Annotated in this window: 57 protein-coding genes and 2 pseudogenes (1 of these 59 running past the window's edge); 18 read left to right on the forward strand and 41 right to left on the reverse strand. The window is 29.5% G+C overall.

Translation table 11 applies throughout. The features are described from left to right. Nucleotides 1-123: 123 nt before the first annotated feature. From AJN60_RS06500 to secA, 3 genes are read right to left on the reverse strand one after another with little or no spacing between them, the layout of a single operon-like run. Nucleotides 124-909: an amino acid ABC transporter permease gene (locus AJN60_RS06500; RefSeq protein ID WP_002871479.1), complete on the reverse strand. Its 786-nt coding sequence runs from the start codon at nucleotides 907-909 to the stop codon at nucleotides 124-126. Nucleotides 910-931: 22 nt separating this feature from the next. Further along, nucleotides 932-2137, reverse strand: coding sequence for an ABC transporter permease (locus AJN60_RS06505; RefSeq protein WP_002861692.1), 1206 nt, complete (start codon nucleotides 2135-2137; stop codon nucleotides 932-934). Then, on the reverse strand, nucleotides 2134-4722 hold the full coding sequence (gene secA, locus AJN60_RS06510; RefSeq protein ID WP_002871478.1) for a preprotein translocase subunit SecA: 2589 nt from the start codon (nucleotides 4720-4722) through the stop codon (nucleotides 2134-2136). Before secA ends, AJN60_RS06505 begins: the two co-directional genes overlap by 4 nt. A 100-nt stretch (nucleotides 4723-4822) precedes the next feature. Between secA and lolA the strand changes: the two genes are divergently transcribed. Then, complete coding sequence (gene lolA, locus AJN60_RS06515; RefSeq protein WP_002861694.1) at nucleotides 4823-5332, forward strand: LolA-like outer membrane lipoprotein chaperone; 510 nt, start codon at nucleotides 4823-4825, stop codon at nucleotides 5330-5332. Here the strand turns inward: lolA and AJN60_RS06520 are convergent. Both AJN60_RS06520 and pif1 read right to left on the reverse strand, forming a co-directional pair. After that, the gene (locus AJN60_RS06520) at nucleotides 5329-6063 is read right to left on the reverse strand and encodes a hypothetical protein (protein ID WP_070286133.1); all 735 of its coding nucleotides are present in this window, start codon (nucleotides 6061-6063) and stop codon (nucleotides 5329-5331) included. The genes lolA and AJN60_RS06520 overlap by 4 nt on opposite strands. Nucleotides 6064-6072: 9 nt before the next feature. After that, complete coding sequence (gene pif1, locus AJN60_RS06525) at nucleotides 6073-7416, reverse strand: ATP-dependent DNA helicase Pif1 (protein WP_002871475.1); 1344 nt, start codon at nucleotides 7414-7416, stop codon at nucleotides 6073-6075. A 48-nt stretch (nucleotides 7417-7464) separates the two neighbouring features. Between pif1 and AJN60_RS06530 the strand changes: the two genes are divergently transcribed. Next, nucleotides 7465-8811: an SH3 domain-containing C40 family peptidase gene (locus tag AJN60_RS06530; RefSeq protein WP_070286134.1), complete on the forward strand. Its 1347-nt coding sequence runs from the start codon at nucleotides 7465-7467 to the stop codon at nucleotides 8809-8811. Between the two features lie 11 nt (nucleotides 8812-8822). Here the strand turns inward: AJN60_RS06530 and AJN60_RS06535 are convergent, their stop codons facing one another. The 14 genes from AJN60_RS06535 to rpmH form a co-directional block, all read right to left on the reverse strand. Beyond that, nucleotides 8823-9695, reverse strand: coding sequence for an N-carbamoylputrescine amidohydrolase (locus AJN60_RS06535; RefSeq protein ID WP_070286135.1), 873 nt, complete (start codon nucleotides 9693-9695; stop codon nucleotides 8823-8825). After that, nucleotides 9692-10579, reverse strand: a complete 888-nt coding sequence (locus tag AJN60_RS06540) for a cation diffusion facilitator family transporter (protein WP_002861699.1) — start codon at nucleotides 10577-10579, stop codon at nucleotides 9692-9694. The genes AJN60_RS06535 and AJN60_RS06540 overlap by 4 nt, the downstream gene beginning before the upstream one ends. Next, on the reverse strand, nucleotides 10576-11553 hold the full coding sequence (locus AJN60_RS06545) for an agamatine deiminase (RefSeq protein ID WP_002861700.1): 978 nt from the start codon (nucleotides 11551-11553) through the stop codon (nucleotides 10576-10578). Before AJN60_RS06545 ends, AJN60_RS06540 begins: the two co-directional genes overlap by 4 nt. Before the next feature lie 98 nt (nucleotides 11554-11651). After that, nucleotides 11652-12086, reverse strand: coding sequence for an META domain-containing protein (locus AJN60_RS06550; RefSeq protein WP_002871471.1), 435 nt, complete (start codon nucleotides 12084-12086; stop codon nucleotides 11652-11654). Between the two features lie 9 nt (nucleotides 12087-12095). Continuing rightward, on the reverse strand, nucleotides 12096-13688 hold the full coding sequence (locus AJN60_RS06555; RefSeq protein WP_002861702.1) for a methyl-accepting chemotaxis protein: 1593 nt from the start codon (nucleotides 13686-13688) through the stop codon (nucleotides 12096-12098). A 98-nt stretch (nucleotides 13689-13786) separates the two neighbouring features. Beyond that, complete coding sequence (gene purH / locus AJN60_RS06560) at nucleotides 13787-15319, reverse strand: bifunctional phosphoribosylaminoimidazolecarboxamide formyltransferase/IMP cyclohydrolase (RefSeq protein ID WP_070286136.1); 1533 nt, start codon at nucleotides 15317-15319, stop codon at nucleotides 13787-13789. 2 nt (nucleotides 15320-15321) lie between these two features. Then, on the reverse strand, nucleotides 15322-16092 hold the full coding sequence (locus AJN60_RS06565) for a DnaJ domain-containing protein (RefSeq protein WP_002881661.1): 771 nt from the start codon (nucleotides 16090-16092) through the stop codon (nucleotides 15322-15324). After that, entirely contained in the window at nucleotides 16089-18275 is a 2187-nt protein-coding gene (gene purL / locus AJN60_RS06570; protein WP_052949378.1) for a phosphoribosylformylglycinamidine synthase subunit PurL, read from the reverse strand. The genes AJN60_RS06565 and purL overlap by 4 nt, the downstream gene beginning before the upstream one ends. A 10-nt stretch (nucleotides 18276-18285) precedes the next feature. Further along, nucleotides 18286-19614, reverse strand: coding sequence for a tRNA uridine-5-carboxymethylaminomethyl(34) synthesis GTPase MnmE (gene mnmE / locus AJN60_RS06575; RefSeq protein ID WP_044780272.1), 1329 nt, complete (start codon nucleotides 19612-19614; stop codon nucleotides 18286-18288). Continuing rightward, the gene (locus tag AJN60_RS06580; protein WP_044780271.1) at nucleotides 19607-20425 is read right to left on the reverse strand and encodes a Jag N-terminal domain-containing protein; all 819 of its coding nucleotides are present in this window, start codon (nucleotides 20423-20425) and stop codon (nucleotides 19607-19609) included. Before AJN60_RS06580 ends, mnmE begins: the two co-directional genes overlap by 8 nt. Beyond that, nucleotides 20422-22014 carry a membrane protein insertase YidC gene (yidC, locus tag AJN60_RS06585; RefSeq protein ID WP_002871464.1) on the reverse strand — a complete coding sequence of 531 codons (1593 nt, stop codon included), beginning with the start codon at nucleotides 22012-22014 and terminating at the stop codon, nucleotides 20422-20424. The genes AJN60_RS06580 and yidC overlap by 4 nt, the downstream gene beginning before the upstream one ends. Continuing rightward, nucleotides 22011-22352 carry a membrane protein insertion efficiency factor YidD gene (gene yidD, locus AJN60_RS06590; protein WP_002861708.1) on the reverse strand — a complete coding sequence of 114 codons (342 nt, stop codon included), beginning with the start codon at nucleotides 22350-22352 and terminating at the stop codon, nucleotides 22011-22013. Before yidD ends, yidC begins: the two co-directional genes overlap by 4 nt. After that, nucleotides 22349-22675 carry a ribonuclease P protein component gene (gene rnpA, locus AJN60_RS06595; protein WP_002853349.1) on the reverse strand — a complete coding sequence of 109 codons (327 nt, stop codon included), beginning with the start codon at nucleotides 22673-22675 and terminating at the stop codon, nucleotides 22349-22351. Before rnpA ends, yidD begins: the two co-directional genes overlap by 4 nt. Continuing rightward, nucleotides 22672-22806 (reverse strand): 50S ribosomal protein L34, encoded by a 135-nt coding sequence (gene rpmH, locus AJN60_RS06600; protein WP_002776864.1) that lies wholly within the window; start codon nucleotides 22804-22806, stop codon nucleotides 22672-22674. Before rpmH ends, rnpA begins: the two co-directional genes overlap by 4 nt. Before the next feature lie 130 nt (nucleotides 22807-22936). Here rpmH and AJN60_RS06605 point away from each other — a divergent pair, with 130 nt between their 5' ends. Genes AJN60_RS06605 through AJN60_RS06615 form a run of 3 tightly spaced genes read left to right on the forward strand, consistent with a single transcriptional unit; the run spans nucleotide 22937 to nucleotide 25208 of the window. Next, nucleotides 22937-23416 (forward strand): GNAT family N-acetyltransferase, encoded by a 480-nt coding sequence (locus AJN60_RS06605; RefSeq protein WP_002853404.1) that lies wholly within the window; start codon nucleotides 22937-22939, stop codon nucleotides 23414-23416. After that, nucleotides 23413-24021, forward strand: a complete 609-nt coding sequence (locus AJN60_RS09765) for a uracil-DNA glycosylase family protein (protein WP_002881669.1) — start codon at nucleotides 23413-23415, stop codon at nucleotides 24019-24021. The genes AJN60_RS06605 and AJN60_RS09765 overlap by 4 nt, the downstream gene beginning before the upstream one ends. Beyond that, complete coding sequence (locus tag AJN60_RS06615) at nucleotides 24018-25208, forward strand: hypothetical protein (protein ID WP_002871462.1); 1191 nt, start codon at nucleotides 24018-24020, stop codon at nucleotides 25206-25208. The genes AJN60_RS09765 and AJN60_RS06615 overlap by 4 nt, the downstream gene beginning before the upstream one ends. Here the strand turns inward: AJN60_RS06615 and AJN60_RS06620 are convergent. Beyond that, nucleotides 25200-25574, reverse strand: coding sequence for a YbgC/FadM family acyl-CoA thioesterase (locus AJN60_RS06620; RefSeq protein ID WP_002871461.1), 375 nt, complete (start codon nucleotides 25572-25574; stop codon nucleotides 25200-25202). The two genes, AJN60_RS06615 and AJN60_RS06620, sit on opposite strands and share 9 nt — an antisense overlap. 344 nt (nucleotides 25575-25918) lie before the next feature. Between AJN60_RS06620 and AJN60_RS09980 the strand changes: the two are divergent. The 4 genes and pseudogenes from AJN60_RS09980 to AJN60_RS06640 all read left to right on the forward strand — a co-directional run. Further along, nucleotides 25919-26449, forward strand: a pseudogene (locus tag AJN60_RS09980) (hypothetical protein); the annotation flags it as partial. A gap of 39 nt (nucleotides 26450-26488) precedes the next feature. Further along, a pseudogene (locus tag AJN60_RS09410) lies at nucleotides 26489-26959 on the forward strand (ShlB/FhaC/HecB family hemolysin secretion/activation protein); the annotation flags it as partial. A 73-nt stretch (nucleotides 26960-27032) separates the two neighbouring features. Next, the gene (gene cmoB / locus AJN60_RS06635) at nucleotides 27033-27923 is read left to right on the forward strand and encodes a tRNA 5-methoxyuridine(34)/uridine 5-oxyacetic acid(34) synthase CmoB (RefSeq protein ID WP_079463272.1); all 891 of its coding nucleotides are present in this window, start codon (nucleotides 27033-27035) and stop codon (nucleotides 27921-27923) included. Nucleotides 27924-27994: 71 nt separating this feature from the next. Next, nucleotides 27995-28573: a hypothetical protein gene (locus tag AJN60_RS06640; RefSeq protein ID WP_002861715.1), complete on the forward strand. Its 579-nt coding sequence runs from the start codon at nucleotides 27995-27997 to the stop codon at nucleotides 28571-28573. On the opposite strand, the gene AJN60_RS06645 is transcribed toward AJN60_RS06640, so the two are convergent. After that, nucleotides 28574-28747: a hypothetical protein gene (locus AJN60_RS06645; RefSeq protein WP_002861716.1), complete on the reverse strand. Its 174-nt coding sequence runs from the start codon at nucleotides 28745-28747 to the stop codon at nucleotides 28574-28576. Nucleotides 28748-28755: 8 nt separating this feature from the next. After that, the gene (locus tag AJN60_RS06650) at nucleotides 28756-29283 is read right to left on the reverse strand and encodes a thermonuclease family protein (protein WP_070286137.1); all 528 of its coding nucleotides are present in this window, start codon (nucleotides 29281-29283) and stop codon (nucleotides 28756-28758) included. Between the two features lie 67 nt (nucleotides 29284-29350). Between AJN60_RS06650 and AJN60_RS06655 the strand changes: the two genes are divergently transcribed. Next, a complete protein-coding gene (locus AJN60_RS06655; protein WP_002861718.1) occupies nucleotides 29351-30619 on the forward strand; it encodes a M20/M25/M40 family metallo-hydrolase in 1269 nt (422 codons plus the stop codon). On the opposite strand, the gene AJN60_RS06660 is transcribed toward AJN60_RS06655, so the two are convergent. Both AJN60_RS06660 and AJN60_RS06665 read right to left on the reverse strand, forming a co-directional pair. After that, nucleotides 30602-31849 (reverse strand): MFS transporter, encoded by a 1248-nt coding sequence (locus AJN60_RS06660; RefSeq protein WP_002861719.1) that lies wholly within the window; start codon nucleotides 31847-31849, stop codon nucleotides 30602-30604. The genes AJN60_RS06655 and AJN60_RS06660 overlap by 18 nt on opposite strands. Nucleotides 31850-31889: 40 nt before the next feature. Beyond that, the gene (locus AJN60_RS06665; RefSeq protein WP_002861720.1) at nucleotides 31890-32729 is read right to left on the reverse strand and encodes a cysteine ABC transporter substrate-binding protein; all 840 of its coding nucleotides are present in this window, start codon (nucleotides 32727-32729) and stop codon (nucleotides 31890-31892) included. Between the two features lie 218 nt (nucleotides 32730-32947). Here AJN60_RS06665 and jlpA point away from each other — a divergent pair, with 218 nt between their 5' ends. Together jlpA and AJN60_RS06675 are read left to right on the forward strand one after the other, a co-directional pair. Continuing rightward, on the forward strand, nucleotides 32948-34066 hold the full coding sequence (jlpA, locus tag AJN60_RS06670; protein WP_070286138.1) for a lipoprotein adhesin JlpA: 1119 nt from the start codon (nucleotides 32948-32950) through the stop codon (nucleotides 34064-34066). A gap of 91 nt (nucleotides 34067-34157) precedes the next feature. Then, complete coding sequence (locus tag AJN60_RS06675; RefSeq protein ID WP_052857692.1) at nucleotides 34158-34898, forward strand: YaaA family protein; 741 nt, start codon at nucleotides 34158-34160, stop codon at nucleotides 34896-34898. A gap of 3 nt (nucleotides 34899-34901) precedes the next feature. On the opposite strand, the gene AJN60_RS06680 is transcribed toward AJN60_RS06675, so the two are convergent. Continuing rightward, nucleotides 34902-36053: a M20 aminoacylase family protein gene (locus AJN60_RS06680; protein WP_052949369.1), complete on the reverse strand. Its 1152-nt coding sequence runs from the start codon at nucleotides 36051-36053 to the stop codon at nucleotides 34902-34904. Between the two features lies 1 nt (nucleotide 36054). Continuing rightward, nucleotides 36055-37275, reverse strand: a complete 1221-nt coding sequence (locus tag AJN60_RS06685; RefSeq protein ID WP_002861726.1) for an MFS transporter — start codon at nucleotides 37273-37275, stop codon at nucleotides 36055-36057. Between the two features lie 231 nt (nucleotides 37276-37506). On the opposite strand from AJN60_RS06685, the gene AJN60_RS06695 reads away from it, so the two are divergent. Beyond that, nucleotides 37507-37713: a hypothetical protein gene (locus AJN60_RS06695; protein ID WP_070252669.1), complete on the forward strand. Its 207-nt coding sequence runs from the start codon at nucleotides 37507-37509 to the stop codon at nucleotides 37711-37713. A gap of 2 nt (nucleotides 37714-37715) precedes the next feature. On the opposite strand, the gene AJN60_RS06700 is transcribed toward AJN60_RS06695, so the two are convergent. The 6 genes from AJN60_RS06700 to hemB are packed head-to-tail and all read right to left on the reverse strand — an operon-like array spanning nucleotide 37716 to nucleotide 43471. Next, on the reverse strand, nucleotides 37716-38477 hold the full coding sequence (locus AJN60_RS06700; protein ID WP_072223883.1) for a DUF5416 family protein: 762 nt from the start codon (nucleotides 38475-38477) through the stop codon (nucleotides 37716-37718). Further along, nucleotides 38474-39739, reverse strand: coding sequence for a (Fe-S)-binding protein (locus AJN60_RS06705; RefSeq protein WP_053872888.1), 1266 nt, complete (start codon nucleotides 39737-39739; stop codon nucleotides 38474-38476). The genes AJN60_RS06700 and AJN60_RS06705 overlap by 4 nt, the downstream gene beginning before the upstream one ends. A gap of 1 nt (nucleotide 39740) precedes the next feature. Further along, on the reverse strand, nucleotides 39741-41096 hold the full coding sequence (gene hemN, locus AJN60_RS06710; protein WP_002861729.1) for an oxygen-independent coproporphyrinogen III oxidase: 1356 nt from the start codon (nucleotides 41094-41096) through the stop codon (nucleotides 39741-39743). Beyond that, nucleotides 41083-41574 carry a DUF2603 domain-containing protein gene (locus AJN60_RS06715; RefSeq protein ID WP_038401374.1) on the reverse strand — a complete coding sequence of 164 codons (492 nt, stop codon included), beginning with the start codon at nucleotides 41572-41574 and terminating at the stop codon, nucleotides 41083-41085. The genes hemN and AJN60_RS06715 overlap by 14 nt, the downstream gene beginning before the upstream one ends. Beyond that, a complete protein-coding gene (gene argF / locus AJN60_RS06720) occupies nucleotides 41571-42491 on the reverse strand; it encodes an ornithine carbamoyltransferase (protein WP_070286139.1) in 921 nt (306 codons plus the stop codon). Before argF ends, AJN60_RS06715 begins: the two co-directional genes overlap by 4 nt. Then, entirely contained in the window at nucleotides 42488-43471 is a 984-nt protein-coding gene (gene hemB, locus AJN60_RS06725; protein ID WP_044793981.1) for a porphobilinogen synthase, read from the reverse strand. Before hemB ends, argF begins: the two co-directional genes overlap by 4 nt. 57 nt (nucleotides 43472-43528) lie before the next feature. On the opposite strand from hemB, the gene ribA reads away from it, so the two are divergent. Then, on the forward strand, nucleotides 43529-44089 hold the full coding sequence (gene ribA, locus AJN60_RS06730) for a GTP cyclohydrolase II (protein ID WP_052949365.1): 561 nt from the start codon (nucleotides 43529-43531) through the stop codon (nucleotides 44087-44089). Next, nucleotides 44090-44656 carry a 16S rRNA (guanine(527)-N(7))-methyltransferase RsmG gene (gene rsmG / locus AJN60_RS06735; RefSeq protein WP_070286140.1) on the forward strand — a complete coding sequence of 189 codons (567 nt, stop codon included), beginning with the start codon at nucleotides 44090-44092 and terminating at the stop codon, nucleotides 44654-44656. It abuts the gene before it with no gap. Nucleotides 44657-44671: 15 nt separating this feature from the next. On the opposite strand, the gene AJN60_RS06740 is transcribed toward rsmG, so the two are convergent. Both AJN60_RS06740 and AJN60_RS06745 read right to left on the reverse strand, forming a co-directional pair. Next, nucleotides 44672-45244 carry a hypothetical protein gene (locus tag AJN60_RS06740; RefSeq protein ID WP_070286141.1) on the reverse strand — a complete coding sequence of 191 codons (573 nt, stop codon included), beginning with the start codon at nucleotides 45242-45244 and terminating at the stop codon, nucleotides 44672-44674. A 92-nt stretch (nucleotides 45245-45336) separates the two neighbouring features. Beyond that, nucleotides 45337-46434, reverse strand: a complete 1098-nt coding sequence (locus AJN60_RS06745) for a YeiH family protein (RefSeq protein ID WP_070286142.1) — start codon at nucleotides 46432-46434, stop codon at nucleotides 45337-45339. A 112-nt stretch (nucleotides 46435-46546) separates the two neighbouring features. Here AJN60_RS06745 and AJN60_RS06750 point away from each other — a divergent pair, with 112 nt between their 5' ends. Beyond that, a complete protein-coding gene (locus tag AJN60_RS06750) occupies nucleotides 46547-47428 on the forward strand; it encodes a LysR family transcriptional regulator (RefSeq protein WP_052949361.1) in 882 nt (293 codons plus the stop codon). A 79-nt stretch (nucleotides 47429-47507) separates the two neighbouring features. Continuing rightward, nucleotides 47508-49376 carry an RNA polymerase sigma factor RpoD gene (gene rpoD, locus AJN60_RS06755; RefSeq protein WP_070252677.1) on the forward strand — a complete coding sequence of 623 codons (1869 nt, stop codon included), beginning with the start codon at nucleotides 47508-47510 and terminating at the stop codon, nucleotides 49374-49376. 14 nt (nucleotides 49377-49390) lie between these two features. Here the strand turns inward: rpoD and AJN60_RS06760 are convergent, their stop codons facing one another. Both AJN60_RS06760 and AJN60_RS06765 read right to left on the reverse strand, forming a co-directional pair. After that, nucleotides 49391-49903 carry a SixA phosphatase family protein gene (locus tag AJN60_RS06760; protein ID WP_002861738.1) on the reverse strand — a complete coding sequence of 171 codons (513 nt, stop codon included), beginning with the start codon at nucleotides 49901-49903 and terminating at the stop codon, nucleotides 49391-49393. Further along, nucleotides 49900-50418: a rhomboid family intramembrane serine protease gene (locus AJN60_RS06765; protein WP_052949359.1), complete on the reverse strand. Its 519-nt coding sequence runs from the start codon at nucleotides 50416-50418 to the stop codon at nucleotides 49900-49902. Before AJN60_RS06765 ends, AJN60_RS06760 begins: the two co-directional genes overlap by 4 nt. A 109-nt stretch (nucleotides 50419-50527) precedes the next feature. On the opposite strand from AJN60_RS06765, the gene AJN60_RS06770 reads away from it, so the two are divergent. Beyond that, entirely contained in the window at nucleotides 50528-50944 is a 417-nt protein-coding gene (locus tag AJN60_RS06770) for a PepSY-like domain-containing protein (RefSeq protein ID WP_004305692.1), read from the forward strand. Nucleotides 50945-50951: 7 nt separating this feature from the next. Here AJN60_RS06770 and AJN60_RS06775 read toward each other — a convergent pair whose 3' ends face one another. The 5 genes in view from AJN60_RS06775 to AJN60_RS06795 are tightly spaced (at most 45 nt apart) and all read right to left on the reverse strand, a layout consistent with a single transcriptional unit that may run on beyond the window. After that, nucleotides 50952-52562, reverse strand: coding sequence for an AAA family ATPase (locus AJN60_RS06775; RefSeq protein ID WP_070286143.1), 1611 nt, complete (start codon nucleotides 52560-52562; stop codon nucleotides 50952-50954). Nucleotides 52563-52565: 3 nt separating this feature from the next. Then, nucleotides 52566-53816 carry a tRNA (N(6)-L-threonylcarbamoyladenosine(37)-C(2))-methylthiotransferase MtaB gene (gene mtaB, locus AJN60_RS06780; protein WP_070286144.1) on the reverse strand — a complete coding sequence of 417 codons (1251 nt, stop codon included), beginning with the start codon at nucleotides 53814-53816 and terminating at the stop codon, nucleotides 52566-52568. Continuing rightward, entirely contained in the window at nucleotides 53813-55384 is a 1572-nt protein-coding gene (locus AJN60_RS06785; protein WP_002880605.1) for a mechanosensitive ion channel family protein, read from the reverse strand. The genes mtaB and AJN60_RS06785 overlap by 4 nt, the downstream gene beginning before the upstream one ends. Next, nucleotides 55381-56436 carry a 3-dehydroquinate synthase gene (gene aroB, locus AJN60_RS06790; protein WP_052857660.1) on the reverse strand — a complete coding sequence of 352 codons (1056 nt, stop codon included), beginning with the start codon at nucleotides 56434-56436 and terminating at the stop codon, nucleotides 55381-55383. Before aroB ends, AJN60_RS06785 begins: the two co-directional genes overlap by 4 nt. A gap of 45 nt (nucleotides 56437-56481) precedes the next feature. Further along, on the reverse strand, nucleotides 56482-57671 hold the 3' portion of the coding sequence (locus tag AJN60_RS06795; protein ID WP_070286145.1) for a COG3400 family protein. The gene runs 211 nt beyond the window's last position; only the last 1190 of its 1401 coding nucleotides appear in the window; its start codon lies beyond the right edge, outside the window; the stop codon is at nucleotides 56482-56484.

Genomic DNA, 57671 nt, shown 5'->3' on the forward strand with positions numbered 1-57671 from the left:
GGATTCGAACCAACGGCCCCCTCCTTAAAAGGGAGATGCTCTACCGGCTGAGCTAACGAGACATTTTCTGAAATAAAAATGTGATTATGCCAAAATTAGCTCTATTTGTCAAGCTTTTTTAAATCATTTTTGGCATTTTCTCTCCAAATAACGAGAAAATATACTTATAGGTAAAGTCAAAACAAGATATGTAATAGCCAAAATTACATAAGCTTCAAGAGTAGCAAAAGTATAAGAATTTATCTCTTGTGCACTTTGGGTTAATTCATTTACAGCAATAACGCTTAATAATGAACTATCTTTAATTAAATTTGCAAATTGTCCACTCAGCGGTGCTAAAATATTTTTTAAAGCTTGGGGAAAAATTACATACGCAAAAACCTGCATCTCTTTTAACCCTAAAGCCCTAGCGCTTTCAAGCTGAGATATAGAAATACTTAAAATTCCAGCTCTAAATATTTCAGCTAAGTAAGCAGCAGAAAAACATGATAAAATAATAACTCCAGCCACATATCGATTATCAAGTCCTAAATTATTTGCAACGATATAATATATCAATAATACCTGCACTAGTAAAGGGGTTCCTCTGATAAGCTCTATGTAAAATATAGATAAAAATCTTAAAAAAACAATTGAACTTAAAGAAAAAGCACAAAAAACTCCACCCAAAATTATACTCAGTAATAAAGAAAAAAAACTGATTATTAAAGTATTTAAAAAACCTTGAAGAAATTTTTCTTTATAGGTCGTAATTGCACTAAAATCAAAATGATAAGCACTTATACTAAAACTACAATAACAAAACAATATTAAAAATAAAATCAAAAGAATTAAATTAGTGATTATTTTTGACTTTGATAGAGGTTTTAAAGGTTTAAAATTCTTATTTTTTTGGATAAACAAAGACAATAAAAATCTCCAAAATTACAATTTATTCATTTCTTAAAGTATCTAAAATGTTAATTTGAGTTGCTTTTTTTGCAGGATAAAAAGACGATAAAGCTATGATTATTAAAGCACCTATAATGGTTAAAGAAAAATCCATTAAAGACAAATCAAGTGGTAATTTACTGGTTCCATAAACATCAGCAGGTAAAGTTACAATATCAAAATTTCCTAAAAGCCATAAAGCAAAAAATGCAAGCATCACACCCACTATCATACCGCCGCCGCCAATAAGCATGCCTAAGGCAAAAAAACTCTTTTTTACCTCATTTTTGCTTGCACCTAGGGCAAGTAAAAGTGCTATTTCACTGCGACGATTCATTACTATCATCAATAAAGAACTTACTATATTTAAACTTGCAACCAAAATAATAAGCATCAACACTATAAAAAGCGCTCTTTTCTCAAGCTCTAAGGCTGAAAAGAAATTTTTATTTTGTTCCCACCAACCTACTACAGCATAATCGTCTTTTAAATAAGATTTAATTTTTTCAACATCCTTAAAAGCATTATCACTATATACATGAACTCCATCATAATTTGGATTTTTAGGCATTCCAAGTACTTTTTTCAATGCATCAACATCTGTATACATATAAGCTTTATCATAAAATGCAAGCCCTGAAGTAAAACGCGCTTTAACATCAAAACGTTTAGTTTGCGGTACTAAAGAAAATCCACTAGGATTAAGATTTGAAAAAATAAGTGAAAGTTTGTCATTTTTATGCAAACCAAATTCATCAATAAGTGCTGATCCTACAAGTATATCAAAACCACTTAAATTCTCATCCTTTAAAGCTTTAGCAACCACTTCGTTTATTTTTTTTTCATCATTAAAATTAACGCCAAAAAGCACACCACCTTCAAAACGATTATCTCCCTTTACAACAACTTGAGTGCTTATATAAGGGCTAAATAACAAATTTGGAAATGTTTTTCTTAACTCATCTATAAATTCATCATTTACAGGAGCGTAAAATTTAGGCAAAATAGTAATAGGATAATTCATCACAAAAAAGCGTTTTTCAAATTCTTTATCAAAACCATTCATAATTGCCATAGCTACAAGCAAAACGCAAAGTCCTACACAAACTCCCAAAAAGGCCAAAAGCATAGAAAGATTGATAAAGGGTTGTTCTTTATCAAATCTTAAATATTTAAAAAGTAAATATTTTAAAACGCTTTTATTCAAGCTAAAATTCCTTGCTTAGGACCACTTTTTCCATGGCATTCTTTAAATTTTTTTCCACTTCCGCAAGGACAAGGAGCATTGCGTGGAACTTTTTTAAACTCAGCTTCGCCAAGATTATCTTCGCTTGCGCCCATTTCTACTGAGCTTTGAAGCAGCTTTTCATTTTCTTCATTGGCTTTATTTTCTAAATTTTGCACCTCTTCTTGATTAAATTGCACACTAAAAAGTAGTTTAATACTATCAAATTTAATACGATTAACTAGCTCCAAGAAAAGATTATAACTTTCTTTCTTATATTCCACAAGAGGATCTTTTTGATTGTATCCGCGAAGTCCTATTCCTGTTTTTAAAATATCCATTTGATACAAATGCTCTCTCCAAGCATTATCCAAAACTTGCAAATATAAAATACGCTCTATATTACGCAATTCTTTAATCTCAAGTCTTGACATCTTTTCGTTATAAGAATTTTCAAGAATTTGACTTAGCTTATCTTGCATTTCAATGACGCTTAAATTTTCAAAATCTTTTTCACTAATCTGAGTTGAACACTCATATAAAATTTTTGCTTTCAAATTTTCAAAATTTACATTAGAATCGCTTTCATCAAGCATATAATCATTCATTACATTTGCGCTATATTCAGCGATATTTTGAGAAATTTTAGCTCTAATATCATAGTTTTCATCTAAAAGCTCATTACGATAACGATAAATAGTTTTTCTTTGTTCATTTGCTACATCATCGTATTCTAACAAATGCTTTCTGCTTTCAAAATGTAAGCTTTCTACTTTTTTTTGCGCATTTTCAACCGCTCTTGTAACGATTCTTGACTCTATGCTTTCGCCCTCTTCTATACCTAAGCGATCCATAATGCTTTTAATACGATCCCCACCAAAAATTCTTAAAAGATTATCTTCTAAACTTAGATAAAAACGACTTATTCCAGGATCGCCCTGCCTTCCTGCACGACCACGAAGTTGATTATCAATACGGCGGCTTTCATGTCTTTCTGTACCTATGATATAAAGTCCACCCAAAGCCCTAATCTCATCATCGATTTTTATATCCACACCACGACCTGCCATATTTGTAGCGATAGTTACGGCACCTTTTTTACCTGCATCTTGGATAATCAAAGCTTCTTGCTCGTGATTTTTAGCATTTAAAACATGATGAGGGATTTTCTCTTTTACAAGCATATTGTGAAAAACTTCACTGCGTTCTATACTTGCGGTTCCTACGAGCACAGGCTGACCTTTAGCATTGGCTTTTTTAATCTCTTCAATTACGGCTTTAAATTTTTCATTTTGAGTTTTATAGATAAGATCATCTTTATCTTGTCTTTTAATAGGAATATTTGTCGGTATAGAAATAACATCTAAACTATAAATTTGAGAAAATTCAGTCGCTTCTGTTTGTGCAGTTCCTGTCATACCTGCGAGTTTATTGTACATTCTAAAATAATTTTGAAAAGTAATATCTGCTAGAGTTTGGCTTTCTTCTTGAATTTTTACATTTTCTTTAGCTTCTAAAGCTTGATGCAATCCTTCGCTAAAACGACGTCCTTCGCTTAAACGCCCTGTAAATTCATCAACGATGATAACTTCATTATTTCTTAAAACATAATGCACATCTTTTTCAAAAAGATTATGTGCCTTTAAAGCTTGATCAAGCTGATGTGCTAAGATAGCATTATCAAGACTGTATAAATTTTCTACACCAAAAAGTTTTTCAGCCTTAGCAATACCTGCTTCGGTAATCAAAACACTACGATTTTTCTCATCTACCACAAAATCACCCTCAGGTTTTGCAGGAGGTAAAACTGCTTCGCCTTTTTGCATTTGCTTAGCTACTTCATTGGCTTTAATATAACCATCTAAAGTGCGATTTGTAGGGCCGCTGATGATAAGCGGAGTTCTTGCCTCATCAATTAAAATACTATCTACTTCATCTACAATAACAAAATTATGCTCTCTTTGAACTTTTTCAACTTTTGAAAATTTCATATTATCACGCAAATAATCAAAACCAAACTCATTATTGGTTCCATAAGTAATATCGCAATCATAAGCTTGCTTGTGCTCTATGTCACTATTTTGAGAAGAAAGAATCACGCCTACGCTAAAACCTAAAAAATTATAAATCGCACTCATTTGCTCAGCATCTCTTTTGGCTAGATAATCATTCACTGTAACGACATGTACGCCTTTGCCACTCATGGCATTTAAAACTACAGGCAAGGTCGCTACAAGGGTTTTACCTTCTCCTGTTTTCATTTCTGCGATTTTTCCATCGTGTAAAACCATACCACCGATTAACTGCACATCAAAATGACGCATATTTAAAGTTCTCTTACCTGTCTCTCTGACTATGGCAAAAACATCATTTAAGATATCATTTTCGTTTTTTTCTCCGCTTAAAATTTGCTCTTTAAATTTTGCAAATTCGGCTTTTAATTCATCATCGCTTAAATTTTGATATTTGCCTTCTAAAGCATTGATTTGTGCTACACGCTTGAAGTATTTTTTAACTTCACGATCATTTTTTGTTCCAAAAACGGCTTTTAAGGTATTTAAAAACATTTTTAAACCTTTATAAATTTTTCAAACTACCATTATAACGATTATTTAATTAAAATTAGCTAGAATGATATAAAAAATATAATTTTTTTAAGGAAAATAAATGAAAAAAACATTCTTGATATTTTTTATTTTTATAGGACAACTTTTTGCCCTTGATCTTAATTTTAATACCTTTTCAAGCAATTTTATCCAAATAGTAAAATCCAAAAACTCTACACTTTCTTATTCTGGACATTTTATACTGAGTAAAGATCAAGCATATTGGAGTTATGATACTCCTAGTAAAAAAGAGATTTATATTAACAAAAATCAAGTAACCATAATAGAGCACGATCTAGAGCAAGTCATTTTCTCTCATCTTGATAACATTCCAAATCTTAATGAAATTTTCAAAAAAGCAAGTCTTATAGATAAAGATAAACTTGTAGCAAAATATGATAATATAAATTATACAATTAAACTCAATCAAGAGCAAATTCAAAGCATATCCTATAAAGATGAATTTGAAAATGATGTTATAATCAATCTAAACAATCAAATTAAAAATCCAAAAATTAATTCCGATGTTTTTAAGGCAAAAATTCCGCAAAATTATGATATAGTTCGCTAATTTTGCGTTGTATTTTCATCAAGCTTTATATCATAACCTGTTTGTGGTAAATGATAAGGCTTGCTTGCGTTATTTTCTTTGAATATTTGTGGAGGATTGGCGATTAAATCTCTTTTAATTTTTTCTTCTATATCTGGAGTCATTTTAGGTGTATTTAAATTATCTATATTGATTTCTCCATTGTCATTTTTATTTTCTTCATCTGAATCTTTGAAAAGCTGTTCAACTTGCTTGGCTTCTAAATTTGGAACACTAGGAGTTGGGATCTTTTCAACACCAGGAACTTGAGTTTTAGGAACTTCTAAGTTTTCAAGTGCTTTTTTTACCTCGCTGCCCATACTTTTCTCTTTAGCCTCAGTACTTTCTAAAAAGCGTTTAAACTCCTCTAAATCAAATTTTTCCACTCCGCTTAAAGATATGATATATATATCATCTAATTTAATCTTATACTTCTTATCTAAAAATTTTTCTAAAGTTTTTTTAAAATTATTTTTTCCAATTTCTGTAAAAATATCTTCGTAAAAAAACCCTGAAATTACTGTATTTACAGCATCAATCAACTTATTTTCATTTTCTTTTAAATTATTCCCATCAAATTCCAAAGAAATTTCAACTTTTTTAAGAACATTTGCTCCACTTTTAGAATACAAATCTGTTCTTATTTTATCTATTTCAAGATTTTGAGCATTTAAACTCAAAGCCAAAAAAACACTTAAAAATATTTTTTTCATTTAATGCCTTTAAATGATTTGTTCTTGTATTTCAAGATCTAAAAAATTATGTTTTTTATAAAAATCAATCACATTAGAATCTATTTTTAAAATATTAGCAAAATAAAATCCAAAATTTATCTTTTTTGTAGAATAAATTTTTAAAGTATTTGGATTTGTAGCGCGAGAAAGAGCGACATAAAGCTGTCCATTTTCAAAAATATGATCAATATCACACACTAATTTTTCAATGCTCATACCTTGTGATTTGTGTATAGTAATAGCATAAGCTAATTTAATAGGAAACTGTGTAACACTTGCAAGAATATTAACAACAAAATCTTTACCTGATTGTTCAAGTTCTTCCATGAAAAAAGTATAAGGTTCAAGTAAAATTTTCATCCCATTATTTTTAATAATACTAATATAAATTTTCTCCTCTTCATAAAGAATATCTTCTATAATGCCTTGCTCACCATTATAATAATTCTTATCCCAATTATTTACACAAAAAATAATACGAGCACCTATTTTAATATTTAATTCTTCCAATATATTTAAGCTTCTAATCCAAGAATCAAGTTCTTCATCTTTTATTCTCTTATCTTCTTTTTTAACCTGAGCCTTAAAGCATACAAGTGGGGTCTCAAGTTTGCTTAATTTTTCTTGATTAATATTGTTTACTTTTTTATTGATACCACAAAGTAAAGTATAATCATCTTCTAAATTTTCTAATTCTTTATAATCAATTCGCAAAGATTCAAAAAAGCTTAAAATTTTTTCATCTAAAAAACCTTGTCTAATCAAAGATAAATAGTTATAAAATTCCATATTTTGTGTTCTTTTAGGTTGAGAAAGTTTAATATTCTTAAAATTTAAATCTTGCCAAAAAAATGAAGAAAAAGCATAATAAGAATGATTAAATAAAGTTTCTTTTTTTTCTTTAATTACGGGAGGCAGTTGAAAAAAATCTCCTACAACTAAAATTTTTCCATTAAATTGAGAATTTTTAAGTCTAAAGCCTATCATTTCAAAAACACTTGCGCTAACCATGGAAATTTCATCGATAATAATAAGCTCAATCGTTTTTAAAAGCTCTTTAAGTTTTGTTAATTTTTCTTTTTGTTTTTGATTGCGATCCAATGTGCTTAATTTCATCATATCATCACAATACCCTAAACAAAAAAAGCTGTGTAAAGTAACACCGCCTATATTAAACGCCGATAGAGCACTAGAACCAAGAGCTATAGCTAATTTTTTTTGTTTTCTATAAGATTTGATAAGCTCATTTGTCAAAAAGCTTTTACCAACTCCAGCACCACCACTTAAAAAAACATTATCATAAGCTAAAATTTTTTCTAGTTTATCAAGCATTATATTTCCTTGGCTTTAATTATAACTATTTTTTCTAAAAGGTTGATTATGAAATCTTGTTTATATTTTACTTTTATAGTGCTATTTTTAACAGCTTGTTCAACAAAAAATTTAACTTCACTTCATCATGAAAATTTAGAACAAAAAAATGAAAATCAACATTATGCAAAACTTGAATACGAACAAAATGTAAGCATTTTGCCACAATTTGCTTACGATATTAATTTTGATGCAAAACGATATAAAAAATATTTCTTTAACCCTTGGCATGATTCGTTTAAAAATTACAAAGGACAAAATATTTTTTGGTCCTTTCCTTTATATTTAAATTCAAAAAATACTTATTATTTTTTCAATAAACAAATTATTCCACTTTCATGGTTTAAAAACGCTATAAATAACGCAAATATCCAAGAATTCGGTAAACTTAATCAAAAAGCTTTAATTATCCAAAATACAATCATTAAAAATCTTCCAACCCAAAGAGCTATCTTAAAAAATCCTTTTTTTGAAAATGAAGGAATTCCTTTTGACTATGCAAGCGATGGCGTTTTAAATGCTGGAACCCCTGTCTTAATTTCACATTTTAGCAAAGATAAGCGTTATGCTTTTGTTTTAGGTGAAGCTGGATTTGGATTTGTTGAAAGTAAAAATTTGGAATTTTTCTCAAACGATAGAGCGAAAATCTATGAAAATCTTAACTTTATCACACCACTAAAAGAAAAATTTCCTATCTATAGTGAGGATGGTAAATTTTTCTTTGAAAGTAGAATTGGCGCTATTTATCCTTGCTACAAAGAAGATAAAAACTATTTTTATGGAAAAATAGGTTCTAAAAAATATAAAATTTCTAAAAAAGATGTATCTAAATTTCCTTTACAATTCAATGATAAAAATTTAAAAAATCAACTTTCACAAGTTTTAAATTTGCCTTATGGCTGGGGCGGTTATAATTTTGAAAGAGATTGTTCTTTACTAACTCGTGATATCTTTTCAGCTTTTGGACTTTATCTACCAAGAAATTCAGCTGCACAAAAAAATTCTTTTAATCATTTTGATATAAGCACTCTTAGTAATTCTCAAAAAAAAGATTTTTTAAACCGCTTTGGGAAAGCTTATCTTAGTTTACTTTATTTACCTGGACATATTATGCTTTATGCAGGACAAATTACAGATAATAATATTGCCATACATAATATATGGGGCTTAAGAAAAGATGCAACCCAAAGACTTCTCATAAGTTCTAGCGTCATCACTTCTTTAGAAATAGGAAAAAATGAAATTTTAGAAGATAATTTGCTTTTATCAAGACTTAAAGAAATAAGTTTTATAAATTTAAACGAACAAGAAAAAGAGCAAATAAAAAGCTATCTTGAAAATATACAAAACAAATAAGATTTATTGATTTAATCAATAAATCTTTTAGTTAAATCTGCAAAATATTCTATGCGTCTATCTCGCAAAAAAGGCCACCAACGACGCACATTTTCACTTCTTTTTTTATCTATTTCTACGATTTTTACACATTCGTTTTGAGAATCTAAAAGACAAAGTTCTTCACCTTGAGGGCCAAAAACAAAAGAATTTCCCCAAAATCTAATGCCCTCTTCTACCCCACTTACATCTTTTTCAAAACCTACTCTATTGATAGCTACTACATATAAACCATTAGCTATAGCATGTCCTTTTTGAACACCAAGCCAAGCATTGAGCTGCCTTTGTTTTTCTTCATCTTCATCCTTATCAAACCAACCAATTGCCGTGGGATAAATAAGAATCTCAGCTCCTTTTAAAGCCATAATTCTTGCTGCTTCAGGATACCACTGATCCCAACAAATAAGCACTCCAAGCTTACCTAAACTTGTATTTATAGGTTCAAAACCCAAATCTCCAGGAGTAAAATAAAATTTTTCATAAAAACAAGGATCATCAGGTATGTGCATTTTACGATATTTACCTGCTATAGAACCATCTTTTTCAAAAACCACTGCAGTATTATGATAAAGTCCGGCACTTCGTTTTTCAAATAATGAAGTAATAAGCACTATTTGATTTTTTCTAGCTATATTTGCCCAAAATTTCACATCTTTTTCATAATCATTAGCATAGTCAAAAAAATCCACATTTTCACTTTGACAAAAATACTCACTTTGATGAAGCTCTCCTAAACAAATAAGCTCAGCTCCTTGTTTAGAGGCTTCTTCTATAAATTCGCAAGTTTTTTTTATAGTTTGTTCTTTGTTTGAGTGAAATTTTTGTTGTATTAAAGCGATTTTCATTGTCTTTGCCTTTCTTGTTCTGCATCATCATAAGGATCTAAATGAATTTGTATATCCCATTTTTCATTTTCAAACATCTTACGCACACCTTCTTCTATTTCATCTGAAATTTTATGCGCATTTAAAAGCGAAATTATAGGGCAAAAAACCAAATGCACGCTTAAATAATTACAACTTGGAGTTTTACGCGTCTTTAATTCATGATAGGAAATTATTTCAGGATTATTAGAAATCAAAATACAAATTTTATCCACTTGTTCCTTAGGTAAAGCCTCATCCATTAAAAAAGCCAAAGCTTTTTTAATGATTTTAAAAGCAGAAAATGCCGTATAAAGACTGATCACTATCCCAAAAATAGCATCAATAATATGTAAATTTGTAAAATAAATCAAAACCAAAGCCCCTAAAGTACAAGCATTGGTTAAGCAATCTGTTTTGTAATGCAAAGCATCACTTTCTATAATCAAACTTTTGGTTTTTTTAGCTACATAATTTAAAAAAAGTACAAGAAAAAAAGTCATAATTAAAGCAAAAATCATCACATAGATGCTTGAATTTAAATCTTTAATTTCTTCTTTATAATAAATCTTTAAAATACTCTCATAAAAAATAAAAATCCCCACGCCAACTATAAAAACACCTTCTAACAAACCCATTAAAGCTTCAATTTTAGAAAAACCAAAATTATAATTTTCATTCGCCTTTTGTGAGCTTTTTTTAAGAGCTAAAAAATTAAAAGCAGAAATAGCAAAATCCATTAAAGAATCAATCGCACTTGAAAGCACTGCAACAGAACCACTTGTTAAGCCTACTATAAATTTAACCAAGGCTAAAACAATAGCACATAAACTTGCTACAAGAGTTGCTTTTTTTTGCAAACTCATCTTAAACCTTTGAAACGATTTTGACAAGAACAATGCAAAGAACCGTTTTGTCGTAAAAACACTCTTGCATCTACTCCTATAATTTTATGATTGGGTAAAGCTTTAGAAAGTCTTTTAGTTATGATTTCATCATTTTTATCCTTATAAAAAGGCACAATTAAAGCATTATTTATAAAAACAAAATTCGCATAAGTCGCCCCCAATCTTCTTCCTTTATAGTATAAAGGCTTAGGTATAGGAAGTTCTACTAAATCAAAGCCTGTTTTTTTAAGCTCTTCTTTCATTTTTTGCAAAGGCAAATAATGCTCATCCTCTTCATCTTCACAAACACAATGTGCTATGGTATTTTTATCTATAAATCTTGCTAAGGTATCGATATGATGATCTGTATCATCACCTTTTATGAAACCATTTTCTAGCCAAATAATTTGTTTTAAACCAAAAATTTCTTTTAATTTTATATCAATTTGGGTTTTGTTTAGATGAGAATTTCTATTTTCATTTAAAAGACAATGAGAGCTTGTAAGCATCACACCCTCTCCATTAAAGTCAATACTTCCTCCTTCTAAAACAAAATCCACCTTTTTAAGCCCCTCTTTAAATTTTTCTTTAAAAAGCTTAGAATTTACAGCATTATCAAGCTCACTTTGAAATTTATTTCCCCAAGCATTAAAAGTAAAATCAAGAGCCTTTAAACGATTATTTTCTACTATATCTATAGCTCCAAAATCACGTATCCAAGTATCATTTGTATCACATTTAAAAAACTCAACATTTTTTATATCTTTAAAATTTTCAAAATCACTCTGTTTAGGAGCTATAAGTAAAACTTTTTGAAATTCACTTACCACTTTTACAAATTCTTTATAACTTTGCAAAATTTCCTCTAAATATGGACTCCAATCGCTTTTTTCATGAGGTAAAGAAAGCATGAGGTATTCTTGCTCACTCCATTCAGGAATTGATTTTATCATTTAACTACCTTTTTTGATAATAAAATTATAATTGTATCATTTTTTGGAATTTTGTCAAATTTAAGAAGATTGCCTCGATATTTCGAGGCTTTAGTGTATTATTTAAAAAAGATTTTCATTTCATCATTACTTAAAACAAGTTTTCCATTTTCATTTGAAATTTTAAAAGTTCCTTTGAAATTTGAAAGGAAAGAATTTTCAAAATCCATTACATCCATTGGGTGACAAAGCATTTGAGTTGAAGCTACGCGATCACCTTCGATTTGCAAAGTATCTGCCTTAGTTTGGTAAGAACCAAAAAAACGATTACATCCTGAATAACCATAAAATTTATTATTTTCAAAACTAATATTTGGACTTTCCTCTGCGTTTTTTGGATCAAAAGTTTTACCATTAACTATAATTTTTTCTATTTTGAAAAGCTGGTTTTGCACAAGTTCATTATTACCTTTAGAAGTAGATGAAGTAACAGAAGTACTAGCACAACCCGCAAAAAAAGTTGCAGCTAAAGCAATTTGAAGCGTTTTTTTCATTTTATTCCTTTAAATTTGAAATTGGTTAAGTTCGCTTTCGAGATTATGACACACTATTTTTAACTCATCTGCAACTTGAAGCAGAATTTTAGAAATTTCTTCATTCTTTTCACTTACTTCGACATTTTTTTGCATACGAGAAAGTAAATTTTGTATATTCTCTTGGGAAATTTTTATTTTTTCAGTACATTGAGTTACCAAAGCCCTAGCATCTTCGTTGCATAATTTAACCTCATTAGCATCATCAACCAATAAAGTGGTGTCATCATTTAAAGCTTGTATACTTTGAGCATTTTTCTTTAATTCTGCGCTAACCTCATTAATACTTTGCAAAAGCTCTTTTGTAATTTGAGCTACATTTCCCAAAAATTCTTCACTGTTCTGAGCCAACTGCCTAACATCCTCAGCAATTACAGAAAAACCTCGTCCAAATGCACCAGCCCTAGCTGCTTCTATGCCAGCATTTAGGGATAGTAAATTGGTTTTATCTGCAATCTCATCCATCATTTGAGTTGCTTTTTGTATATTACCTGCTTGATTAACCATGTTTTCAACTTTTTTAGCCAATTCATTTTCATTTTGAGATACTGTTGATACTTTATTAGCAACATTAAACAAAGATTTAAGCATTTGCTCTAATAATAAAAAGGATTTTTCATTGGCACTATTTGCCTTATTTGACAAACTAGCAAGTTCTCCAAGTTCATTGCCAACATTTGCACCAAGTTTAAAACTTTGATCTATTTGCTTATGACTTTGTGAACTGATATCACTTAAAGAAATAGCATTTGAATTTAAAAGATTGCTTTGTTTTTCTACATTTTTTGAATTATGACTTGCACCGCTAACTGCCTTGTGAGTTTTTTCGATAAATTGATTGATATATCCACAAGCTAAAGCAATTTCATCTTGACCTTTAACTGAAATACGAGCTTTTAAATTGCCACTTCCTTGAGCTAATTCTTTAGCATGATTTAAAAGCTCTAAAACAGGCTTTCCAACAACAACTTTAAGCATTAAAAGAACCACACAAAGGGTAAAAATCAAAGCAATAGTAAATATTATAATATAAGATTGACTGGTTTTACTTATATCTTTTTGAACACCTTCTAAAGAATGCGATATATCCATAACCCCTATCACACTCCCTACATTAGCATTTGCATGACAAGCAACACAACTTTCATCTGCAATCAAAGGGCGTATCAATCTTAAATGCACAACACCATTTACATTTTCTTCTAAAGCTTGAATTTTAGGATTTGAAAATTGTTCTATAATACGCTTATCATTTGAAATTTGAGGGGCTTTCATCTCAAAAAGATCTATAGTATCTTTTGAAGGATAAATTTTAATATCACTAATACCCTCTATACTTTTTGCATCTTCAATGGCTTCTTTAATTTTTTCAGGATCTCCTAAATTCATAGCCATTCTCATTGTTTGAAAAACAGAAGTACTTACGGTATCTAAATTTGCCCTGCTCATTTTATTGGCAGTATTTTTAAAGTCCAAATTTAAAATCACTTGCATTACAATAAAACTTATAAGCAACACCACAAAAATTGCAGCAGAAACCTTAAATCCTATAGTTTTAAACATCATAGTTTCCTAAAAATAAAATTTTTCGGAAATATTTTACACATAATTTATTTAATTTTTATTGAATTATGTGTAAAAAACATAACATTCCATTAAACTTAATGTAAAAAATGTCTTACTCCTGTAAAATAAAGCGCCATACCATACTCATCAGCCGCCTTTACCACTTCATCATCTCTTATACTTCCGCCTGGTTCTACTATAGCCTTAACCCCTACTTTACTTGCTTCATCTATGCTATCTCTAAAAGGAAAAAAGGCTTCACTTGCTAAAACGCAACCTTGCAAATCAAGTCCCATTTCTTTAGCTTTAGCGATTGCTGCCTTTGCTGCATCGATTCTACTTGTCATACCCATACCTATAGCCACCATAGCACCATTTTTTACATAAACAACATTGTTTGATTTGGTAAATGCTGCTATTTTCATAGCGATTTCAAGATCTTTTAATTCTTCCTTACTTGCCTCTCTTTGACTCATAAGCTTTGCATTTTTAAGCTCATCTTCGCCTACTTCATCGCTGTTTTGATATACAAAACCCCCATCAATATGTTTAAAATCATATTTATCAAAACTGCGGATTAAAAACGGACTTTCTTGAGTGAAAATTTTAATGCGTTTTTTACCTTCAAACACGGCTAAAGCTTTTTCATCTACATTGGCTGCAATGATTACTTCTACATAAATTTCATTGATTTTATTTGCTAAAGCCTCATCAAGAGTTCCATTGATTGCAACCACTCCTCCATAAGCACTGACGCTATCGCATTTTAAAGCATGTATATAGCTTTGTACTAAATTTTCTTTTATAGCAAAACCGCAAGGATTTCCATGTTTTACTATAGCAATAGCTGGAGCTTTATCGAAACTACTAGCTAAATTTAAAGCTGCGTTAATATCGGTTAGATTATTAAAACTTGCTTCGCCTTTAAGGGCTTTAAAATTTGCACTAAAAAAAGCATCAAACTCATATAAAGCCCCTTTTTGATGTGGATTTTCTCCATATTTTGTATCAAATACTTTTTGTCCTACTATAAATTTACTCGCTCCAAAACCTCCATTAAAGCGTTCATTCATATAATTTGCAATATAAGCATCATAATTTGCTGTATGCTCATAAGCTTTTATCATCAAATTTAAACGAAAATTCTCATCATTTTGACCTTTTTTTAAAGTCTCAATCACTTTTTCATAATCAAGCGGATCGCAAAGTACCATCACATCTTTATAGTTCTTCGCTGCACTTCTTATCATCGCAGGTCCGCCTATGTCAATATTTTCTATAATTTCATCAAAATCATCGCTCATAATGGTAGTTTTTTTAAAAGGATATAAATTTACACAAACTAGATCAATGCCTAAAATTTCATTTTCTTTTGCTTGTTTGATATGATTTTCATCGCTTCTTTTATGCAAAATCCCACCGTGAATCTTAGGGTGCAAAGTCTTCACACGCCCTTCAAAAAGCTCAGGACTCTTTGTAAAATCACTCACTTCTATAACTTTTATTCCATTTTCTTTTAAAAGCTTAAAAGTCCCCCCAGTTGAAAGAATCTCAAAACCTAAATTTTCAAGCTCTTTGCCAAATTTTACTATGCCTTCTTTATCACTCACACTAAGTAATGCTCTCATTTTTACCTTTCTAAATGTTTTTTAACTTTTTCATAAGCTTCGTTGATTTTTTGAAATTTCTCTACGCCGATTTTAAGCTCTTCTTCGCTGACATTGTTTGCGTTTAAAATATCAGGATGGTATTTTTTTGCTAAATTGCGGTATTGTTTTTTTACCGCATTTAAATCTGCATTATTTGGAAGTTCTAAAATAGTAAAAGCTTCATCAAGACTTAATTCTTTTTTAGAACTTTTTAAATTTGAAAGACTTGCAATAAAAGCATCTAATTCGCTTTTTGCTATATCAAAGGCTTTAGCGATTTGCTCTAAAATTTCACGCTTTTTAGCATTAAAATCTGCATCGATTAAAGCCATAAAAACAAGCACACGCAAGACATTAAAACGCTCATTTTTAGGTAAAGGCACTTCTTTTAAAAAATCTTTTGCCACATAAAAAGCATCGCTTAAATTTTCTTTATGTTCGTTAAAACTTGCTTTTAAAAAAGCTCTTTCTTTTTCATCTTTGGCATTTGCATCTAAAAGATCTTTGATCATTTCAGCTTCATTTTCACTTACTCTGCCATCGCTTTTTGCAATTTTTGCCAAAAGTGCGATAACATAGTAATTCATACGCCTTTTAAACTCATCCATTCTTTCTTCCATAACCCCACGAGCAAAACCCTTAGCAAAGCCTTTAGCTCCTCTTGTAGCTGAGTTTAAAAAATCCTGTTTTCCCCAAGTTTTATAATACCAGTAAAACACCAAAACAACGAGTATAATTAAAACTAAAGTCATTGGATTTGCTCTTTAAAACTTTCAAAATAAAGCTTATCAAGTTCAGCCTTGCTTAACTCAATGCTATCAAGTTTAAAATGTTTTTGGCTTGTACTCACACCTAATTTATAAGCTTTTACTCCAAATTCTTTAGCTAAATTTAAAAAAGCTTCTTCATTTTCTTTACTAAGCCCTACTATAGCACGACTTGCACTCTCATCAAAAATCAATTTTTCATCATCAAAACCACTTGTTAAATTTGCACCTACACTAGAAATAGCAAACATTTTTGCCAAAGTCATAGCAATACCCCCTATTCCTACGCTATTGGCACACTCAAGTAAAGAATTTTGATTGGCTTTATAAAGCAAATCCCAAAGTGCAAGTTCAGCTTTATAATCAAGCTCTTTAAGACTTCCTGATACTTTTTTATCTTGGATTTTCATTATCATAGATCCACCAAATTCTCCTAAACTTTCACCCAAAAGATAAACGCTTAAATTTTCTTTTTCAAAACTAGCTTTTAAGGTTTTATTTGCATCTTCTAAAACCCCTACGCTTACTATAGTAGGACTTGGATAAATACTTACACCTTCGGTTTCATTATAAAGTGAAACATTGCCGCTTACTACTGGGGTATTTAACTCTTTACAAGCTTCCTTAATACCTTCGCAACCTTGTGCGAATTGCCACATCACTTCAGGATTTTGCGGATTTCCATAATTTAAACAATCGCTTATTGCCAAAGGCTTAGCTCCTGTGCAAGCAACCTTTCTTCCTGCAGAAGCTACTGCTAAAGCTGCTCCTATTTTAGGATTTACATAATTTAAGCGTGAGTTACATTCTACAGCCATAGCCACACTTGCGCCATTTTCTTTAATACGAATAACACTAGCACCTAATTTTCCATCGGCTTTTATGGTATTGGTTTGCACGCTTGAATCAAATTGATCATAAATAAAAGCTTTGTTATTTATATTTTCATTTTGAAGCATTTGTATAAAAAGCTCTTGAATACTTGATTTTAGCTCAAATTTATAGTCTTTAATTTCACTTAAATATTTTGGCTCACTTGTAGGGCGACTTAAAATCGGCGCTTTTTCACTTAAAGGCTCGATAGGAATAAGCCCTACAAGCTCATCATGCCAAAAAAGTTCCATTTTTCCTGTATTGGTAACCTCACCCATAACCACAGCATCTAAATCCCATTTTTTGAAAATTTCTATAACCTTATCTTCATAGCCTTTTTTCGCACAAATAAGCATTCTTTCTTGAGATTCGCTAAGCATTAACTCATAAGGAGTCATACCGCTTTCACGCATAGGAGTTTTATCTAAGTAAAGTTTCATGCCACTGCCACTTCTTCCTGCCATTTCAAAAGAACTTGAAGTAAGCCCTGCAGCACCCATATCTTGAATACCCACAATATAATCGGTTTTAAAAAGCTCTAAACAAGCCTCCATAAGAAGTTTTTCACTGAAAGGATCGCCAATTTGCACTGTAGGACGCAAAGATTTGCTTTCTTCATTGAAGCTATCACTTGCCATAACCGCTCCACCAAGTCCATCACGCCCTGTTTTTGAACCCACATAAATCACAGGATTTCCTACACCTTCAGCCTTAGCATAAAAGATATCTTCACTTTTACAAACCCCTAAAGCAAAGGCATTTACTAAGATATTTCCATTAAAACACTCATCAAAAGCACATTCTCCACCTATAGTTGGCACACCCATGCAATTTCCATAATGAGAAATTCCATTTACCACACCTTTAACAAGGTATTTTTGATGTTTGCCGCATTTTTCATCATGAATATTGCCAAATTTTAAAGAATTTAGCCCTGCAACCACTCTTGCACCCATAGTAAAAACATCACGCAAAATTCCCCCTACTCCTGTAGCCGCACCTGCAAAAGGTTCGATAAAGCTAGGGTGATTGTGACTTTCTACCTTAAAAACTGCTGCCATACCTTGCCCGATATCAATAACCCCTGCGTTTTCTCCTGGACCTTGAATCACCCAAGGTGCTTTAGTTGGAAAACCATTAAGATATTTTTTACTGGATTTATAAGAGCAATGCTCACTCCACATCGCAGAAATAACCCCAAGTTCTAATAAATTTGGTTCTCGTCCTAAAATTTCTAAAATTTGTGCATATTCTTCATCGCTGATTTTATGTGCTTTTATGGTTTCTTTATCCATTTTTATCCTTTCATTTTCCTAAACAAAAATTACCAAACATTTCGTCTAAAATTTCATCTCTTTGAAAATCTTTAGTAAATCTTGCAAGTTCATTAATAGCTAAATTAAGTTCAAAAGCAAAAAGTTCTAAAGAACTTTCCTCTAAAAGTCCTTTAGCTCTAAAAATCGCTTCACTTGAAATTTTACAAGCATTAATAAGATCTAAAGAACTTACCATAATACCTTCGCTATCAAAAGAATTAAGATAATTTTGCAATTCTTCTTTTAATAAAGTGATATCTTTTTGAGCACTAAGCTTGATAAAATTTTTATTTTGAGTATTTTTGAAAACATTTTCTAAATCACTTTTATTTAAAATCCAAAAGATTTTTTTATCAGTATTTGCTAATAAGTCAAAAATTTTCTCATCTTCTTTATCTTGCACTCTTGAAGCATCAAAGACTGCCAAAATAATATCTGCATCTTCTAAACTTTTTTTACTTAAAGCTACGCCGATTTGTTCTATAACATCTTTACTTTCCCTAATACCCGCTGTATCTATAATGCGTAATAAATGTGTTCCTAATTTAAAGCTCTCTTCTATAGTATCACGAGTGGTGCCTGCTATATCTGAAACAATAGCTCTTTCATAAGAAAGCAAGGCATTTAAAAGCGAGGATTTGCCTACATTTGGCTTACCTACAATAGCGATTTTAAAACCTTCTATAAGTCCTTTTCTGCTTTGAGAAAGTGTATAAATTTCTTTTAAAATTTTAGAATTTTCTTCACACATAGTAGAAATTTGTTCTAATAAATCAGAAGGTAAATCATCATCAGCATAATCAATGCTAGTTTCTACAAAAGCCAAGGTTTTAACCAAATCTGTGCGAATTTTTTCTAAAAGTTCTCCTAAGTTTCCTTGCATGTTGCGTGCTATAATTTTAGCTGCAAGTGCAGATTTTGAAAGTATGAGATCTTGTATATTTAAAGCTTTTAAAGGAGTCATTTTACCATTTAAACACGCTCTTTTGCTAAATTCCCCTGCTAAAGCAAGTCTTGCTCCTAAACTCACAAGTTCTTCGAGTAAAACTTCACTCACACTAAATCCTCCATGAGTTTGAAACTCTACTATATCTTCCCCTGTAAAACTATAAGGGGCTTTAAAATATATCATTATAGCTTCATCGATAATTTCATTATTTTGATTAAAAAGTTTTGTAAAAGTAGCATGGCGGGGGGTGAGTTTGGTTTTGTGGCTAAGCTTTAAGGCAAATTCTAAAGCCCTTTCACCGCTTAATCTTACAATAGAAATCGAACCCACACCATGAGCTGTGGCAATAGCCGCTATAGTATCACTCATCTTTTTTGAAAAAGTCGTTTATTACAACAAATCTTTGATCATTATTTTGCTTAATTCCTACATACTTATCTGGAAATTCAGCTCTTAACTGCTCTAAAGCAATTTTTATCAAAACCCCATCTAAAGGTTTGGTTTGTCCGCGTCCATGAATTTTAATTTTTTCAATCACGCTTTGTAAATAAAGCTGCATACCTTGAATTTGATTTTCTAAAAATTGAGCGATCTCAAGGCGTACTAAAAGATTATATTTTAAATTGATCCAATTATGCAAAAGATAAGAAATAGCCTTGTAACGATGCGCTTCTTTGCCTATCATCAAAGCAGCATCTTCTCCATCCAATCGAATCAAAACACAATCTTCATCATACATTCTAAGTTCACTAAGCTCTATTTTAAACTGGGAGCTTTCTAAAAGTTTTACAAGCTGAATACGAATCTCATCTAAAATATCCTGAGCATTACGCACTCCTTTGCTTTCTCGATGAAAACTATCAAAAATTTCATCACTTTTTACTGTGTATTTTTCTTTTTGACTTTTATTTTTTTCATTTTTTATTTCAATCTTGTTTTCTCGTTTTGGCTCATGTGTTTCTAGTTTGTGATTTTTTGAACTTGTAAATTCTTTTTTAGGATTTTTTTTCAAAATCCTTTTTTTTGCTTTAGCCTCTATAATTGCCTTTTTTCTTCCAAATCCAAAAAAACCTTTTCTTGGATGCTGAATAATCTCATATTCTAAGTCCATAACAGAACATTCTAAACTTCTTGAAGCTTCTGTTAAGGCGCTTTGAAGATCAATGGCTTCGATTTTCATTTTTCATGCTCCGCTTGTTTTTTGTGATGTTCTTTGGCAAATATTTTATTGATAACCCATTGTTGAACCAAAGAACAAAGGTTATTTACAAACCAATAAAGCGTAAGTCCTGCTGGGAAAGTGATAAAGAAAAAAGTAAAAATCACTGGTAAAAATTTCATAATCTTAGCTTGCATAGGATCTTGTATAGTCATAGGTGTAATAAGCTGTTGTAAAAACATCGTTGCACCCATTAAAATAGGCAAAATAAAATAAGGATCCATTACCGATAAATCATGTATCCAAAACGCCCAAGGAGCTGCTTTTAACTCAATAGCATTAAGCAAAACGCGATAAATAGCAAAGAAAATAGGAATTTGTAAAAGTATAGGCAAACAACCACTCATAGGATTTGCACCATGTTTTTTATAAAGCTCCATCATGTGCATATTCATTTTTTGTGGATCGCCTTTATAACGCTCTCTAATATCTTTCATTTTAGGAGCAAGATCTTTAAGTTTATTCATAGAAATCATAGATTTATAAGTTAGTGGGAATAAAATAATACGCACAATTAAAGTCATCGCAACGATAGCCCAACCCCAATTTCCTATATACTGATGTAAGAAATTCAAAAACTCAAACATAGGCTTAGCAATAAAAGTAAACCAACCATATTCAACAACTGCTTCAAGGCGTGGATCTATACTTCTTAAAATCACATGTTCTTTAGAACCTATATAGCCCCCTGCTTTAAATTCATTATCACTATAAGCAAAAACTATAGGGTTTTTATTAGCATCCTTGCTGATTGCCACATTTAAAGGTTTATCAAAATTATAAAAGAAAGTTGCATAGTATCTATCAAAAGCCGAAGTCATTACGACATTATTAGCACTTTCATCCTTCTCTACATCTCCATCTTTATAAGTTTCGATGGTTTCTTTATTATCCATTACCAAAGCACCATGAACCGTATAACTATCTACGGCAATATTTGGACGATATCCTGGACTTATAAAATAATTTGCATTTTTGCTGAGTTTAACTTCTATCTCATAATTTCCTTTTGGATAAAAAGTAATATCTTTTTCGATTTTCAATCCGGAAAGATTTTGAGTGAGTTTTAAAACTTGACTTCCATTTTCATCAACAAAAAGATTGCTAGAGTTAGCAATATAAGGAAATTTAAAAGCCTCTGAGTTAATACTTGGATCACTAAAACGCATTTCTAAAGGATAAGGACTATTTTCCTTGCTCACAAGATTTATAAATTCCCCTTTCTCATTTTGGTATTTTTTATCTTTCAAATAAAAAGCAGAAATTCTACCAAAAGAGTCAATTTGTGCTTCAAAATGTTTGCTTTGAACCTTAGATATCACACTATCTTGCGAAACTAAAGCCGCACTTGGAGTATTTGTGGTGGTATTTTGTATATTAGGAGTGTTATTTATGCTTGTGTTTTGTTGATTTTGTTGTGTAATGTTTTGTTCTATTTTTAAAGGTTGCTTTGGAATGAAAAAATAATCATAAACAACAAAAAATAAAAAAGAAATCACAACAGCCAAAAGTATACGCTTTTGCTGAAAAATATTATTTGAATTATTCACTGATTTGTCCTTTTAAAGATGATTTTTATAAGATAAAAACTTTTATTTTTATAAGGTATGTATAAAAAACAAAGTTGTTTTTTTGCTAAAAATATAGGCTTAAAACATAAATTCATAGGATAAAAATTTTTAGAAACTCTAGGATAATCAAATCCCCCTTTAAAAAAAGGGTTACATCTTAAAATTCTAAAAAAAGTAGAAAAAAAAGCTAGAAAAAAATTCTTTTTTTGAAACTGCCAAAGTGCATACTCAGAACAATTAGGATAATACCTACAAGCAGCGGGTTTTAAAGGGCTTAAGAATTTCTGATAAAAACGGAGTATTTTTAGGCATATCATTTGAAACATTCTAGTTTTTTCAATCCCCATTTTAGATTTTTTTCTAACCTAGAAAAAGAAAGTTCAGTGATTTCATTTTTAGCTACAAAAATATATTTGCCATCTTGAAGATATCTTTCAAACTTAGCAAACAAAGCCCTTAAAATTCGTTTTGAACGATTTCTAACCACTGCTTTTCCAACTTTTTTACTAGCAACAACTGCTATTTTTTTTTCATAACTATTCAGATAAAAAATGATCACACCTTCACAATGCCATTTTTTACCTACTTTATATACAGATGAAAATTCCTCGTTTGTGCTAAATTTATCAAAATTTTTCACACAGCAAGTCTTTTTCTACCTTTAGCGCGTCTTGCATTGATCACCTTGCGACCATTTTTAGTTTTCATACGAACACGGAAACCATGAGTGCGTTTTCTTGGAGTGCCATGCGGCTGATAAGTTCTTTTCATTTGATTTTTCCTTAAAAAATTATAAAATAAACTTGTATTTTATCTTAATCTTACTTATAAATTGCTTTTGATTAAGAGTAATTTATAAATTCTTTTGATAAATTTTGAAATTATTTTTAAAAGGTTAAAAATGTCAGAATTTAAAATTATTGATTTAAGACAAGAAGATTTAGATATTTTACAAGAAATGATCATAGAATTTGCAAAATACGAAGATATGTTAGATTTTCTTCAATGCACGAAAGAAAAACTAGAACATTCTTTACTAAAAAATAAATTTGCTCGTGCTTTTTTGTTAAAAGAAAATGAAAAAACTATAGGCTATATGATTTATTTTTATACTTTTTCATCTTTTTGGGGTAGCGGTGGAATTTATCTTGAAGATATTTATATACGAGAAGATTTTCGTAAAAAAGGTTATGGAAAAGCTGTTTTTAAATTTTTAGGAGAAATTTGCAAAAAAGAAAATTTAAAAAGACTCGACTGGGTTTGCTTAAATGATAATATTTTAGGTATTAATTTTTATGAAAGTTTAAACGCTAAACATCTTAAACAATGGAGAAATTATCGTCTAAGTGGAGAAAATTTAGAAAAATTGTGTGATTTATGATAAGAAGTCTTTATTATTTAAAAGCTATGGGATTTAACTTTGTTGATACACATACAAACCACTTTGAACAAGTACAAAATTTTCAAGAATTAAAACAACTTGTTTCATCTTGCACCTTATGCCAATTTTCCAAAACAAGAAAATTTAGTCTTATGGAGCCTAAGATAAAAAATGCCAAATTGCTAATTCTTGATGTTTTTGGGCAAAAGAGTGAAAATGAAAGCGGAATTTTACTTAATTCAAAAAAAGGTAAAAAATTAAAACACTATATTTATCAAATTTTAGGGCTTTGCGATGAAGATTTTTATTTTTCTTATTTATTTAAATGTTTTTGTAATGGAAAATTTGATGATTTTTCGCTACAATCTTGCTTACCATTTTTCTGGAACGAACTAAAACTGATTCAACCTGCTTTTTTGCTTTGTCTAGGAGAATACACATTTAAAAGCTTGGGATTTAAAGATTATCACATTTTAAAAGGTGAAGTTTTTGCTTATAAAAATTTTTTCATAATGCCAAGTTATGATTTAGATTTTATAGAAAAAAATCCAAGTTATGAAAAAAATTTCATACAAGATTTAAAAAAAATTAAAGGATTTTTATGAAAAAAATATTTTTAATATTTTTCTTATCTTGCTTTTTGCTTAATGCAAAAGAGCAAAAATTAGTCGATGTAAAACCTGTTGAAAATTTTTATCCTAAATTAAGCGTTCAAGAATGCAACACAAATTGTCTTTTTGATCTTTTAGAATCAAGATTGTATCTCAGTTTTTTAAGTGAATTTGCAGACCAAAACGATCAATTTTTATCTAATGTTTATGCAAAATTATTAAATTCCATTACTGATTTTGAAAAAAATGTTCAAAAAATTACTTCTGTTAAACTTGCGATAATTATCCCAGAAAAAACCATAAAAAGCTACTCAAATACTATAATAAATTCAAGCATAGCCTATCTTTTAAGACAAAGAGCTGAAATCAAAGTAAAAGTTTTTTTAACTGGCACAGAAGATAGTGATAAAATTCGAGCCGCGCTTGATGCAGCACAAGCTCAAGGATATCAGTATGCCATAGCTGGATTTACTCTAAAAGGTGCCAATGAGTTGAAAAATTACTCAGGAAATATGAAAATTTTTATACCGACCATCCATAAAAACAACATACAATTTTCAAATCAAAATATTATTTTTGGAAGTATTGACTATGATGCTCAAATTGCCACACTTTTAAGCAAATCAAATGCTAATATCGCAATATTTAGCGATGGCTCTGCCTTATCAAGCAATCTAAATTCAAGAATTCTTGCTCAAAATAATAATGCTAGAATATATACCATAGAAGGCGAGAAGCTTGATTTTAGCAGACTTTTAAGATCACAAGGCGGAGTTAATAATGCCTCAATATTTTTTAACACTCCATTGATCAAAACAGCTCTAGCAAGTTCTCAACTAAGAATTTATAACATTCATCCTTATGTGCTTTTATCCACTCAAATCAACTATAATCCAACATTTTTAAGTTTAACACAACAAGGAGATAGAGAAAATTTCATCATTGCTAATTCTATCAATAACCACGATGATAACTTAGTCTATCTTAATGAAATTTTTAATCAAAGTATAGATTATAACTGGATTGCTTATGCCACTAGTATAGGAGTTGATTACTTTTATACCGAATTCTTAAATAAAAAAAGTGAAAGTTTATTTGATGAGAAAATCAAAAATTCTCAAGTTGATTACAAAGTGCGTCTTATGCAAGGCAAACAAGCAAGCTTTGAAGAATTAAAATAATTCTTCAAAGAGCTTTTTTAACTGCATATCCATTCTAGCTGGTTTTTCGTTTTTAATAAAAGCTAAAGTTAATTCCATTTTAAAAAGCAAAATTTCATCTTTATAAATTTCTTGTGAAATTTCCACAGAAGCATTTTTGACTTCTAAAATTTTTGTTTTAATCTCTATTATATCTCCAAGTTTTGCAGGTTTTAAGAAATTGCAATTTGCTTTTGCAAGCAAAAAATGTCCCTTAGACGCATCAAAAATATCTACTTTTTTATTGAAAAAAATTTCACTTCTTGCTCTCTCGCAAAATTTTAAATAATTACTATGATACACCACTCCACCCGCATCAGTATCTTCATAATACACACGCATTTTCATCGCTTTACCTTAAAAAATATTTTACATTTAAAAAACATTAGATTATACAATGGAAATTCTTTGATATCGCTTTTTAGCTTATATTAAAAAATTCCGTCCAATATTAATTTAATAAAGCTTTTTAATAATATTAAATATATATTATAAAAAATAAAATTTAAAAATAACTTTTTTATTATTAATATTATTTAAATATTTTATTTATAATTAATATACTTAAGAATATTATAATTACGATTCCTTTTAATAATATTTACAGATATTGTTAAATAGTTAAAATATAATAATCAATATTTAAGGATATCTATGCCAGCCATTAAGCTTTTTAACTCACGGGGAGGGGTATAGAGAAATTTTGTTTTAAACTTTCTATTGTTACCTTCTTAAGCATCAATGCTTTTAGTCACTCAAGCAAATACTACAGACAATCAAAATTTAAATATTCCAGAGTATTATTTTAATGATAACAAACTTTATGATAAAACCAATTCTACTTATAAAAACCCCAAGGTATAAATTATTATTCTAAGAGTTCTAAACATGATATTAACAATATTACTTTAATTTATAACAATACTAAAGTAAATATTATAAATATAAACGATTTAAATTTTAAACATTATTTACTTGCTTCTGATATGAGAGAAGATAAAGTTCTTTCTTTTAATAGTGTCAATACAGCTAATCATAGCAATAAAAACAGTTAGAGCACTTCCTTTTTTAATCATAGCAAAAACCGATTATGCTAATGCAAGTTATAATAAACTTATATTAGAACAAGGAGAACTTAGTTCAGTTTTTTATCTTAAACCTAAAGATACTCATATAAAAATCTTAGCAGTTCTAAAAGCAATCAACGCATGAATTTCTTAATGAGGTATAGAAACAAGCAAAGTAGATGGAGTAGAATTTGAAAATTTGCTAAACTTAATGTCAATCTTAACAATGCTTATTTCTTTAATGATACCTTTACTCATCTTTTTAGCTTAAATTATCAACAAGTTATTAATGAATCTATTTATACTAGTATAATAGTAAAACTATATCTTTAGTAGGTCCTTATGGAGTAAGGGTTTATAATAATGAAGATAGAGATAATGCTGTAGTGGCTAGCTTTGGACTTAGAATGGCTACTCCTTTGAAAGATTTTTATATCACTCCTTTTTATGATATAGGTTATTCTTGGTGTGAGAATGTTTCTAAACTATATAGAGCAAGTGAAACAAACTATATGAATGCCTATGATTTGCAACTGCTTTATAATAAAACAGGAAATTTTTATGTTAAGCTTGATTTAGCTAAAGCTTTATAAAAATGATGATTATAGTTCTAAAGCTTATGTGAGTTTTGGGAAGTATTTTGAGTTTTTAAAAATTTATTTTTGATCAAATATTTAATACATATGAGATTTATATTGCCATAAAAGCTTTTAATGTTATAATTTAGCATTAAAAGCAAATATCAAGGATAAAAATGCAAGAAAATTTACTCGAAAAACAATTTCTAAATCACCCTTTATACGCTAAAATTCAAGAACTTAAAGCTCTCAATCTTGCTTGTAATTTTTCTTTAGATGATAGTGTAAATTTATCTACAAATTCTCAAGCCAAAGATGAAATCCTAGCTATAACAAAAGAACTTAAACCATGGAGAAAAGGTCCTTTTAAAATAGACGATCTTTTCATCAATACAGAATGGCAAAGTTTTATTAAATTTAATATTTTAAAGCCTTTTATGAACGAAATTTCTCAAAAATGCGTTGCTGATATAGGCTGTAATAATGGTTATTATATGTTTAAAATGCTTGAATTTAATCCTGCAAAACTCATAGGTTTTGATCCTTCTATCAAATACCGTTTGCAATTTGAACTCATTAACGCTTTAGCTAAAACTCCTATAGAATACGAACTTTTAGGCGTAGAAGATCTTCCAAGCTATGGCTTGAAATTTGATGTGATTTTCTGTCTTGGGGTGATTTATCATAGAAGTGATCCTATAAAAATGCTAAAAGATTTAAAAGCAGGACTTAATAAAAATGGAGTTGTTTTTTTAGATACCATGTATATAGAAGATGAGAGAGAAATCGCTCTTGTGCCTAATAAAACTTATTCTAAAATTCCAAATATTTATTTTGTACCAAGCATTAGTGCATTAAAAAACTGGTGTGAAAGAGCAGGATTTAAAGAATTTGAAGTTTTGGCTACAAAAAAAACCGATGAAAACGAACAAAGAAAAACAGAATGGATAGACTCTTTTTCGCTGGAAAATTTCTTAGATCCAAAGGATAAAAATCTTACCATTGAAGGCTATGAAGCACCCAAAAGAGTTTATGTGCGTATTGGGATATAAATTCTTTTTGCTTTTTGTCGATCTAGGCTTTAGATATTTTGAAGTAGATAAGTAGAATTTAAAGGTTAGATATGGCAAAAAAAGATAATTTTGAAGAATATGCACAACTTGAAGAATACGCATCTGCAGAAGATATATCTCGTGTTAGAGCAGAATTACTCACTTGTCCTGAATTAAACACTTCGCTTGCTGGAACCATTATAGAAATTGATAAAAACTATGCCAAATCAATTTTAATAACCACAAGCGAAATGGTAGCAGATGATCAAGGATTGATTTTTGATGCCTTTATTTTCGCTGCGGCAAACTATGTAGCACAAGCCTCTATCAATAAAGAATTTTCAGTGATTATTGGATCAAAATGTTTTTTTTATGCTCCGCTTAAATTAGGCGATGTTTTAGAACTTGAAGCTCATGCACTTTTTGACGAAACCTCCAAAAAAAGAGATGTAAAAGTGGTCGGGCATGTTAAAGAAATTAAAATGTTTGAAGGAACGATACAAGTTGTTAGCACTGATGAGCATATATTTAAACTCAAGCGTCCGCCACTTAATACTGTTAAACCTACAGAAAATCAAGAACAAGGTGCCAAAATCAACAATCCAGAAGCCGTAGCAGCTGCATTAATGACCTCTGTGGGTGGAAAATAATCAAGGAGTCATTTTAATATCCACCCAATTCTTTGGGCAATCCTTATGATAAGTTCCACTTCCATCATAATATTCTTTGCAATCATCATAAAAACGATTTGAAATTCCTCTTTCATTTACAAAACATCCAGAAATTCCTAAAACTAATAGTATCATTAAAATATATTTTTTCATGTTTTTCCTTAGAATTTATTGTGTTTTCTCCATTTATAAGGCTCTATAGGATTACCCTCTTTCCAAAGACCTAAATGATTTTTCTTAGCATTTTCTTGTTCTTTAATATAAGCGTTACTATAGTAAGTATCAGCCCAAGCATAGCCTTTGCTTACTAAAAATCGATTAATATCAACATTATTAAGCTTTACAATAGCAACAATTCTACCATAAGTATCTTTATTTTTATAAATAATTTCAACTTGTTTACCGCTTAAAATTCTACTTAAAGCTTCTTTTGATTGCTTTCCAAAACTTTGTTTAAGTTCTGGTGCATCTATACCAAAAAATCTTATTCTAGCGAGTTTGTTTTCATGATTAACTTCTATAGTATCTCCATCAATAATTCTAACTACTTTTCCTTCAAAACTAGAATTTTGGGCAATATAATTCTGGATAAAAACAACTACAAGAGTAAAAATTAATACAAAAAAAAGTTTTTTTGGATCACTTAGTAATTTTCTTAAATTAAATAATTTTTTATAATTTATTCTCATTTTTTAATCATTTTGCCTTTAAATTTTAAAAAATATGCCATAATTTTATCAAAACAAAGGAGATAAAATGCAAAATGTTATAGAAAATTTTAAACAATTATGTAAAATTCCTCATTGCAGTTATGAAACAGAACAAATGAAAGAATTTTTAAGCTCTTACGCCAAAGATAAAGGCTTTAAGGTGAGTGTAGATAAGGCAGGAAATATCCATGCCATAAAAGGCAAACCAAAAATTTGCTTACAAAGCCATTATGATATGGTCTGTATGGGCGATGCACCAAACTTAGAAGTTTATGAAGAAAATGGCTTTTTAAGAGCCAAAAATTCAAGTCTTGGCGCGGATAATGGTATAGGTATAGCCATCATGATGAGCGCTATGGCTGAATTTGAAAATTTAGAGTGTCTTTTTACAAACGATGAAGAAGTAGGACTCATGGGAGTGAATTCACTCGAGCACACTTTAGAATCTAAAATGCTTTTAAATTTAGATCATGAAAGCGATGATGAGATCATGATAGGCTGTGCAGGTGGAGTAGATATAGAAGCTAGCTTGCCTTTTAATACCCTTAGAAAAAAGGGTAAAATTTATGAGCTTTGCGCGCAAAATTTTAAAGGTGGACACTCAGGTATAAATATCGTACGCAACGAAAAAAGCTCCATCAAAGAAATGGCTAAATTCATACAAGAAAATAAAGGAGAAATCATTTCTTTTGAAGGTGGAGAAAGAATCAATTCTATACCTAAACACGCCAAAGCTTTAGTGCATTTTAAAAATGAAGTAAAGAGCAATAACTGGATAAAATGCGATTTTAAAGAAGAAGGTGAATTTGAAATTTGCGATCAAAGTAACAAACTTTTAAGCCTTATAAATTCTTTTACTCATGGAGTTAGAGCTTATGATGAAAATCTAGGTATAGTTCAAACAAGCATTAACCTAGCTACTTTAAGAATGCAAGATAAACAAATCAAATTCGCACTTTTTGCAAGATCTAATATACTTGATGGACTTAAGCAAGTAGAATTTGAAACTTTAGAATTTTTCAAGGCTTTTGATTTTAAAGTAAGAAGTTTTAATTTCTATCCACCTTGGGAAGGCAAACCAAACGCACTTAGCGACATGGTTTTTAAAGCGCTTAAAAAAGTATCGCCTAATGCCAAAGTTTCAGCTATCCATGCAGGGCTTGAGTGTGGCATTATAGAGAAAAAACAAGAGCTTTTATGCGCTTCTATAGGTCCAAATATCCATAATCCTCATTCAACTGATGAGCATTGCGAAATCGCTTCAGTTGAAAAAATATCTAAGGTTGTTTTTGAAGTTTTAAAAGACAATGCTTAATTCTTTAATCTTGCTTCTTGCAAAAACGCGTTTTAACAAAAACACGCAAAATAAGGAGCAAGATCCGACTATAGCAAGATAAATACCTAAATACTCTTTATAAAAAGCATTAACTACAAAAGGGGTTAAAAAACCTAAAATCGCATAAGAAATATTATAAGCAAAACTAAGCCCACTAAATTTAAGTTCGCTTTTAAAAATTTGTGTCATAAAAACAGGTGCGAAAGTGATAATACCTTGTGTAAAACAAGCCAGTAAAAAATAAAATAAAAATTTCTCATCATAAAAACTAAAAAGCATACCAAAGATAATAAAAGCTATACTAAAAATAGAACAAATCCTATAGCTTCCCCATTTGCTTGCTAAAAAACCTTGAAATAAAGCTCCAAAAATCACCGCTAAAATAGCAAAATTTTGTACCCATAAAGCAGAAGTTTTACTCATAGCTAAAAGACTTTCAAAATACTTAGGCAAAATCATCAAAGTTGCCACACCGCTTGTTAAAACCATGGTCATTAAAAAACAAACAAGCATGCTCATTTTATGAGTTTTTAAAGCTTCAAACAATGGAAAACTTAAAATTTTCTTTTCATTTTGAACTTTTACAAATTCTGGAGTTTCACTGAGTTTATTTCTTAAAAACAAAGCTAAAATTCCAAAAAATCCTCCTATGATAAAAGGAATTCTCCAAGCATAGCTTTGAACTTCTTCTGGGGTAAAATAAGATCTTATGCCTAAAGTGGCAATATTTCCTAGCAATAAACCTATGGTTAAAGTCGCTGAAATAAAACCAAGAGCTAAAGGAATTTGACGCCCTTTGACAAATTCGCTCACATAAATCCAAGCTCCGCTCACCTCAGTTCCAACGGCTAGACCTTGCAAAATACGAATAGTAAATAAAATCAAAGTAGCAAATATACCTATACTTTCATAACTTGGCAAAAAAGCTAAAGCAAAACTAGGCAAAACCATCAAAAGCATAGAAATATAAAAAATATTCTTTCTTCCATATCTATCAGCAAAATGTGCCATCACAATAGAACCAAAAGGACGCGCTAAATAAGCAGCACCAAAGGCTATATAAGCATTTATCTGCATCCAAAAAGCATCATTTTGCGGAAAGAATACCTTAGCAAAAATATCCAAAAAAAAGGCAAAAAGCACAAAATCATAAAATTCCAAAATTCCACCCAAAGAAGCATAAATAATATTTTTGTATTTTTTTTGCATATTTTATCCTAAATCAATATAAAGGGCAAAAAGCCCTTTGTTAAATTTTTCCACCTTCAATCACTACATCATCAGCCTTAACATCATCTCCAAAATGAGCTTTTAAAGTTTCATCATAAGCCTTGTGAAAAAACTGCTCTTGGCCTAGTTTAATGATCAAATTATCGATAAATTCTTTAAGTTCTTTATCGCCTTTTTTAACTGCTGGTGCGATAACATCTTTATTGCCTAACTCTTTGATAGCCATTTTAAAATCAGGATGATCTTTCACCCAAGCAAAAAGCAAGGTATTATCATGACTTAAAGCATCGCCTCTTTTATCCATCAAAGCGGCAAAAGTTTCGGTATTTTGATCGTATTTTAAAGTTTTAATATCAGGATAATTTTGCGTAAAATACGCATCTGCTGTTGTGCCTTTGTTTAAAAGCAAGGTTTTATCTTTTAAATCTTCTACGCTAGTTATATTACTATCCTTTGGTACAGCTACGCCTAAAGCTACCTTCATATAAGGCAAGCAAAAATCAACCTGCTCGGCTCTTTGCGGAGTTTGAGTAAAATTAGCCAAAATAATATCTACTTTATTTGATTTTAAAAACTCAACCCTATTTGCAGCTTCAACAAGAACAAATTGCACCTTATTTTCATCGCCAAAAAGTTCTTTTGCTATGCGTTTAGCTAAAGCTATATCATAGCCTTGATTGTTTCCTTTTTCATCCACATAACCAAAAGGTGGTTTATCACCAAATACCCCAATCCTAATAACTCCATTTTGCTTGATCTTATCAAGAGAATTTAAAGTTTTAGAGTCAGAATTTCCTCCACAAGCAGCCAATACTACTACAACAAAGGCCGTTAAAACACTTAGAAGTATTTTTTTCATACATTTCCTTTCTTTAAAATAAGCTTAAAGCTATTGCAAAATATATAATAATTGCAAAGTTAATTATACTTAAAATTATAAATAATGCATTTGAAACAAACTAAAAAGATTTTCCTATGTGTAAAAATGTAATTAATCTCACACTCTCTTTTAGCATTGTTTAAATTTTAAGTAAAAAAAGATATAATCTTTTTTTTAAAATTTTTAAGGAGAAAACTATGAAAAAAGGTATTTTTCTCTCTATTGGAATAGCTGTTTTGTTTTCAGCTTGCGGAAATTCCATAGATGAAAAAACAGTTAAAAAATATGAAAATCAACTAAATCAAACAGTTAAACAAGAAATTGTAAACCTTTCTCAGGATTCTGGAATAAAGATTGAATTTTCTGATTTTAAATGCAATGCAGATGGTGATTTTATAGCGTGTTTAAGTTCAAATTTCAAAACTCTTGCAAAAGATAACAACGATGAGTATCAAGAACTATTTCAAGCAAAAAATATCAAAATTCGCTCAAATGAAATTTACAAAGGCGAAGCAAATACATCAATTAACATTAAAGAATATTACAACGATCTTTTTAAAAACCAAAAAAGCATACAATCAAATTTGGTTTTTGAAGATTTTAAACTTGGAGAAAAAGTTGTTAGTGACATCAATGCAAGCTTATTTCAACAAGATCCAAAAATCAGCTCTTTTATCAATAAATTAAGCTCGGATTCTTATACTTTATCATTTGATAACTCCATAAACAAACAAGAAAACAATTATCTAGATAATCTTAATATAAAATTTTATAACGCAAAATTAAATTTCAATACAAATCTAAATATAAATCTAAAAGAAGATTTGCTTAATTACCTTGATTCTAAGGGTATAAAATTTAACACTCAAACTTTAGCTATGGATGAACAAGCTATCAATGAACTTCTTAATATAGCAAACTACGAACAAGCTTCAGATTTTAGCAATACAATCCAAAAATACATCATCTTAAATAATTTTAAAATTGATTCAACTCTTAAAACCGAAGGCGTATTTAGTAGCTATATAGCAACTGCTAAGGAAAATTTACAAACCTTAAAAGCTCAAAGTCAAAATGAAGAACAAGCATTAATCTTTGATAAAGCTTTAGCTATTTTAAACAATATCACTCAAAACGATGATTATAAACTCAACCTTGATTTAAAATTTAAAAACATCCCTGTTAGTGACTATAGCACACAAGGAATCGACAGCATAGAAAAACTAAGCATCAACAATCAAGACACCACAGAAGCGTTAAAAATTATACTTCCATTTATCATGTTTTCTATGTTAATGGGCGGAGCGTCGTTTTAAATTTTAAAATGATAAAAACTTCAAAAACATTAAAAGCAAGATTAAATTCTTTGCTCTTAATGTTTTCATAATATTAACAAAAAAGGCTAAAATGAAAATTTTATTCTCCCCTAGTGAAAGCAAAAATGCAAATTGCGTAAAAAATCCCATCAATGAAAACTCATTTATATTTAAAGAATTATTTCCTTATAGAATGGAAGCTTTAAAGCATTATGAAGAATTTATCAAAAACGCAAGTTTACAGAATTTACAAGAACTTTTTGGCATTAAAAACGAAAATGAAATTGATAAATTTAAACACGACTTAAAACAAGCTCCCACCCAAGAAGCTATAATGCTTTACACTGGGGTAAGTTATGAATATCTTAATTTTAAAGCCTTAGATAAAAAAAGCCAAGCTTATATTTTAGAAAATACTCTTATATTTTCTAATCTTTTTGGCGTTGTAAGAGCTAATGATACCCTACCCTTTTATAAATTCAAGCAAGGGGCTAAAATAGGAAATTTTACCATAGAGAAATTTTATAAAGAACATTTTAGTAAAGCCTTAGATGAGTACTTAGAAAATGAAGAAATACTTGATCTTAGAGCGGGATTTTATGATAAATTCTACACCCCAAAAAAGAAATTTTATACTTATAAATTTGTAAAAAATGGTAAAGTCATCAGTCATTTTGCTAAAGCTTATAGGGGAATTTTACTCTCCATAAGTGCAAAAAACCAAGTAAAAAACAATAAAGAGCTTTTAGCAAACCTTCCTTCAAACCTAAAACTCAAAGAAATTCAAATCAAAGGTTTAAAGGAAGAAATTGTGCTTGAAATTCTAGATTAGTTTTTATTTTAAGTATTTTAAAGCTAGCTTCGCATAATAACTTGCAGCCCTAGCTAAAAGCTTATCATTAAAAACATAACTAGAATTATGTAAATAAATGTCGTTTTCATTTTCTAAAAAAGCATAGGCACATTTTTTCATTTCGCAAAAAAATCCAAAATCCTCACTTGCCATTAAAGGACGATGATTAAATTCACAATTTTTTTCGCCAAATAATTCTTTTGCAACCTCACTAGCAAAATCCACAGCTTCATCATTGTTCATAGTCACTGGTGCAACAACATTTTTATTGATTTTAATCTCTATATCATTAGCCTGTGCAATACCTTTACAAATTTTATAAATTTTTTCTTCAGTTAGCTTTCTAGTTTCATTATCTAATGCTCTAACACTCATTTTAATCGTTGCAATATCTGGAATGATATTAAAAGCATGCCCTGCATTAAAAGCTCCTATGCTTATAACTGCTGAATTTTGGGGATCAACATTGCGAGATACTATGCTTTGTAAAGCCACCACAAGTAAAGAAGCAGCATAAATAGGATCTTTTGCCTTTTCTGGAGCACTTCCATGACCACCTCTTCCAATAACTTCAATACTATAACTATCCGAAGAAGCCATCATCGCACCTTTTTTAAGATAAAATTTCTTATCGCTACCAAAAGGCATATTGTGCCATCCAAAAACATAATCACTATCAAATTTTTCAAACAATCCATCTTCTATCATTGCCTTAGCACCACCCAAACCCTCTTCAGCAGGTTGAAAATAAAGATTTAGAGTGCCATTAAAATTCTGACTTGCTAAATATTTTGCAGCAAGCAATAAAGAAGTAGTATGTCCATCATGACCGCAAGCATGCATTACATTTTCTTTTTTGCTTTTATAAGGCAAATTTGTGCATTCTTGTAAAGGCAAAGCATCCATATCTGCACGAAGTCCTATTTTTTTATCGCTATTTCCCTTTTTTAAAACCCCAACAACGCCTGTTTTTCCTATTTCTTCATAAACCTCATAACCAAATTCTTTTAATTTTTGTGCCACTAATTTTGCAGTACATAATTCATCAAAACCAAGCTCAGGATTTTCATGAATTTGATGACGAATTTTTTCAAATTCGCCTTGTAAGTCTAGTATTTCTGGAATTAAATTCATTCTATTTTTCTCCTTGTATAAAATTTTCTCTTCTAGGTAAAACAAATTGTGCTAAGATCGCTGAAATAAAAATCAAAGCAAAAATATAAACAAAACCCAAAGTAAAACTATGGGTTTTATCAACACTCCAAGATACTACCCATAGGTTAAATGATAGTATAACAAAGGTAATACTCCAAAAAGCACTCATAATATAAGCAGTTTGATTTGGATTGGAATTTTTTAATTCTGAAGGTAGATTAAAGAAAAACGGAAACCACATAGAATAAAAAATGCCTGATAACACAGCAAAAATCTGTATCAATACTAAATTTTGTAAAAACAACATACAAAATCCGCATATAAAAATACACGCTCCTCCAGACAATAACATTATTTTAAAAGAAATATTTTTTCTTTTAAAAAATAATCCAAGATAAGGACCAAAAATAATAGCAAAATTAGCCAAGGCTGGAATTTCTTTTTTAGCAAAATCAGCTAATTCTTTACTAAAACCCGCATATTGCGCATAAAAAGTTGGTAAAAAAGTAAAAAGAGAATTTAAAAATAAAATAGGCCCTATGTAAAAAATAATCATACCCCAAGTAACACGAGATTTTAGAGCATAAATAAGATCTTTTGCATTATTCTTTTTTTCTTCTTTTTTATTCTCATCTTTACCTACAAAAAGCCACAAAATCAATAAAATCAAATTAATCCAAGCATAAAATGATAAAGAATCTCTCCAATTTCCAAAATAATTTGAGATACTTTCAGCTAAAACAAGTCCTAGGGTAATGCCTACCAAATTTGAAGTCATATTAAAACTAATTACAAAATGTAAAGCTTTTTTTTCAAACCATTGTTGTGCAATAGGCACTAAGCAAACTAAAGCACAAGCTGAACCAAGCCCTGTTAAAAATCTTATAATCAAAATACCGCTATAACTATCTACAAAACTTAAAAAGATACCCGAACTCATTAAAATACAGCCTAAAAAATATCCCTTTTTTAATCCGAATTTATAAACCAAAAAAGCAGTAAATGAAGCACCAAAAATTTTCGCAACTACTATCATGCTAGTGATTAAAGTAGCTTGCTGAGTATTTAAGGCAAGATCATTTGAAATCAAGGGCATTAAAGACCCTGTTGCTGCCCAAGAGATACTAAAAACAGCATAAACACTAAAAATGATAAATTCAACTCCAATACGTCTAAAATGAAATAAAAGTGATTTTTCCATATTAAAATCCTTTTTGGATATTTATTAAAATATAACATAAAAAAATGAGATATTTATTATCTTTGATTATTTTTTAATTTAATTATTTTTTTATATATTTTTTTGTTACTTTTTGAAAATTTATATATAAGTTTAAAGATAAAAAAACTAAAATACAAAATAAAAACCCATAAAAGTTTTTTGAAGTATTTAAATGATATATTTCAAAATCTAGTTTTAAAAAGGAAAAATATGGAATTTTTAGCATTTATTTTTTTGATTATTATATTTTTATTTGTAGTCTTTATCATCGTTACTCGCTATGAAAAAAAGATAAAATTACTCAACAAAAATATACAAAATATGAAAGAAGATATAGCCGATCTTAAAGAAACAACTCAAAAAAATCGCTCTTTAATTGAAAAAAATCGCTCTAATATAGAAAATATAATAAAATAAAACTAAGAAAGATTTGCGATAAGTTTATAGTGCTTTTTCTGATTTATCATTAAAGTAAAAATTTTTTCACTTGAATTTTCGCTTTTATTTTTATAAATCATGCTTTTTAAAAACGGAAAAAGCATCGTACTAGAAGTTTTACCTTGTAAAATAATATGCATAGAACCTTTTAAAATTCCATACTTATAGCTCATACCGCTTGGAAATATATCAAGATTAAAACTTAAACTATCTTCATTACTATCATAATTTAAAATTTCAATTTTAACAAAACTAATTTCTTGATCTTCTTGAGATAAATTTTTAAAAATTTCAAGTTTTTCATGTTTTTTGATAGCAACAACTTCTTGCTTGCTTTCTTTAAAATCAGAAAGAAAATTTTCATTTTTAAAAATTCTTGAAAAAAATTTTAAATTTTTAAATTGCATACTTATTTGTTTTGTGTTTTCATGTATTATTTTTTCGGATTTTAAGATGTCATGTTCTATATTATCTTCTTGGTTTTGATTATCTTTGTTTGATTTCATGTCAAAATCTTCAACGATAATCATATCTTCACTATTACAAATATTAAAATGTTTTACAATTTCTTCAAAAGTAAAACTGTCATCACTAAATTCCAAAAGCTCTATATTTGAAGTGATAAAATCAACACCATCTCGTTCTTCAATCTTATCTTTAATCACAAAAGCATCAACACAAAAGCACGATCTTTGAATTTCATATTCGGAACTTTTGCCTTTAAATACTATCTTCATCATCACAAAGCTTTTGCTATAAGTTCTAAAGGACTGGCAAAAACAACCTTGCTTGAATTTTGTTCTAATGCATTTGAAATTTGCATTCTACAAGCTGAACACTCGGCGCTTACCACACTAGCCTTACTTTCATCGATCATTTGTGCTTTTTTAAGCCCTACACTTAAGGCTTTATCATAATAATCCGTTTGCATACTCACCCCGCCAAAACCGCAACAAGTATTAGAATTACTCATTTCTACAAAATGATAATTTGTTTTTAAAAGTTCTCTTGGCTCTTTAAAAACCCCTTGCATTTTTCTTGCATGGCAAGGATCGTGATAAGTAATGCTATAATTAAATTTATTTTTTGTTTTTAAAATTTCTTCCAAAGAAGTAAATTTATAAAAATACTCGCTAGCCATATATATCTTAGATGACACACATTTTGCGCGTTTTGCCCAGTCTAAATCATTTTGCATTATAAAAAAATGTTCATAATCTATCTTTAACATAGCCGAACAAGTGGCCTCAGGAACTATAATAGCATCTAATTTTTCTAATTTTTTTTCAAAATACTCAATATTTTTTTTAGCCAAAACTTCAACACTTTTAAAATCACCCGTAAAAAATTGCGGCGCTCCACAACACACTTGTTCTTTCATCAAATCCACATTGATTTTTAATTCCCTAGTGATTTTAAGCACTGCATTAGCCGTATCTATGTAAAAATAATTCGCCAAACAACCTACAAAAAAACCTATTGTTTTTTCTCCATCATTATTGATAAATTTTGGATTAGAATTTAAGAAACTTTTTTTATTAAAACTTGTAAGTAATCTTCCCTTTTTAACAAAAGGCATGGAAAATCTTGCCTTCATACCTGTATTTTCATTCTCATTTTGAATTTTAAACGCACAACTTTGAAACACATAGCCAAGCTTAGCTACCAAATCTAAAATTGTGCGTCTTCTTAAAAAGAAAAAAATAAGTTTTTTATACCAAGCTATACCAAATTTTTTAGCTATGTCATAACGAACTTCTTCTATGGCATTATCTACTCTTAATTTACTTGGACATACTTCAACACAATTGGTACATAAAAAACAAGATTCAAAAACTTTCTTAGCTTCTTTATCAAGCTCTAGAATTCCCTCTTTATAAGCAGATAAAAGATCTAAAAATCCTCTTGGACTGGTAATTTCATCGCGATTTTCTTCATGTATAGTACAAACAGGTATACATTTGCCACATTTAACACAAGCATCACTTATTTGACTAAATTTCATCTTACACCGTTTTTGAGAATACTTTTTTATCTTCACTAATGTTTTTCATATAAGCATCAAAACACATAGCAATATTTCTTATAAGCAAAACACCTGTTTCATTGACTTTGATAAAATTTTCATCAAAATTAATAAAATCTTTGTATTCTTCTAAAGCTTTTAAATCCTCTTTAAAATACTCCTGAAAATCAATGCAAAATTCTTTTTCTATTGACTTGATATCAAGCTTAAAATTTGCCATTAACTCCATAATCACTGCTTTTCTAAGCTCATCATCATCGCTTAAAGCTACGCCTCTTTCAAAAGGCAAAACTCCTCTATCTAATGCAGCCTCATAACTTGACATATCTTTAAAATTTTGCGCATAATGTCTTTGTCCTTCGCCTATACTTGTAAGCCCAACACCGACTAAATCAGCACCACCTTTAGTAGTATAACCTTGGAAATTTCTATGTAAAGTTCCATTTTCTAAAGCTTTAAAAAGCTCATCATTTTCTTTTGCAAAATGATCCATACCTATCATTTTATAGCCGTTTTTACTCAAAAAATTCTCACAAAATTCTAAAATTTCAAGTTTAACATCAGGACTTGGCAAGGTATTTTCATCAAATTTTCTCATATTTTTCTTAAGCCAAGGCACATGAGCGTAATTAAAAATCGCCAAACGATCAGGATTTAAAAGCATAACTTTTTCTAAAGTTTGTGTAAAGCTTTGTAAATTTTGATAAGGCAAACCATAAATTAAATCCATATTTACAGACTTTATGCCTTTACTTCTTACAAGATTTAAAGCATTTTGTGTTAATTCAAAAGGCTGGATGCGATGAATTTCTTTTTGAACTTTTTCATCAAAATCCTGCACTCCAAAGCTGATACGATTAAAGCCATTTTGTGTTAAAACTGTGGCTTGTTCGTCATTTAAAAAACGCGGATCGATCTCACAGCTAATCTCTGCATCTTTAGAAAAATTTCTAAAAATAGATCTGATTTTTAAAATCAAATTTTGAAGTTGTTTAGCACTAAAAAAAGTTGGAGTTCCGCCCCCAAAGTGCATTTGCACCACTTCTCTTTTAGTATCTAAAATAGTACTTAAAATATCAAGCTCTTTAAAAATATAAGTTAAATACCTTTCTTTACTCTCTTCTTTGGCTGTATAAATAACATTGCAACCACAAAAATAACAGGCACTCCTACAAAATGGTAAATGAAAATAAAGCGATAAAGATCTATCTTGCTTTTTTAAAATTTCTATATATTCTTCGTATTTGAAATTTGCATTAAACTCTACTGCTGTAGGATAAGAAGTGTAGCGTGGTCCTGCTTTAGAGTATTTTACAAAAGCTTTATAATCTCTCATTTTGGTTTACCCTTTCTATCATCGCTTGCATATCTACAAATAAATTTGGATGCTCTTGTTTGATTTTAGAAATTAATTTTTCAAGATCAATACTAACTTCCATGGTGCCATTTTGCGCCTTTTGCTTGATCTCATCCATAGCAACCGTCCAAACATCGTTAAAATCTACAGGAATTTGTTGATAAATCGCCTTTTCTAAACGCAATTCAAAATTCTCTTTTTGACTTTGTTTTAAACTTTCAAGTATATTCTTAAGACTTTGTAAAGAAAGCAAAGTGTGAATTTCATCGTTTTCATCGATCACAAACCAAGGCTCAGGAGAATCAAAACTTCCATTTTCAAGAACTAAACATTTTTCGTTTTCATTCTCGCTTTGCTTCATTTTAAAAATCGTTCTATCTTTTTTCTTTATTCCTAGATTTTGACTAAATTCATCAATGCGTTTTAAGCAAATGCTATACTTTTCTAGCTCTTTCATTCTCTTCCTCTCTGATTATCCAAAAAGCAAAGCAAGGCTTTTACCACATAAAGGCGATTTCTTGCTTCTTCAAAAATCACATCTGCATGTTTTTCAAAAATTTCTTCACTCACTTCATAACCCCTATAAGCAGGCAAACAATGAAGCAATATCGCGTCTTTATTGGCAATGCTCATAGCCTTTTCATCGATCATAAATCCTTCAAATTCTTTAATCTTGCGTTCTTTTTCATTCTCTTCACCCATGGAAACCCAAGTATCGGTGATGACTACATCTTTATCCTTTAAGGCTTCAAATTTATCATGACTTAAGGAAATTTTAGCTCCTGAAATCAAAGCCTGTTTCATAGCAAATTCCCAAATTTCAGGGCTAATTTTATAGTTTTTTGGTATAGCTATACTAAATTCAAAGCCCAAAATCGCAGCTGCAATAAGCCAAGAATTGCACATATTGTTACTATCTCCGATAAAAGCAACTTTTGCTATACCATTTTGCATCTTATTCCATTCTTTGATAGTAAGCAAATCTCCTAAAACCTGAGTAGGGTGATAAAGCTCGCTTAAAGCATTGATCACAGGGGCTTTAGAATATCTTGCAAATTCGAGTAAAGTTTCATGTTTATTGACTCTCATCATAACAAAATCAACCATCGCCCCTATCACCCTAGCTGTATCCTTTATAGGCTCGCCACGACTAAGTTGTAAATCATTGCTATTTAAAAATAAAGCCTTTCCGCCAAGCTCTGTTATGGCTAATTCAAAAGCCATTCTTGTTCTTGTAGAATTTTTCTCAAAAATCATTGCTAAAGTTTTATCTTGTAAAAGTTTTTTAGGCTCTTTTTTAAGCTCGCTAGCATGATTTACAAGGCTTAAAATTTCCTCCTTAGAAAAATCTCTTAAAGTTAAAAAATGTTTCATTTTTCTCCTTTTAACATTTTAGCTAATTCTTTGGCATGATAAGTGATGATAAGCTTTGCCCCTGCTCTTTTAAAAGCTATCATAGTTTCATATAAGATTTTTTCATAATCAATCACTCCCGCATTTTTAGCTGCCTTTAGCATAGCATATTCTCCGCTTACATTATAAACACACAAAGGCAAGTTAGAATGAAGAGATATTTCCTTAACCACATCAAGATAAGCAAGAGCAGGTTTTACCATCAAAATATCAGCTCCTTGCGTTTCATCTTCCAAACTTTCTTCTAAAGCTTCTTTACCATTAGCAAAATCCATTTGATAGCTTTTTCTATCTCCATAACTTGGAGCTGACTCTGCTACATCTCGAAATGGCCCATAATAACTTGATGCAAATTTAGTAGAATACGCCATTATAGGCAAATTTTCAAAACCTTCTTTATCTAAAGCTTCACGCAAAGTAGTGATAATACCATCCATCATCCCACTAGGTGCTATCATATCTACCCCTGCTCTTGCGTGAACTAAGGCTTGTTTGGCTGAAATTTCTAAAGTGGCATCATTATCTACGCTTTTTGTTTTTGGATCGATAAACCCACAATGCCCGTGATCTGTGTATTCACAAAAACAAAGATCGCTAATTACAAAAAGATCTGGAAAATTTTTTTTAATCTCTCTTATACTTCTTGCAACAAGCCCTTCATCATCTAAAGCATCGCTTCCACAACTGTCTTTTTTCTCATTTTCCAAAACGCCAAAAAGTATAATGGCTTTAATGCCTAAGTTGACTACATTTTGACACTCTTTTAAAATTTCATCTAAACTCATTTGAAACACATCGGGCATAGAAGAAATTTCTTTTTTTATCCCTGTTCCATTAACCACAAAAAGCGGATAAATCAAATCATTTACACTTAAAGAATTTTCCCTTACCATAGATCTTAAGTTTTCATTAAACCTTAATCTTCTAAATCTTTTAAACATTTTTTTGTCCTTTTTTTGCTAAAATCTTAACATAAATTTGATTATAGAGAGTAGTAAATGAAAATAAAAATTTCAGAAATTGCGAATTTACCTAGCAAATGGGGAAATTTCCAAATACAAAGTTTTAAAGAAAATGATAAAGAACATTTATGTATATTTAAAAATACTCCAAAAGACACACTCAATCTAAGAATTCATTCAGAGTGCTTAACAGGAGATGCTTTAGGAAGTTTAAAATGTGACTGCGGAGAACAGCTTGAATTTTCACTCAAATATATAGAAAAAAACGGCGGAATGGTGATTTATCTTAGACAAGAAGGAAGAGGTATAGGACTTTTTAACAAGGTTAATGCTTATGCTTTACAAGATAAAGGTTTTGATACGATTAAAGCAAATCATCAGCTTGGCTTTAAAGCCGATGAGAGAACTTATGAAATTGTAGAATTTATACTCAAATACTATGAAATTTCTAAGGTTAATTTACTTACAAATAACCCTGAAAAGCTAGATTCTATTAAAAAAAAAATCATCACACGCATACCGATTTTAATAGAACCTAATCGTTTTAATGCAGAGTATTTAAACATAAAACAAACTCAAATGGGACATCTTAAATAAATGATTTTTAAAGATTATGATTTTATACAAAACTATGATTTAAAAAACTTTGAAGAAAAAATAAAAATTTATAAAGAATTATTATCTAAATTTAACCGCATTCACAATCTTACTCATTTAAAAAATATAGATGAAAATATCTTTGATAGTATTAAAATTTTAGATTTTTATGATTTTTCTAAAGCAAAAAATATTGCCGATATAGGAAGTGGCGCAGGATTTCCAGCTGTATTTTTAGCCTTTTTGCTGCAAAGCAATTTTCACCTTTTCGAACCCAATCCCAAAAAAGCTGCCTTTTTACGGACACTAAAAATAGAATGCGAAGTTTCAAATTTACATATTTACAAAGAAAAAGTTCAAGAATGTAAAAATACCTTTAAAGCCGATATCATCACTTCAAGAGCCTTAATGGATGTCAAGCCTTTGCTTGAAATTTGCAAAAATCTAAAAGATGAAAATACAATTTTTATTTTATGGAAAGGCAGTGAAATTTATCAAGAACTTAAAAATATAAAAAATTATGAAATTTTTGAAAATAATTTAAGAAAATACTGTATTTTAAAGTAGCCCTAAGGCTACTTTTTATTCTGCTAAATCAGCATTAAAACTGATATCAACCAAAGGCCAAGAGATTCCACCATGTCCTGGAGCAGCATCACTTAATGCTTTTAATGCTTTAGAACCATTTTTAAAAGTATGCAAATCAAGCTGCCCTTTAGCTTCAAATTTATTATCTTTGATAGTATAAGTTAAAGGTACAATAGTACTTTTTTTATCCATGGTAATTTTTGCTGAAATAACGCCTTTGTTTTCACCTACAATCACATCTTGGAAAACAACTTTAATGTCTGCATTTCCCAATAAAGTAGGAAAAAACACTTTTGTGATATTATTAGTTATAACATCATTGCCTTCACCCATAAAAGCATTACTTGGCTTTATAGTAGCTTTAGCTCCTTTAAGATAACTTGCAAAATCCTTTGCATTTTTAGAAAATTTATATTCTACATTCTTAAATTCACCTTCTACTCCTACCATATCCTTAGTTTTATACCCTTCAAAAGATATTTTTAAACTATCTTCTTTAAAAGATACGGCACTTAAAGCAGATGCTAATAAACAAGAACTTAAAATACTTAAAACAATTTTTTTCATTTTAACTCCTTCAAAATGAGATTTTATTAAACAAAAATAATTATATTATCACTTGATTAATAAAAATAAATTTTTTCAAAAAATAATTGTTATTACCAAAGTATATCTTTAAAAGTCAAAGTTAAAAAATATCCTCCAAAAATCAAAACAAGCCCTAAAACAAAAGCCAAACCAAATACTCTAGAGCCACTCTTTAAAAATTTTTTAAAGTCAATTTGTAAACCTAAAGCTGCCATAGCAAAAACAATACATAAAGTACAAAGTGTTTTACCCAAAGAAATAATATCACTTGTAGCAATACCCAAAATATTTTCTTTACTTGCTAGATAAGTATTTAAAACTATCATACCTAAAAATGCAAAAGCAAAATAAGGGATAGTGATACTTTTTGCAGTTTTTCCACTGCTTGAATGCTGATTTTTAGCAAAAAAATAAGTCACTATAAGCAAAAAAGGCACAAGTAAAATCACTCTCATCATTTTTATAATCACTGCAACATTAGAAGCACCTTGCTCAAATCCTGCCATATCTTTTGCCATTTCAGCGGCACCTGCAACATTTGCCACTTCATGCAAAGTAGCCCCCATAAAAACCCCCATAGCATTTTGATCAAAAAAAGGAAAAAGATTTAAAGAAAAAGCTATGGGATATAAGAACATAAATACAAGTCCAAAAATCACCACCGTACCTACAGCTAAAATTCCTTTAAAAGGATCACTTTTTAAACTTGACTCTAGTGCTAAAACTGCCGCTGCACCGCAAATCGCACTTCCGGCTCCAACAAGCATAGAAGTTTCTTTATCGAGTTTAAAAATTTTCATCCCTACAAATAAAGCAATAATAAAAACAAAAAATATCACTATAACAGAAAGCAAAAACCCTTTCAACCCTACACTTAAAAGCTCAGTTAAAGTGATATTAAAACCATATAAAACAATACCGAGTCTTAAAAGCTTTTTTGCACTAAAATGCACTCCAGCTTGAAAATGATGTTGGTATTTAAAAAACCAAGGAGAAAGCAATACTCCTATGATGATAGCAAAAGCAGTCGCTGCCAAATGAGTAGTATCTTTGATACTTTGAACACTAGAAAGATACATAGCAAAAATCACTATACAAGCAGTAAAAAGCAAACCCTTAAAATTTGAACGCACTATAGCCATACTATGTGCTAAAAAACTTGTTTTCATTTATTTTCCTTTTTCTAAATTTTGTGTTATTATATTTTTTTTATTAAAATTATAAAAATATATTATTTTAATTTTTATAATAATTTTTTTTTATTAAATAAAGGAATCACTCATGAAAATCAAAGATATGGAAATATTTTTAGATCTTTTAAACACTCAAAGTCCAACTCATACAGCCAACAATTTTTCCATAACTCAACCTAATGTTTCAATAGTAATTAAAAATTTAGAAAATAAATTTGATGGCATTTTATTTGAAAGACTTGGAAAAAAACTCTTACCTACACCAAAAGCTTTAGAACTAGGAAAAAATTGGTTAAAAATTATACAAGCCTACTACCAAAGCTTAGAAAAATTAAACGACGAAAGTATGCTCTTAGGGGAAATAAAAATAGCCTCAACTCAAAGCATTTCTGAACATTTTTTAGCTCCTATTTTATTTGATTTTAAAGCAGAATTTAAAAACATAGAAATTCACTCTCAAACGCAGAATTCAAAAGAATGTTTAAATTTGCTAAAAAACGGAAATATAGAATTTGCAATCATTGAAGCAGAACTTGATCCAGCTTTAGCGGAGTATGAAAATTTAGAAATAAATTTTTGGCAAGATGATGAACTTATAGTAGCCACAAGTGATAAAAAACTCAATGAAAAAGAATTTTATATCGATGAACTTTTAGAACAAAAGTGGATTTTAAGAGAAGTAGGCTCAGGCTTAAGGGATAAATTTTTAAACGAAATTGGTGCAAGCTCAAAAAAACTTAATATTTTTCTTGAGCTTGATAGAATGGCTGCGATTAAAGAACTTGTTTTACAAAAAAAAGCAATCTCTATTTTTTCCAAAAAAAGCATAGAAAAAGAATTAAAAAATTCAACACTTTATGAAATCAAATTAAAAAATATCAACCTAAAGCGTAAATTTTACACCTTAAAAAGAAAAAATTATAATTTTAACAGAGCTTTAGAAAAATTTGAAAAAATATTCAAATCATAAGCATAATAACCGATTTATATAAAAAGTTAAGCAATTTTTAGATAAAATCCAAAGCTTATATAAATTTCAAGGACAATCAATGAACGCCAAAACTCAAGAAGCCGAATTAGAAGAATTATTTCAAGAAAATGCAAAAGATTATATCACATATGAAAAATTGGTAAAATATCTTACAAAACAACCAAGTGCATCAACCGCTAAAAAAGTGCAAGCATTAATGAAAAAACACAAAGTGCAACTTTTTTCAGCAGCTGAAATTGCACAAATGAAAAACATAGAAGATGCTAAAAGACTTCAAGAAGAAAAACAAAAACTCCAAGATACAAGCCTTGAGAACGAATTTGATTTAGCCAATGAAAACGATTTATTAGAATGGAGCAGATCAGACTCTCCTGTTCGTATGTATTTAAGAGAAATGGGACAAATTGCTTTATTAAACAAAGATGAAGAAATTGAAATTTCTAAAAAAATAGAACTTGGTGAAGATATTATCATTGATGCTTTTTGTTCTGTACCTTATTTGATAGATTTTATTTTAGATTATAAAGAACCTTTAATAAACAGAGAAAGAAGAGTAAAAGAATTATTTAAAAGCTTTGACGATGAAGAAAAAAATGATGATAAACTTGATGAACTTGATATAGACGAAGATGAAGAAAACGAAACAGAATTAGAAACAGATGAAGAAAATACTAAAAAAAACAGCAAAAAAGAAGATGAAAGAACTTTAAAAGTTATAGAAAAATTTAAAGCTCTAGAAAAAGCTAAAAAAGATTGGCTAAAAACATCCAAAGACAAGGAAAGTGGAGATGAGCTTTTAGATAAATTAAGCATTGCATTCAAAAAAAATATTTTAAAAGAAAAATTAATGGATCTAGGCCCTACTTCAAAACTTATTAGTGAAATCGTAAAATCAATGGAAACTGCACTAAAAAGTGATGAAGAATTTGACAAAGAACTTAAGCGTTTAGAATACCGCTTACCTATGTTTTCTGATGAACTTAAAAAACGCCATGCAGATATTTTAAAAGATATTACAAAATTGAGCAAAGAAGAAATCACAGAGCGAGCTTTAGAAACAACCATGGTAAGCACTTATATGGAAATTAAAAAACTATTTCAAACTAAAGAAGCCAGTGAAAAAAGCTTTGATCTTGAAAAATCACGTTTAAAAGAAATTTTAGAGCAAATTAAACGTGGTAAAAAAATCTCTGATGAAGCAAAAGGAAGAATGGCAAAATCAAACTTGCGTCTTGTTGTAAGCATAGCTAAACGCTACACAAATCGTGGTCTACCTTTCTTAGATCTTATTCAAGAAGGGAATATAGGCTTGATGAAAGCTGTGGATAAGTTTGAATACAAAAGGGGTTATAAATTTTCCACTTATGCAACCTGGTGGATCAGGCAAGCTATTTCAAGGGCTATAGCTGATCAAGCAAGAACCATAAGAATTCCAATCCACATGATAGAAACCATCAATCAAATTAACAAAATTATCCGCGAACATCTACAAAAAGATGGAAAAGAACCTGATGTCAGCGTTATAGCTAAAGAAGTAGGTTTAAGCGTAGATAAGGTTAAACAAGTTATTAAAATTACAAAAGAACCAATTTCTCTTGAAGCTCCAATAGGAAATGAAGATGATGGTAAATTTGGAGATTTTGTTGAAGATAGAAATTCACTTTCTCCAATGGATCATATCTTAAAGGATGATTTAAAAGAACAAATTGATGAAGTTTTAGACCAATTAAACGATAGGGAAAAAGCGGTAATTCGAATGCGCTTTGGCTTAATGGATGATGAAAGCGATAGAACCTTAGAAGAAATTGGGAAAGAGCTTAATGTCACTCGAGAAAGAGTAAGACAAATAGAAAGCTCAGCTATAAAAAAACTCAAACACCCTAAAGTAGGAAGAAAACTAAAAAATTATATAGAAGGTTGGAAGTAAGAGTCAATCTCTCACTAAAAACCTAAATCTTTTTCTTCTTTTAACTTGCGTACATGTTCAAAAAAAACTAATTTTCCGCTATGTTTTTTTAAATTTTTAAATTCCTTAATATCAAATTCTAAACACAAGATAGAAGAAGTTGGAAAAGAAGCTAAACACAGCGAGCTTAATAACTCTCCAAGCTCCATTAAGCCAGGATTATGGCCCACTAAAAACACTTCATTAAACTCATCATCAATATCTTGCAAAATTTTTAGCAAATTCTCAACATTGCAAAGATACAATCTTTCATCAAAACAAATTTTATTTTTATCAAAATTATAAAATTTGGCTATTTTTTTCGCTGTTTTAGCGGTTCTAACAGCAGGACTTGATAACACTAAATCAGGATGAATTTCATGCAAGGCAAGATTCTTAAAAAGTTTTTTTAAATCTTCCTTTCCACTCTTAGTAAGCTTTCTTTCAAAATCATCGATATCTCCTCTCTTACTTGCTTTTGCATGTCTTATAATATAAATTTTTTTCATTTTACCTCTTTTATTTTAGCTAAAATATAACCACATATAAACCCGAAAATATGACCATACCAAGCAACATTTACCCCCATAAGCAATGGCGCAAAACTCATAAGTAAAATTGCCACTATAAGTCCTTTTGTGCTATTTTTATCAAGAACAGCATAAAAACCCATTAAAACACAAATTGCACCACTAGCACCTATGACATTTATATTTTCTCCAAAATATTTAAAATCAAAATACACATAAAAAACACTTAAAAGTGAACATAACAACCCGCCAATAAAATAAATAAAAATAAAACGCAAAGCACCCAAATAAGTTTCTAATATACGCCCAAATTGAAATAAAACTATCATATTTAATATAAGATGAGTTAAATTTCCATGTAAAAACATTGAACTTAAAAGTTGCCAATAAGCTCCATTAAAAAATAAAATATTCAAACCAAGGATATTGCAATAATCATAAGAAATCAAAAAATAACATAAAACATTTAAAAAAATTAAAAAAATTGTAAGCAAAGTATTAAACCTTTATTTTTTATAATATTGTCTTAAAATTCACATAAAATTCACATAAAATTCACATAAAATTCTTTACAATTTTACTAAAAAATAATTAGGAAAAATATTGAAAATTAAATTTTTAAGTATTATTACTATTTTAAGTTTATCTTTAAACGCTGATATAATAATTTCTGCTGATAATTTGCCAAGTGTTTCTAAAGAATTTTTACAACATAATTTCAAAGCACCTATAGGGATCGTGCAAAAAGACAAAAATTCCTATGAAGTCTATCTTAGCGATGGGACAGAACTTGAATTTGACATAGATGGAGCTTGGAAAGAAATTGAAAATAAAGCCTTTCCTTTTGAACTAGATTTTTTACCTCAAAATTTAGCTAATATCATTAAAAACGAATTTCCAAATACAAAAGCTAGAGAAATCGAAAGAAAAATCAACCATTACAAGATTAAATTTGATAACGATGTAAAAATTCTTATAGATTTTAATGGAACTATCTTGCACAAAGAAATTGATGATTAAAATATAATCAAATCTGCATTATATTTTTAACATCATCATGTTCTATCTTTTCTTTTTCAAGCAAAAGCTCTGATAATTTTAAAATTTTACCCTTCATAGAATTTAAAAATTCATCCATTTCTTTTTTTTGTTCATTTAAATTTGACTCTTCTAACATATCAAAACTCAACATATAATCAAGCAATTCTTTAATCTTTAAAAAATCATCTTGCGAGTTGGTATAACTTTCATTGTAAATTAATTTCATAGCTCTAGAACCAGCCAAATAAACTTTTATACGATTGATAAGCTCTGATTTTGATCTTATATTATGCTCATATTCTTTAAAACGATCTTCAATGAGAGTTATTTTATCAAATCCTATGTCAAAATAATATGCACTCAAAGCTTTTGCAGCTTGATAAGTGGCTTGAATTTTTTTCTCTTCATCATTAAAACTTAAAATCTTTTTCTTGCCTAAAAGAACTTTATTTAATACAGCATAAAAATCACTTTCCTCAACTAAAGCACTATTTCTTCTTAAAGCATTAATTGCCGCTTCATTAACCAAAGTTTCAAGTCCTGCTCCACTAAAACCTACGCTTGCTTTGGCGATTTTATTTAAATTGATATTATTATTTTTATCCTTCATATAAATTTCTAAAATTTTAAGTCTATCCTTAAAATCAGGTAAAGATAAAAAAATTCTCCTATCAAAACGCCCTGAACGCAATAAAGCAGAATCCATAAGTTCGATTTTATTTGTTGCAGCTATAACTATAACCCCGCTATTGTCCTCAAAACCATCCATTTGGGTTAAAAGTTGATTTAAAGTACTATCTCTTTCAACATTTGACATTTCTCCCCTTGCTTTACCTACAGCATCTATTTCATCGATAAAAACTATACTAGGAGCCATCATTTTAGCTTTTGAAAAAAGCTCTCTAACTCTTTTTGCACCCATACCTACATAAATTTCAACAAAACTTGAACCACTTTGATAAAAAAATGGCACCCCTGCTTCTCCTGCAACTGCTTTTGCTATCAATGTTTTTCCTACACCTGGTGGGCCTACCATTAAAACACCTTTTGGCATTTTTACACCAAATTCTTTATATTTTTTAGGATTTTGTAAAAAATCTACAAGTTCGCTTAGTTCCATTTTAACTTCATCAACACCTGCTACATCATTAAAAGTAATATCTGAAATCACAGGTTTTATATGAGAACTTTCTAAATTAATATTTGAATTTTGAGCTTGAATGTGATTCTTATTTGATATAGGATATTTAGCCAATTCTTTTTTACGGGCAAAATAACCAAAACTTATAAAAAGTGCGATAATAAAAACAAGTAAAATAAAAAACACCCAAAGCGTGTTATCTTTTTTAACCTCTATAGGAACTTTTGCTAAAAGTGTTTTTATATCTATGCCATCTTTTATAATTACGTAATTTTCACCTTCTGCCTTAAGCCAAATTTCGTCTTTATCAATCACAGCTTTTTGGATTAAATTTTGGCTTAATAGACTTTGATAAAGATTTTCATCTATATATTTAGGTTCATTTTTAAAATATAAAATTCCCAAAAGCATACATAAAACCATAAAAGATGCTAAAATTATCTTTTTATTTTTCATTATCTAGCCTTTTAAAATTGCAAAGTTAGACTTTTCTTGCACTTCATATTCAGATATAACAATCCATTCTTTAGCTATATCTTTATCACTTTTAATTTTGATCTTGTTAAAAAACTGATCATAACCCTCAAAAAAACCATCTTTTTGATTTTCTATCAAAACTTCAAGTGAAACTTGATTTTTTTTCCTAAATTCATAATTATTTTTTTCTACTATGGATTTTAAAGTGTTTAGCCTTTCTTTAGCTAAAGTTCCATTTATCACATCCTTCATGGTAGCAGAATGCGTGTTGTTTCTAGGACTAAAAATAAAAGCATGAATATGAGTGAGTGGAAATTCTTTAAATTTTTTCAAAGCTTCTTGCCATAGCTCTTCACTCTCACCTGGATGAGCTACTATAAAATCCGTCCCTAAAGCATATCCTTTGCTTGCTATAGTATTAAAAAGCTTTAAATCATTATCCGTATGCGATCTTCTTCGCATTATACGAAGCATTTTTTCACTTGTATGCTGCAATGCAATATGTAAATGCCTTTCAAGCCAAGTTTCATCTAAAATTTCTAAAAAACTCTCATCAATTTGTGCGGGTTCTAAACTACCTAACCTTATGCGTTTTATACCTGAAATTTGTCCCATTTTCCGCAAAAGCTTGCCTAAACTTGTGCCATTTTTAAGCCCATATGAACCTATATTAGTCCCTGTTAAAACAATTTCACTATAACCATTAGCTCCCAAAATTTCAACCTGTTTTAAAAGAGCTTTTTCATCCACACTTCTTGATTTTCCCCGCACGCTAGGAATAATACAATAAGAACAAGCAAAATCACAACCTTCTTGAATTTTCACAAAAGCTTTGGTATGATTTTCATATTCGCAAACTATATCTTTATCAATAAAATTTAAATTTCCAAGTTCATAAAAACTTGTCTTTGCTCCTAAAAATTCATTGATTTTATCTTTATTTGACGCTCCAAGCACTCCAAAAACTTGCTTTTTATCTAAAAGCTCCTTACCTTTGCTTATAGCACCACAACCTGTAAGTATAACTTTAATGCCTTTTTTTTGCATGGTATTTACATAAGACTTTATCCCGCTATCAGCTCCATTTGTAACCGTGCAGGAATTTACAACGATAATTTGTGCTTTATTCTCATCATTTATAATCTCATAATCTTTTACATAACTTTTTAAAAGCTCTGTATCATAAATATTTGTGCGACACCCAAAGGTTTTAAAAAAAACTTTTTCTTTCAATCTTTATTCCTTGCATGAAAATGCATATTTTCATGATGTTGTTCAAAATGATTTTGATTTAAATTTCCTAAATATAAATTTTGCGATGGATAAGCAATTTTTATATCTTTATGCTTATTAAATTCTTTTATAATCTCTTTACTAATCGTACTTCTTAATACCAAAGCCGCATAAGCATTGGTCATATACCATGCAGAAATTCGCATTCCCCAATGTTCAAAAAACATAAAAAACCTTGGCTCCACTTTAGGATTTTTAATACTATATTCATGTTGTAAACGAGCTATATTTTTTCTAGCAAGCTCAGTATAACCTTTGGCATGGCGTGTAACAATATTTTCTACAATTTCTTGTGCCTTATCAAGATTGCTATCAAAAGTAACACTTATATCAATGCCATCAAGCACGGTTTTCATACCATGATGAGTATAATTAGCAAGCAAATTTGTAAAAACATAGTTATTAGGAATAAATATAATACGCCCACTACGACGATTTTTGCTATAAGTTTCAAGCGTAAGCTCTTCATAAAGAGTAATGCGTAAAAAAGAAATATCTATAATATCTCCAATATAGGTAGTATCATTTTGAAAAACTTTTACACGATCCCCTACTCTAAAACTTCCACCAAAAATAATCACACACCATCCAAGCATAGACATAAACATATCTTTCATAGCAATAGCTAAGCCTGCAGAAGCAAAACCAAGTATAGTTACAAGATAAGTAATATTTTCTATATAAGCAAAGAGCAAAATAAGAAAAATAATATTTATATTAATAAAATTAATAATCTTCGTAGCGGTATAATATCTTTCACTATCTTTAATATATTTTTTAGCAATAAATTTCAACATAAAAGCTATAGCTATAACAACAACAATAGCAACAAGTATATTTACAGCCCTTAAGCTTTGAACTTTAATCTCAGCACTTACTCGAGAAAGCTCTTCATCAATTTTTTTCTCATAAACAGAATAAGAAACACTAGCAAAATTTAAAGCTTGCTCAAATTCTTCTAATTTTTTATCCGAAGCTTTTAAAGCTTCTATATTCTCAACACTTGGTTTAAGCTCAACCAATTCTTTAAGTTCTGAGTTTTTTTCTCTAATTTTATCTACTAAATTTTTAAAATCATTAAATTTAAATATATATTCTTCCTTTTCTCCTTTTAATTTCTTAATATGAGAAAAAGCTCCTATAATAGCCAAAGGATTAGTAAGCTTAGATAAAGTTTCTATATTATCAGGGGCGCTAAGACTTTGTGCAAAATTTAAATCTTTGTATTCTTTAAGCAAGCTCAATTGCTCTTCTAAATTTGCTATCTTGCGTTTAAGTTCTTCTTGTTGGTGAATATCGGAAGTCTTTTTTAAATTAAGATTTAAAATGATTAATTCATCATTTATATCTTGATATTTTATAAAATTTTCATAACGTATATTCCAAATACTAGCACTGATTACAGTATTTAAAGTATTAATTTTCTCATTTATATTATTAATAATAGTCCGATTTACATCACCAAAAGCAAAAACAACAAAAAAGGTTAAAATAATAATTTTTTTCATTGGAATTCTCTTAAAGTTGCAATTATATCTTCTTTAGAAATATCACCTTTTATCAAACCCTTACCCAAAGGACTAGCAAGGACAAAATTGATTTTTTTATTAGAGCTTTTTTTATCCATGAAAAAAGCTTCATAAAATTCATCTACATTGTTGATTTTATATGATATTGGCAAACTGAATTTAAGTAAAATATCTTTTATTTTTTGACTTTGCATTTTATCCAAAAGCCCTAAATTTAAAGCCAATTGATTTGCCATAACCATACCTATAGCCACCGCTTCTCCGTGTAAATAAAGCTTATAATCTGTAAAATTTTCTATAACATGAGCAAAAGTATGACCATAATTTAAAAGCATTCTAAGCCCTGATTCTTTTTCATCTTGTTCAACAACCCTTGATTTAAGTTCTATGCTTCTTGCTATAATTTGAGTAAAAATTTCATTCTCACAAGTAGCATTTAAGAAACTTTTTTCATCAATTTTTTCTATAAAATCAAGTATACTATCATCAAACATTGTTGCCATTTTAATAAATTCAGCCATGCCTGCAGCAAGTTCTCTAGAACTCAAAGTCTTTAAAAAAGAACTCTCGCAATATACAGCTTTAGGTTGATAAAAAGTGCCAATAAGATTTTTACCAAAATTATTATTAACACCTGTTTTTCCACCTACTGCTGCATCAACGCAAGCTAAAAGTGTAGTAGGAATATTTATAAAATCAATACCTCTTTGATAAATACTAGCAGCAAATCCGCCCATATCACTAATCACGCCACCACCAAAACTTATAAGCACGCTTTTTCTATCCAATTTAGAATTAAACATTTGGTTTAAAATTTCTTCTATGGTGCTTAAATTTTTATATTCTTCACCATCTTTTACAGTAGCAATAAAAATTTCTTTTGCCTTAATTTTAGAAAGTAATGTTTTCAAATGAAGACCTGAAATCTTAGGATTTGAAAGTATAAAAACCTTAGTATCAAATTCTAATTCTTCAAGTTCATCAATATAAACCTTATAAGCATTTTCTTTTAACTTAACTTCTACTTGCATTGAACTACTCTTTTTGCGTTTATTCTATCACATTTAATTAATTATTTATTCTACTGGTATAAAAAGTTGGTAATTTTGTCTCATTTTATAATAATGCCTATTTAAATTTGTACTTAAATTTCTGCCAAAATCTCTATTTAGTAATTCTTTTTGAAAACTCACAAATTGTAACAAATCTTCGCGATATTGTAAATTTAAAAGAGGGTTTTCATCATTTTTATTAATAATTTGTATATTTTTATCATAAAGCTTAGATAAACTTCTAAAATACTCCTCCATATCTGTAGTATTTTGAGAATTTGGATTATAATAATATAAAATAACTCCAAAATCAAGCTGTTTACTTAAATCAGTAATGACATTTGCATTGTTTTCAAGTTCACTCTCATCGGCACTTAAAATAATCGCTTCTTTAAGCTCATCAAAAGAAGCTTCACCCACCTTCATAATAGGAATTTTTAAATCAAAAAAAGCTTGTTTTTCTTTCTCAAAATTTTTTATATCAGTTACAACTAATCCTATATCATTATTTTGCAACCATGTGGAAATTTGTTTAAAATCCGTGTTGAAATAATCAAAAAACACACCTTCTTTATCCTCAGAAAGTTTTTTTAATTTTTCATACATTACCCCTAATTTAGGATTGATAACATGTATAAAAAATCTTTTTGCATTGCTTTTTTGAATTAATTTTAAAGTAGTATCAAGCACTCTTTCTTGTATATTTTGATTCATATTTTTCATATCAATTAAAGCAAAAACATTACTTCCAAAAGGCATAGGAAATTGCCCTGCTTTGCCTCTTATATTATGAAAAATACTTTGTAAAACAACAGGATCTCCAACGATCAAAATGCTATCATTTGGCTCTAAAACAAAAGATGGTTTTACAAAATAAATCTTAGAATTTCTATAAATAAGGACTATGCGCCACCTTTTTTGTTGTATTGAACTTATGTGCCTATAAGCAAAAATAGACCCTGCTGGAATTTTTACTTCCATAATCTCTCCAACCCCAAGTCCTATATACTGAGCTGTTAAAGCAATATCTGGTAAAAAATCCATAAATCTACGGCTTAAAGTCATTCTAGCATCAGCTAAATTTGCATGAGTATCATTAACACTTAACCCCCAAAAATCCATTATTTCTATTTCTAAATTTGGATTTAAAGAGCGCAAAGCCTCATAACTTTTTTTAGTTTCAAATTCATCTTGCATATAAATAAAAGCCTGTT

The sequence above is a fragment of the Campylobacter sp. BCW_4323 genome (genome assembly GCF_001763115.1).
Lineage (GTDB): Bacteria > Campylobacterota > Campylobacteria > Campylobacterales > Campylobacteraceae > Campylobacter_D > Campylobacter_D jejuni.

Excerpts from the sequence above, each read along its gene's own strand:
- argF (WP_070286139.1), bottom strand. The coding sequence starts at position 42,491 with ATGAAACATTTTTTAACTTTAAGAGATTTTTCTAAGGAGGAAATTTTA.
- AJN60_RS06555 (WP_002861702.1), bottom strand. The coding sequence starts at position 13,688 with ATGTTTAAAACTATAGGATTTAAGGTTTCTGCTGCAATTTTTGTGGTG.
- AJN60_RS06680 (WP_052949369.1), bottom strand. The coding sequence starts at position 36,053 with ATGAATTTAATTCCAGAAATACTAGACTTACAAGGCGAATTTGAAAAA.
- hemB (WP_044793981.1), bottom strand. The coding sequence starts at position 43,471 with ATGTTTAAAAGATTTAGAAGATTAAGGTTTAATGAAAACTTAAGATCT.
- purH (WP_070286136.1), bottom strand. The coding sequence starts at position 15,319 with ATGAGAGCATTACTTAGTGTGAGTGATAAAGAAGGCATAGTAAAATTT.
- rpmH (WP_002776864.1), bottom strand. The coding sequence starts at position 22,806 with ATGAAAAGAACTTATCAGCCGCATGGCACTCCAAGAAAACGCACTCAT.
- AJN60_RS06750 (WP_052949361.1), top strand. The coding sequence starts at position 46,547 with ATGAAAATCAAAGATATGGAAATATTTTTAGATCTTTTAAACACTCAA.
- AJN60_RS06580 (WP_044780271.1), bottom strand. The coding sequence starts at position 20,425 with ATGAAAATCGAAGCCATTGATCTTCAAAGCGCCTTAACAGAAGCTTCA.
- AJN60_RS06650 (WP_070286137.1), bottom strand. The coding sequence starts at position 29,283 with ATGAGAATAAATTATAAAAAATTATTTAATTTAAGAAAATTACTAAGT.
- AJN60_RS06615 (WP_002871462.1), top strand. The coding sequence starts at position 24,018 with ATGAAAAAAATATTTTTAATATTTTTCTTATCTTGCTTTTTGCTTAAT.
- AJN60_RS06550 (WP_002871471.1), bottom strand. The coding sequence starts at position 12,086 with ATGAAAAAAACGCTTCAAATTGCTTTAGCTGCAACTTTTTTTGCGGGT.
- AJN60_RS06775 (WP_070286143.1), bottom strand. The coding sequence starts at position 52,562 with ATGAAAAATAAAAAGATAATTTTAGCATCTTTTATGGTTTTATGTATG.
- jlpA (WP_070286138.1), top strand. The coding sequence starts at position 32,948 with ATGAAAAAAGGTATTTTTCTCTCTATTGGAATAGCTGTTTTGTTTTCA.
- AJN60_RS06675 (WP_052857692.1), top strand. The coding sequence starts at position 34,158 with ATGAAAATTTTATTCTCCCCTAGTGAAAGCAAAAATGCAAATTGCGTA.
- AJN60_RS06540 (WP_002861699.1), bottom strand. The coding sequence starts at position 10,579 with ATGAGTTTGCAAAAAAAAGCAACTCTTGTAGCAAGTTTATGTGCTATT.
- AJN60_RS06640 (WP_002861715.1), top strand. The coding sequence starts at position 27,995 with ATGGCAAAAAAAGATAATTTTGAAGAATATGCACAACTTGAAGAATAC.
- AJN60_RS06545 (WP_002861700.1), bottom strand. The coding sequence starts at position 11,553 with ATGATAAAATCAATTCCTGAATGGAGTGAGCAAGAATACCTCATGCTT.
- rpoD (WP_070252677.1), top strand. The coding sequence starts at position 47,508 with ATGAACGCCAAAACTCAAGAAGCCGAATTAGAAGAATTATTTCAAGAA.
- AJN60_RS06565 (WP_002881661.1), bottom strand. The coding sequence starts at position 16,092 with ATGACTTTAGTTTTAATTATACTCGTTGTTTTGGTGTTTTACTGGTAT.
- AJN60_RS06530 (WP_070286134.1), top strand. The coding sequence starts at position 7,465 with ATGAAATCTTGTTTATATTTTACTTTTATAGTGCTATTTTTAACAGCT.
- AJN60_RS06605 (WP_002853404.1), top strand. The coding sequence starts at position 22,937 with ATGTCAGAATTTAAAATTATTGATTTAAGACAAGAAGATTTAGATATT.
- mnmE (WP_044780272.1), bottom strand. The coding sequence starts at position 19,614 with ATGAGTGATACTATAGCGGCTATTGCCACAGCTCATGGTGTGGGTTCG.
- AJN60_RS06645 (WP_002861716.1), bottom strand. The coding sequence starts at position 28,747 with ATGAAAAAATATATTTTAATGATACTATTAGTTTTAGGAATTTCTGGA.
- AJN60_RS09765 (WP_002881669.1), top strand. The coding sequence starts at position 23,413 with ATGATAAGAAGTCTTTATTATTTAAAAGCTATGGGATTTAACTTTGTT.
- lolA (WP_002861694.1), top strand. The coding sequence starts at position 4,823 with ATGAAAAAAACATTCTTGATATTTTTTATTTTTATAGGACAACTTTTT.
- rsmG (WP_070286140.1), top strand. The coding sequence starts at position 44,090 with ATGATTTTTAAAGATTATGATTTTATACAAAACTATGATTTAAAAAAC.
- AJN60_RS06745 (WP_070286142.1), bottom strand. The coding sequence starts at position 46,434 with ATGAAAACAAGTTTTTTAGCACATAGTATGGCTATAGTGCGTTCAAAT.
- AJN60_RS06740 (WP_070286141.1), bottom strand. The coding sequence starts at position 45,244 with ATGAAAAAAATTGTTTTAAGTATTTTAAGTTCTTGTTTATTAGCATCT.
- AJN60_RS06785 (WP_002880605.1), bottom strand. The coding sequence starts at position 55,384 with ATGAAAAAAATTATTATTTTAACCTTTTTTGTTGTTTTTGCTTTTGGT.
- AJN60_RS06715 (WP_038401374.1), bottom strand. The coding sequence starts at position 41,574 with ATGAAAGAGCTAGAAAAGTATAGCATTTGCTTAAAACGCATTGATGAA.
- ribA (WP_052949365.1), top strand. The coding sequence starts at position 43,529 with ATGAAAATAAAAATTTCAGAAATTGCGAATTTACCTAGCAAATGGGGA.
- AJN60_RS06655 (WP_002861718.1), top strand. The coding sequence starts at position 29,351 with ATGCAAAATGTTATAGAAAATTTTAAACAATTATGTAAAATTCCTCAT.
- AJN60_RS06535 (WP_070286135.1), bottom strand. The coding sequence starts at position 9,695 with ATGAAAATCGCTTTAATACAACAAAAATTTCACTCAAACAAAGAACAA.
- AJN60_RS06520 (WP_070286133.1), bottom strand. The coding sequence starts at position 6,063 with ATGAAAAAAATATTTTTAAGTGTTTTTTTGGCTTTGAGTTTAAATGCT.
- aroB (WP_052857660.1), bottom strand. The coding sequence starts at position 56,436 with ATGCAAGTAGAAGTTAAGTTAAAAGAAAATGCTTATAAGGTTTATATT.
- AJN60_RS06660 (WP_002861719.1), bottom strand. The coding sequence starts at position 31,849 with ATGCAAAAAAAATACAAAAATATTATTTATGCTTCTTTGGGTGGAATT.
- purL (WP_052949378.1), bottom strand. The coding sequence starts at position 18,275 with ATGGATAAAGAAACCATAAAAGCACATAAAATCAGCGATGAAGAATAT.
- AJN60_RS06705 (WP_053872888.1), bottom strand. The coding sequence starts at position 39,739 with ATGAAATTTAGTCAAATAAGTGATGCTTGTGTTAAATGTGGCAAATGT.
- hemN (WP_002861729.1), bottom strand. The coding sequence starts at position 41,096 with ATGAGAGATTATAAAGCTTTTGTAAAATACTCTAAAGCAGGACCACGC.
- AJN60_RS06665 (WP_002861720.1), bottom strand. The coding sequence starts at position 32,729 with ATGAAAAAAATACTTCTAAGTGTTTTAACGGCCTTTGTTGTAGTAGTA.
- AJN60_RS06620 (WP_002871461.1), bottom strand. The coding sequence starts at position 25,574 with ATGAAAATGCGTGTGTATTATGAAGATACTGATGCGGGTGGAGTGGTG.
- AJN60_RS06760 (WP_002861738.1), bottom strand. The coding sequence starts at position 49,903 with ATGAAAAAAATTTATATTATAAGACATGCAAAAGCAAGTAAGAGAGGA.
- yidD (WP_002861708.1), bottom strand. The coding sequence starts at position 22,352 with ATGATATGCCTAAAAATACTCCGTTTTTATCAGAAATTCTTAAGCCCT.
- AJN60_RS06695 (WP_070252669.1), top strand. The coding sequence starts at position 37,507 with ATGGAATTTTTAGCATTTATTTTTTTGATTATTATATTTTTATTTGTA.
- secA (WP_002871478.1), bottom strand. The coding sequence starts at position 4,722 with ATGTTTTTAAATACCTTAAAAGCCGTTTTTGGAACAAAAAATGATCGT.
- AJN60_RS06685 (WP_002861726.1), bottom strand. The coding sequence starts at position 37,275 with ATGGAAAAATCACTTTTATTTCATTTTAGACGTATTGGAGTTGAATTT.
- pif1 (WP_002871475.1), bottom strand. The coding sequence starts at position 7,416 with ATGCTTGATAAACTAGAAAAAATTTTAGCTTATGATAATGTTTTTTTA.